We start from the raw sequence: 41,623 nt of genomic DNA, 5'->3' as shown, positions 1-41,623 counted from the left end.
CTTCCTCTACCTCCCGCCATAATAACAGCATCTACAGGTAGGTACGATCTTAAAACTCTAAAATTAATAACATTAATTATAACACCATTTTTATCTATTACAGGTAATATTCTATAATTATTTTCTCTGTATTCAATAATTTTATTGATATCATAATCCTCTTTCTTTATATATTTAGGATTATCTTGAATAATTTTAGTTACTATGTCATCTATCGCTACACCTTTTAATAACCCTCTTCTAACATCTCCATCAGTTAAAGACCCTATAAGTTTATTCTTATCATCGATAATAAAAAGAATAGCATCTTTAGCAAGAATATCTAACTTCTCCAGTGCTTCTTTAATAGTACTTTTTTGATTGATTAAATGTTCTCTGTAATTTCTCATATTATTAAATACTATTTACTTGTCTATATATTTTAACACTTGGTAAGCTTCTGCATACTCTACTCCTGCTGTAGCTCCTCTAAAAGTTGCAAGAGCTTCCAAATTTCTATTAGATCTAGGAAAAGGATGTTCTCCTATTTCTGATTCATAGATAGACATAATATCTATTTTTTCTTTTAGATAAGGACTTATATCTACAAAATAGTTCGGTAAAAAATGATTTTCTGGTAATGCTACACCAAATTCAGTTTCAGAAATACACTCATACATGAATACTTTTTTTACAAATGGATACCTAAAGGATTTTGTACAAGCCATTACAGCTTTAAACGTAATTAAATGATCCGAATGTGCATCAGAACGATTAAGAACGTAAATTATTTCAGGTTTTGATTCATTAAAAATTTTACTTATTTCAGGAATCATAGTTAAGAGACTTTCATCACTCAAACACATTGTAGGATAATTCAATTTGTAGGTTTTGTGAATTTTAAGTCTTTTCTCAACCTCCATGATTTCTTCTTGTCTACTATCAACTCTTTCTTTACTAAACCCTTGGTTTTCACTAATGTTTGTTGTTATTAACCAATGAATTTTATCTCCTGATTCTCTGTGCTTTATTAATGTTCCCCCACATCCAAGAATTTCATCATCAGGATGTGCAGATATCACCATTATATTTTTCATAAATAATCTCCTTTTATTGGTAGTATTTTAAATTCATGCTCTATAATTCTAATTGCTCCATCATAAGTTTTTACAACAATCCCATTTTTTTCATCAGCTTCAAGTACTTTACCTGGTTCATAATTATCAAAAATAGTAGTTTCATTTTCTACTCTCCACACAATTACATCTTCTGTTCCATACTCTATATGAGCTCCCACATAAGGTCGAGTCAGTGAACGTACAAGGTTTACAATGGCTTTAGAGGTCATTCTAAAATCTATTTTCCCATCACTTTTCCCTCTTTTCCTCCAAGTGTTGCCTTCATTTTTATCTTGTACAATTTTGCTTATATTTCCTTTATTCTTTTGTAAATCTTCAGAAAAAGTTACAATTTGATGTAAAGCCTTTCTAGTAATTTTTTGATATAAAGTAGTGGCATCATCATTTTCTATCTTTATGATTTCTTGTGATATTATATCACCAGTATCTGCACCTTCATCCATAATAAAAAAAGTGCTAGCAGTTTGCTTTACCCCTAAAAATAGTGCCCATATAATTGGGTGTCTCCCTCTATTATTAGGTAATTCTGCAGGATGAAAACCTACTACACCATATGGAGGTAAAGTTAATATAGTGTTTGAAAGAATATGGGACCATCCAAAACAGTAAATAACATCAGGTGATTTCTCTTTAATAAAAGAAATTAACTCTTCTTCGTTATCTTTAGTACGGTATTTAACTGGCACACCATACTGTTTAGCTAATGGTGTTAAATCATGAAAATCAGCATTGAACTTCGAAGTCTTCTTTGTTATCAAACCAACTACTTCAAATTCATTTTCTAATAAAGAACTAAGTGCTTTATATGAAAACTCAACTGTTCCTATAAATAAAATTTTCATTTTCTTATAAGTCATAGAATTGTTTCTTTAATATATCTTTTAAATCAGTTCTTTTTAAAACATCAACTATTGTATCCGAAGAGTTACCTGTACCATAAGGGTTATTAGCTATAGATAGCACATTATTTTTAAATTCTTTAGATATTGATTTTCTAATAGCTTTTTCTATATCCTCAGTAGAGGACAGACAAGATATTACACTATCTCCTATAATTCTTCCTCGCTGTCTATCACCTATATTTACAGTTGCGGTGTTAAAACTTGGCACTTCAATTAAACCACTTGAAGAATTACCAATAACACAATCTACATATTTTAAAGCTGATAAATATCTTAATTGCCCTAGAGATGTAAAACATACAGATTTTAAAGGGTTATTCTTTACATACTCTTCAATTCTATCATTAATAATTCTTCCGTCCGTATCTGAATTTGATTTTGTAAAAATTATTTTACAATCATCAATTTTATCGATAGCTTCAAGTAGTTGATCTATTTGTTCTCCTGCTGTTGATTTTTCTAATGTTACTGGGTGAAAAGTCACTAAAAAGCTATATTTTTTATCTAATTTAAACGATATAGATTCTTCAAAATCTTCTCTTGAAAGTAATTCTAGCTTATTTATATTTTCAATTCCTAAAGCTCCAACATTATAAACTGACTCTGGTGATTCCCCCAGTTGAATAATTCTTTTTTTATAATCTTCTGTAGAACAAAAATGGACATGAGACATTTTGGTTATAGAATGCCTTATAGATTCATCTATTAAACCTTCAGTTGCTTCACCTCCATGACAATGAGCAGTTGGAATTCTACTAATCATTGCTGCTGAAACCGCTGAAAAAATTTCAAACCTATCTCCTAACACAAGAATTAAATCTGGTTGTAACTCGTCAAATGCTTCTGAAAAAGAAATCATAGCTAATCCCATACTTTTCGAAATACCAATTGGTGAATCAGACGACAAAAGAATTTCTATTTTTTTATCAATATGAAATCCGTCTTTTTCAATTTGTTTATAGGTCAAACCAAACTCAGTAGATAAATGCATTCCTGTAACAATAAGTTGTAATTGAAAATCCTTATCTTCTTCAATTGATTTCATTACCCAATACAACAAACCGTACTCGGCCCTAGTCCCTGTTATAACACATATTTTTCTCATTGTACAATTACATCATCTATATTAAAGTCCTTATTTGAGATCTGCCCTATTACCCTATCCCAATTCATAGGAGAAATTCCATTACCCGGTCTTTTAATTCCTAAATTTTCTTCAGTAAACGCCTCTCCTTTTTGAATAGGTTTAATAGCTACAATACTTTTTCTAACTATATCTTTATTTTTTGTTTCTGAAACCGAAGGTTCTTTTATTCCTGATCCACTTAATGCTTTCTCTATATTACGAATTGAGTCTACCATTAATTTTAATTCTCTAGGTTCTAAGGAAGCTCTATGATCTGGTCCTTCCATATTTCTATCAAGAGTAAAGTGTTTCTCTATTACCTCAGCACCAAGAGTAACGGCTGCTACTGGAACTTCTACTCCCAAAGTATGATCGGAATACCCTATATTCACTTCAACTTCTTCTTTAATATGGAGCATCGCTTTAAGATTAACATCCTTCATTGGTGTAGGATATTCTGTATTACAATGTAAAACAGTTAATTTATTTTTATCAACCCCTCCATTAATAAGAACTTCAACTGCCTCTTTTACTTCAGTAATATCTGCCATACCCGTTGATAAAATTACTTCTGGAAATAGGCTTGCAATTTTTCTTAAATAAGGTAAATTAGTAATTTCTCCTGAAGGTATTTTTGCTAAACGAACACCTATATTATACAAAAAATCAACACTATCAAAATCAAATCCTGTGGATAGAAATTTCACTTTTTTGTTTTTACAATATTCAATTAAATGGTGATGATCGTCTTGAGAGAGCTCTAACTTTTTAAGCATCTCAAACTGACTATCATTATTGTTAGTATTAGAATCCTGATACTCTGCTCTCTTAGCGTTTTTAGTAACTAATTTATTAGCTTTAAATGTCTGAAACTTTACATAATCAACCCCTGCTTCTGCAGCTACATCGATTAATTTCTCTGCTAGCTTAATATCTCCATTATGATTTACTCCAGCTTCTGCTATTATGAGTGTTTTCTTCATCTTTTAATAAATTCTCCAGCACTAATTATGCTGTTTTCTTTAATAATTATTCCATTAGAAATGGTTGCATTACTTCCTATAAAGGTGCCTCTTTTTATAATTGAATCCCCATTTACTACAGAACATGTAGAAATATGGCAAAAATCTTCAATTATAACACTATGTTCAATATTTGATTTTGTATTAATAATACAGTTCTTACCTATTTTAGCATCTGTATTCACAACAACATCGTGCATTATAACTGTTCCTTCTTCTACTTTCGAATGTTTAGAAACATAAGCTCTTGGGGAAATAACAGTTGCTAGTTGTCCTTTTGCTTTAATTATTTTTTTAAAAATTTTCTCTCTAACTGTATATGATTTTATTTGACCTACTGTAATTAAAAAAAACGTATTATCATTAACAAACTTTTCTATAAGTTCATCTCCTCCTAAAACTGGATAACCAAATATTTCTTTTTGGTCGGTATAATCATCAAGAATTCCTTTTATTGTAAATTTATTATTTAATTCAATAATATCTATTACAGACATACAGTGTCCTCCTCCTCCTATAAGTATAAGCTCAGGTTTATCCATTCAATTTGGTTATAATCTAACACTACTTGGAATATTGACTACTCTATCTTCTAACCACTCTGCATTTGTTAGCGGTCCTTTTACATTTTCCTTATACATAGGTAATTTATTCATGAGTTGCCATATTGGTCTAGTCATCACCCCTGCTTTATTGCTCTCTTCTAAAAACAAATCTCGCTCCTTTCTATCTTTCAAAAGAATCGCATTTAACCAAAAGTTACACTGCTCCTCTTCTCTTTCCTCAAAAAATGACACTTCGCTACCTTTAAAAAAGGTCGAATATTTAGATGCCAACTCTCTTTTATTTTCAAGAAAAAAATCTAATCTTTCAAGTTGTGCAAGCCCCAATGCAGCATTAATATTGGGCATTCTATAATTGAACCCAATATTATCATGAACATATTCCCATTTATGAGGTACTTTTGACTGAGTTGATAAATGTTTTGCCTTAGCTGCCAACTCATCATCATCAGTCAAAATTATTCCTCCTCCACCTGTCGTCATAATTTTATTTCCATTGAATGAAATTGCTGCTATTTTTCCAAAAGTACCTAAATGCTTTCCTTTATAAAAACTCCCCATTCCTTCTGCTGCATCTTCAATTAATTCAATATTATATTCTTTACAAACACTTAAAATTTCTTCTATTCTACATGCATGACCAAATGTATGCATTGGCATACATGCCTTAATACGGTTATTCGTTATTTTATTATAGCATTCTCCATTTCTCTGCTCTGAATGTTCCTTTAAAAAAGTTTTTAGCGCTTTTGGTGATAATCCCATTGTATCTATATCTACATCTACAAATACAGGCGTAGCATTTGCATATACTATTGCGTTTGTTGTAGCAATAAATGTAAGTGGTTGAGTTATTACCTCATCACCAGGTTCAACACCAGCAACAAGTAAAGATAAATGAAGAGCATTAGTACCATTAACACATACTATTGCATGTTTTGCTTTTGTATATTCTGCAACTTTATCTTCAAATAAATCGACAAACTTTCCTACGCTAGAAACAAAGGTAGAATCAATACATTCATTTAAATATTTCTTCTCATTTCCATTTAAATTAGGCACATGAAGTGGTATAAACTCATCAGGTGTATCAAACAATTCACGTATATATGATAATATCTTAACTGTTTCTTTCATTCTACTACATTTTAGAATCCAAATAAATACCTACTTCCTTATGTCCAAAATTAGGTAACATTTCATGGAATAACTTTACAATCTCTTCTTTACTCCAAGATTTTTTTTCCCTTAATTCATTAATTACATTAAGGAAGTGTTTTAATTTCTCTTCATTAAATTCTGGAGCATTTTTTACAATTCCTAAATTGTAGTGCTTTTCTAAATCTAACTCTTCCTTATCTGTAAAAAATTCTTCAAAACTTTTTTCTCCTGTAGTATTACTTTTTGTAAATAAACAAGGCCACTTACCTTTTTCTTCAAGGTCATTAATTGATGCTCTAGCTTCATCCTCAGAGTTCACCATACTAGGAGAGTATCCTTTCTCTTCAAGAAACTTTTTAGCTATTTCTGAAAAAGTGATTAAATGTAAACCTTGATCAAGTTTTGGGAAGTATATATCTCTATTCTCTCCAAAAATACAAGACATTAAACATAGTTCTCCTGATTCTTGAGGTACAACAAAATATCTTTTTATATCAGAAGGCGCAGCAATTGGTTGTCTCTTTTTGATCCTTTGCTCAAATCCATGTAATAATGACCCATCAGAAAAAGCTACATTAGCAAATCTCGCTGTAGATATATTAATATATCTACTTCTCTCCATTAAAAACATTTCCATTATTCGTTTAGATCCTCCCATCATATTAACTGGGTTTGCTGCTTTATCTGTAGAAACACAAAAGTATTTTTTTACCTTCATCTTTATTGACTGATCAATAGTTTTGATAGTATTCAATATATTGACCTTAATCATTCTCATTAAGGTATACGGATCTTTTTCACTTCTTACGTGTTTTAATGCTGATAGATTTAATACGTAATCATACCCATCTCCATTTTCAATAAACGCATCATACTCTATTGATCCTATATCTAGAGCTAATGTTTTAAAATCTCCTTCTATATATCCGTATGAACTCCTTATATCCCTAACTAACTCTACTAAATTATTCTCACTAATATCTACTACATGAAGTTTTTTAGGTTTTCTTTTAAAAATTTCTTTAGTTACAGCTTGACCTATTGTACCAGCCCCACCTAGAACTAAAAAACTAGAGTTAGAAACTTCATTTATTAACTCTAATTCATTAACTTTAATATCCTTATTAAAGAGAAGTTCATTTCTATTAATTAACTTTAAATAATCCATTTTTTATTTCCCAATTCTATGATATTGTATTCCTTTTTCTGCTAAATTATAAGCTATATATTGATTTCTACCATCAAAAATGATAGGTTGATTTAATTGCTTTTTTATTTCATCAAAATCTGGAGATCTAAACTCTTTCCATTCTGTTAATAAAATCAATGCATCTGCACCTTTTAAAACTTCATATTTAGACTCATAATACTTTACTTCTTCGATTTCTTTCAAATAAAAGGATTTAGCTTCCTTCATTGCTTTTGGGTCATATGCTTTAATTTTTGCTCCTCTTTTAATCAACTCACTTATAACATATAAAGCTGGAGCTTCACGCATATCATCTGTTCCCGGTTTAAAAGAAAGTCCCCAAACTCCAAATGTTTTATTTTCTAAGTTCTCTCCAAAATGTTTAATTATTTTTTTAGCTATGACAAGCTTTTGTCTGTTATTAACATCTTCTACAGACTCGATTAGCTGAGCTTTATAATTATGTTCTTCTGCAATTTTTTTAAGAGCTTTTACATCTTTAGGAAAGCAAGACCCTCCATAACCAACCCCTGGGTAAATAAAACTATACCCTATTCTAGAATCCGAACCAATCCCCAAACGCACATCATTTACATCTGCTCCAACTCGCTCACAAATATTTGCTATTTCATTCATAAACGAAATTTTGGTTGCTAACATAGCGTTTGCTGCATATTTAGTCATTTCTGCTGAACGAACATCCATTGTAATAAAGCGATCATGCGTTCTAAAAAATGGGCTATATAACTCTTTCATCTTTTTAAAAGCATATTCAGAATCAGCTCCTATCACTACTCTATCGGGTTTCATAAAATCGTTTATAGCAGCACCTTCTTTTAAGAATTCAGGATTAGAAACCACATCGAAATCAATATTTAGACTTCTCTTCTCCAACTCTTTTTTTATAGTTTCTTTTACTTTATCTGCAGTTCCTACTGGGACTGTCGATTTATTAACAACAATTAAAGCTTTATCCATCTTTCTCCCAACCTCCTTTGCCACGGACAAAACATATTGTAAGTCTGCAGAACCATCTTCTCCCATTGGGGTTCCAACTGCTATAAATACTATTTCAACTTTTTGTATTGCCTCTTCTATATTTAGAGAGAAAAACAAGTTTTCTCTATCCATATTTGTACGAACCATTTTTTCTAGACCTGGTTCATATATAGGAATAATTCCTTGACAAAGCTTATCAATTTTCTGTTTATCAACATCTACACAAGTAACAGTGTTTCCCATTTCAGAAAAACATGCTCCTGAAACTAGACCTACATAACCTGCGCCAACAACGGCTATATTCATAAAACTATTTATCCTTCGACCTCAAACTTTCTTTTTCGTGAACTTCTTTTCGTAATCCACTACTAGAAAATCGATGTTCCCTTTTATTAAAATATAATTTTATTCCTTTTTTCTCGCAATAATCTCTACCTGTGAATTTTTTGTTTGCATACTCCTCTCCAATTACTCTAACATCAATTTTAAACGAACGCAAAATATCTTCTAAATCTTGTTCTGTTGTATACGGAATAATTTCATCAACATACCTACAACCTTTTAATTGAATATACCTTTCTACTATAGACTGTACAGGTTTATTTTTTTCTGGCCTATCAATAGTTGGATCAGTTTGCATTCCGCATATTAAATAATCACATTGCCTTTTGGCTTCTTCTAACATTTTAATATGGCCCGCATGAAGTAAATCAAACGCACTAAAAGTTATACCTACTTTCATATTCTATTTTCATTTTTTAATGGACAAATATATTAAGTTATTCTATAATGAAAGTTCTTTTTCTGCTTTATTAATGATTTAATCATTTCTATTACATGAGAAAAAACTTAAATTTTACGCTTTTCCAATTAGAGTCTTCTACTCTAATTTCACCCTACTCCAAGTAATCAGCCCAAAAGCTAGATTTTACAACTATTTAATTCCTTAAAATAGTCTTCCTTAATTATCCCCCTTCTAAATTAACAAATTAGATTTCAAAGTAGTATTGATATTTCATAATTTTACATTTCTATAGCATTTTTTCTTTAAATCATCTTTTAAAAGGATGTCCAGATAGTATTTTTTTGGCATATGGATGAAACTCCCCTTTTAAACCTATTGGACTTGAATTCCTTATATTATGCACTATTTCTATAGCTCGTTTTGCATCTTCTAAACCATAACCTTTACCCTCAAGTATACTTTCATACACCTTTGTATGTAGATCTGTAAATCCTCCTGAAAATTCTAATTCTTCCCCTTCTATAGTTATAGACCTGTATGTTCTTTGTCCTTTTTGCTTTACCTCTTCAGGTAAAACATTATAGTTTATTGACAAAAACCAACGAACTTTCGCTCTTTCAAATTCTAAATAACCTGCCGCCCTATCATGTGTATGCACATGGACAACATTTTTTTTCACTTCTCCAAAAATCCACGACAGCATGTCATAAAAATGTACTCCAATATTTGTTGCAATTCCACCAGACTTAGATTGATCCCCCTTCCATGAAGTATAATACCAATTCCCTCTAGAGGTTATATATGTTAAGTCAATATCAAATACTTTATTTTTCGATGAATTACTTACTTTCTCTTTCAGTTTTAAAATACTTGGATGCATTCTTAACTGAAGTATATTCCATATTCTTTTTCCTGATTCTTTTTCCATTTTTTGAAGCGCATCTATATTCCAAGGATTCAAAACCAATGGTTTTTCACATATGGCATCTGCCCCTCTTCTTAGAGCAATCCTAATATGAGAATCATGTAAATAATTTGGAGTACATATACTCATATAATCTAACGATTGCTTTTTCTCATATTTTAACTTTTCTAAATATCTATCAAAACGCTCTATTTCTACAAAAAAATCTGCATTTGGGAAATAACTATCCATCACGCCTACACTATCAAATTTATCTAATGCTGCTATTAAACTATTTCCAGTATCCTTAATTGCTTTTAAATGTCTAGGTGCTATATACCCAGCCAAGCCTATCAATGCAAACTTCTTCATTTATAATGTTTTGTCTTTCTGCTCTTCACCAAGAACATTCTTAACATCGTATACTACAGATTTTTCTTTTCTTAAACTTTTAAAATTTATAACTTTAAACTCATCGTGCCCTACAGCTAAAATAATTGCATCAAATTTTTGGTTAGGAATTATTTTAGTAGATAATAAACTATATTCTTCCTTAACTTCTTCAGGGTTCGCCCATGGGTCAAATAACACCACCTTTGTTCCATAATCCTCAAGAGATCGAATTACATCTACAACTCTTGTATTCCTAACATCTGGACAATTCTCTTTAAATGTGATTCCTAACACTAATATTTCAGCACCTTTAATTCTAATATCATTCTTAATCATCAATTTCACAACATCTGATGCCACATATTCCCCCATACTATCATTTAACCTTCTTCCTGCTAAAATAATTTCTGGATGATAGCCATATTCTTGTGCTTTTTGAGCAAGATAATACGGATCTACACCTATACAATGCCCACCAACTAAACCTGGCTTAAACGGAAGAAAGTTCCACTTTGTTCCTGCAGCTTCTAAAACATCATGTGTATTAACCCCCATCAAGTTAAATATTTTAGCTAATTCATTTACAAATGCTATGTTAATATCTCTCTGAGAGTTTTCTATCACCTTAGCTGCTTCTGCCACTTTAATTGTAGGAGCTAAATGTGTTCCCGCAGTAATTACAGATTTATACAAATCATTTACTTTCTCTCCCACTTCAGGTGTTGATCCAGAAGTTACTTTTAAAATTTTCTCAACAGTATGTTTTTTATCTCCTGGGTTTATTCTTTCAGGTGAATATCCTGCATAAAAGTCCTTATTAAAAACTAAACCCGATACACTCTCTAAAACAGGAATACAATCCTCTTCGGTTGCTCCAGGATACACTGTAGATTCGTATATTACTATGTCTCCTTTTTTAAGTACACTTCCTACTGTCTCACTTGCTTTAATCAAAGGAGTTAATATAGGTCTGTTATTTTTATCAACTGGAGTTGGTACTGTTATAATATAATAATTACACTTATTCAGTTCTTCTATTGAAGTTGTGCAATACAAGCCTTTTTCATTTGAAGTATTTGTTACCAACACAGATTGTAACATCTCATCACTTACTTCTAAAGTTGTATCAACACCAAACATTAATTCATCTACCCTACTCTGGTTTATATCAAAACCAACTACAGTATATTTTGTTGCAAACAACCTGGCTAAAGGCAAGCCAACATACCCTAGACCAATAATACCGACATTTATTTCACTCATAAATACATTTATTTACAAATTATCCCAATACCATTTAACTGCCTCTTTCAAACCTTTCTCCAATGAGAACTCTGGGGTATACCCTATCAAACTCTTTGCTTTATCTATACTAGCTAGAGAGTGCGGAATATCTCCTTGTCTATTAGGCCCATTTTCCACCTGAATTTCTTTAATACTAGGATTATATTCAGAAAGGTATTTTTTTAAATACTCTACTAAATCATTTAGTGTATTCCTTTCACCATAAGCTACATTATATACTGTATTTACAGCATCTTTGTTTTCTGTTACAAGCGCCAAAATATTAGCCTGAATTACATTATCTACGTAAGTAAAATCCCTTGAATAGTTACCATCGCCATTAATAACTGGAGAATCTCCTTTCATCAACTGACTAACAAATTTAGGTATTACTGCCGCATATGCTCCGTTTGGATCTTGTTTACGACCAAAAACATTAAAATACCTTAAACCAATAGTTTCTATATCATAGGTCTTAGAAAAAACATCTGCATATAATTCGTTAACATATTTTGTAATTGCATAAGGAGATAATGGTTTTCCAATTTCATCTTCTACTTTAGGCAAAGCTTTTGAGTCTCCATAAGTTGAAGAACTTGCTGCATACACAAAACGCTTTACCCCTTCATCTCTAGATACCACCAACATATTCAGAAAACCATTAACATTTACTTCATTTGAAGTTATTGGATCTTTAATCGATCTAGGTACAGAACCTAACGCCGCTTGATGCAAAACATAATCTACTCCTTTCACCGCTTTTTGGCAATCTTCTAATTTTCTAATATCTCCTTCAATAAGCGTAAAATTAGGATTGTTTTTTACATCTTTTAAATTTTCTTTTTTTCCAGTCGAAAAGTTATCTAAACACACAACTGAATTTCCTTTCTTTAGTAATTCTTCACAAAGATTTGAGCCTATAAAACCAGCCCCTCCAGTGACTAATATTTTTTTATCGGAAAGATGAATTTGCATACGATTTTGTTACTATCAATTTCAACAAACAAACCTACAAAAAACAAACGATATTAAAGGAAATGAAGTGTAACAAAAAAAGCCTCCGATAAATATCGGAGGCTTTGTGGGCGAGAAGGGATTCGAACCCCTGACCCCTTGGGTGTAAACCAAGTGCTCTGAACCAACTGAGCTACTCGCCCGAGTAAGTTTGTTTTTGTGGGCGCGAAGGGATTCGAACCCCTGACCCCTTGGGTGTAAACCAAGTGCTCTGAACCAACTGAGCTACGCGCCCTTACTCGTTATTGCGGGTGCAAATATAAGACAGTTTTTCGATCTGGCAATACTTTTTTTGATTTTTTTCTCATAAAATTTCTGCAATTGTAAATGTACTCCCTCCAATATAGATTAAATCGCCCTCTTTGCTTCTTTTAAGAGACTCTTTATAAGCACTATATACATTCTCATAAGTTTTTCCTTCTAAATTAAACTTTTTAGCTTTTTTTTCTAATTCTTTTTCAGAAAGTCCTCTTGGAATATTTGGTTTACAAAAATAGTACAACGCTTTTTCAGGAAACAACGGTAAAATATCATTTAGGTTTTTATCTGAAACCACTCCTAATACAATATGTAATTTATTATATTTTTCTTTTTGTAATTGATTTAACACATAAATTAACCCTTCTTTATTATGTGCTGTATCGCAAATTACTTTAGGTTTTTCTTGTAGTATTTGCCATCTACCTTTTAGGTTCGTGTTTTTTACCACTTTTAACAAACCAGATTTCATTTGTTCTGAAGTAATCGTAAAGTTTTCTAACTTTTCTATAACTACAATTGCTGTTTGAATATTTTTCTGTTGATAATCTCCCAATAAATCTGTTTGATAATTATGCTTAATTTTATCAGAAGCGAATGTAACTTCTACATCAAGCTCCTTTGCTTTATTTATAAAAACATCTTCAGTTTCTTGCGCCCTTTCTCCGATTACAACTGGAATATTTTGTTTTATAATCCCTGCCTTTTCTCCAGCTATTTCTTTTAGAGTATTTCCTAAAATTTGCACGTGATCTAATCCTATGTTTGTAATTACAGCAATCTCAGGTAAAACAATGTTTGTTGCATCCAATCGTCCTCCTAATCCAACTTCTATAATAGCAACATCTACTTTTTCTTCTACAAAATAATCAAAAGCTAATCCTACTGTCATTTCAAAGAAAGACAACTTATGTATTTCGAAAAAGCTCTTATGTTCTTCTATGAAACGAACTACTTTATCTTCTGAAATTTCTTTTCCATTAATTCGAATTCTCTCTGTAAAACTTTTTAAATGCGGAGATGTGTACAAACCAACTTTATATCCTGCTTCTTGTAATACTGAAGCAATCATATGACTTGTAGATCCTTTTCCATTAGTTCCTCCTACATGAATTGTTTTTATTTTCTTTTCAGGGTTGCCTAAATGATCCGATAACAGAATTATATTACTTAAATCTTCTTTATAAGCAGTCTTACCTTGACTTTGGTACATAGGCAATTGCTTAAACATCCAATTTGTAGTTTCTTGGTATGTCATTTTGAATTACGAATTACGATTTTGGAGTTTAAACCTATTATTTTGTTAAAGAGAACTTGTATATAATGGTTCCTTTTTGTTTTGCAGGTGCTTTACCATCTGCATTCCACTTTGTTTTTAAAGCCGCCTGTTTTGCTGGTTCCATTAAACATGGTGAAGTATTAGTAGTTCCACGGGCTCCAGGTTTAGCTTTAATTACATTACCATTTTTGTCTACCTCTATACTTACAACAACAATTCCTTCTTCTTGACAGTCTGGTTTCTCAATTGGTTTAGATAAAGCTTTTCTTCCTGCTAAATTATAATTACCTCCAGAACCTCCTCCTGTTTTGCCGTAATATTTAGAAGAACTAGGATCTCCATTTTTATCCCCTTTGACTCCTGGTTTTGCATCGTCTCCTTCTCCTTGAGCATTTTCTCCTTCTGAATTATCTCCATTCAGCAAACTATTTAATGCATCTGTTGCTGCTTTAGAAGGCTTTGGTTTTGGTTTTTCTTTAGGTTTAATCTCTTCGTTTACCTCCTCTACTTTCTCTTTAGTTTCTTCGGATTTTTCAACAACAGGAACATCTTCAGCTGTATCATCAGTTATTACCTCTTCCTGAATAGTTTCATTCGGCGTACTTTCCTCTATCGGTTCTTGTACTTCTTCCTCAACAACTTCTTCTCTTTTCGTTTCAGTTGTTTTTACTTTCTCTACTGGTTTACCTTGTCCGAAATCTGAATTCCCAAGATTTATTGTAACTCCATATTCTACAGGTGGATCCATATATTTCATACCAAATCCATACATCATGAATAGCAACAGTATTAGAATTACTGTTGTAATGATTGCTGACTTACGTTTATGTACTGTATCAAATAATTGCATCTTATCTTCCTTTAACAGCTAAGATCATTTTTAATTTATTCCTATTTGCAATGTCAATTACTTTCATCACATTTTTATACGGAACATTTTGATCTCCTCTAATAACTACTGTTTTTCCTTTATCAGCTCCTACTTTTAACAACAATTCTTGTTCCAAATTTGTAGAAGATACTTTAGATTTATCTATAAAAAAATCTGACTCCTTTGTTATAGTTACCGCTACAGAAGTTTTATTTTCAGTTTTACCTCCAGCTTTAGGTAACAACACATCAATAGCGCTTACAGTTACTAATGTAGATGTAAGCATAAAAAAGATCAATAACAAGAATACAATATCTGTCATTGATGACATATTAAAGTTTGGGTCTACTTTATTTCTACCTCTTAAATTCATATCTAAATTAGATTGTAAGTTCGTTTAAATATTTTTGTTAAAAAACTCACAGTTGATTTATACTGGTTCATTTAATAAATCTAAAAACTCAACAGACTTCGCTTCCATTTGATACACTACTTTATCTGTTCTTACTACAAGGTGGTTATAAGCTATATACGCTATAATTCCAACTATTAACCCAGCTACAGTAGTTGTCATTGCCGTATATAAACCATCTGATAACATTTTAATGTCTATCTGTCCTCCCGAATTAGCTATTTCATGAATAGCTACAATCATTCCAATAACAGTTCCTAAGAAACCAATCATAGGAGCTGCTCCAGCAATTGTTGCCAACACAGAAACATTTTTCTCTAATTTATATACTTCAAGCTTCCCTGCATTTTCTATTGCTGTATTGATATCTTCTAAAGGTTTTCCTATTCTTGAAATTCCTTTTCCAATTAATCTTGATGTTGGAGAATCTGTACTTTCACACATAGACTTTGCTGCTTCCAACTTCCCGTTCAATACAAAATCTCGAATTTGATTCATAAAATTCTTATCTACTTGTGAAGCACCTTTGATTGCAAAAAAACGCTCAAAATATATGTACAATGCAACAGCCAATAGCACAAATAATAATGCAATAATTAACTGTCCTCCTAATCCTCCATCTTTAATTAATTGGATAATTGATAATGTTTTTTCTTGTGATGCTTCATTTAATGCTTCTTCTGCTACTTCTTGAATGAATAAAAACATAAAAAAAATTTAAAGTATTTTAATTTAACGATTTCTTTTTGCTAAAATTATAAAAAATAAATCCTGAATTTAATAAACTCAGGATTTTAACTATATGTAAATTTTAATTTTTACGATAACATTAGTTTTACCATTAGGTATCCTAAACCTCCTAATACAATTGTATATGGTAATGCCATTTTTACCATTTTACCATATGATAAATTAATTAAAGGTGCCAATGAAGATGTTAGTAAAAATAAGAATGCTGCTTGTCCATTTGGAGTTGCTACACTCGGTAAGTTTGTACCTGTATTGATAGCGATTGCTAATTTTTCAAAATGTTCTCTATCTATTGCACCACTTTTGAATGCACCTTCAACTTCTCCAATATAAACAGTTGCTACAAAAACATTATCACTAATTGCAGATAAAAATCCGTTTGCTATGTAAAACAATCCTGGTTGAGATGCTGGGTCTTGTTCTAATGCCCAGTGAATGATTGGACTGAATAAGTGTTGATCGTGAATCATTGCTACAATCACAAAAAATACAACTAATAAACCTGTGAATGGTAATGCTTCTTCAAAAGCAGGTCCTAAATGATGTTCATCTATGATTCCCATAAATGCTGTCTGAATAATAATCAATGCCAAACCAATAAAACCAACTGGAGCAATATGCAATGCTAAACCAGCGATTAATAATATTGCAGACACACCTTGAACGATTAATCCATACTTTTCTTTTTGTGTACGTTTTTTATCTTCTTCTTCTGTATATCTTTCAATAATTTCTGCTGCTACTTTTGGTAATTTAGTTCCAAAACCAAACCAACCTGTAGTTTCTAATACTACCGTAGTTAAAAGCCCCGCTGCTAATACAGGAATTGTTATTGGTGCCATTTTCACAAAGAATTGAACAAAATCCCATCCCATTCTTTCACCAATTAACAAGTTTTGAGGTTCTCCTACCAATGTACAAACTCCTCCTAGTGCTGTACCAACAACACCATGCATAATTAAACTTCTTAAAAAGCTTCTAAATTGCTCTAATGTTTCACCACTCAATTCTTTTCTATCCAAAATTCCGTCATCATCATAATCTTCGGAACTAGAATGTATTTTGTGATATACTCCATAGAAACCTACTGCAACACTAATTAATACAGCAGTTACTGTTAAGGCATCTAAAAACGCAGATAAAACAGCTGCTAGGAAAACAAATAGTAATGATAGAATTAGTTTTGATTTTATTTTAGTAAAAACTTTACTAAAAATGTACATTAATAATGGTTTCATAAAGTAAATACCTGCAACCATAAAAACTAATAGTAACACCACTTCCAAATTTTGATCTACTTCATGATATGCATTTTTAGGTGTTGTTAAACCTAGCGCTAATGCTTCAATAGCTAACAATCCTCCAGATTGTAACGGATAGCACTTTAATGCCATTGCTAAAGTGAAGATAAATTCTCCTATGAATAGCCATGCTGTAACTGTTTTCCCTAAAACAAAGAAGGAAAACACATTAAAAATTAAGAAGCCGATCATGGTCATTTTAAACCATTTTGGACTGTTTCCTAAGAAGTGTTTTAACATAATTTTTTATTTTTCGTTTAGATTAATTCTTTTAACGCAATTTCAAATGCTGTCTCACTTATGCTCTTTTTTGAAGAATTTTTAGCATAAGTCAATTCTAATGCTCTTCGTATAGTTTTAGAGGTATCATTAAAAATTGCTTCGTCTTCCATTGAAACTCTTTTCTCCATGAAATAGGCAAATACTCTCGCCATTCCACAGTTTGAGATAAAGTCTGGAATTAAACTTACTTTTTTATCTGTATCTTCCATAATAGGTCCGAAGAAGATTTCTTTATCAGCGAAAGGCACATTTGCCCCACTTGAAATCACTTCTAAACCACTATCAATCATTTGGTTGATTTGTTCTTGTGTTACTAATCTTGAAGCTGCACATGGCGCAAAGATTTCACAAGGTAAATTCCATACTTTTTGATTCATTTCTTCAAATGGAATCATATTCTCATTCTCTGCTACCAATGTATTACCATCTTTATTTAAGAATAAGGTCTTAATTTCTTCAAATGTAAATCCTTCTTCATTGATAACTCCTCCTACTCTGTCTATAATTCCAACTACTTTAGCTCCCATTTGCGCTAAGTAATATGCAGCTGCAGATCCTACATTTCCAAATCCTTGCACTACGGCTCTTTTTCCTTTTACATCTCCTCCATAAATTTCGTAGTAATGTTTTACAGCTTCTGCAACTCCGTATCCTGTAATCATATCGGCTACGGTATATTTTTTAGAAATATCTGGAGAATATAGTTCATTTTCTAAAACTTTAATTACTCCATGACGTAATTGTCCTATTCTATTAATTTTATCTGCTTCTGTAGGCTTAAAGTGTCCATTAAAAACACCTTCTTGCGGATGCCATACTCCACAATCTTCAGTAATTGGAATTACTTCGTGTATTTCATCTACATTTAAATCCCCTCCTGTTCCATAATAGTTTTTTAATAATGGAGCAACAGCTTTGTACCATCTTCTTAAGACTCCTTCTTTTCTTGGATCTTGTGGATCGAAGTTAATTCCAGATTTTGCTCCTCCAATAGCTGGACCAGAAACTGTAAATTTCACTTCCATTGTTTTAGCAAGTGACATTACTTCATATTTGTCTAATCCTTTACGCATTCTTGTTCCTCCACCTGCAGCACCTCCTCTTAAAGAGTTTATTACTGTCCATCCTTCTGCTTCTGTTTCAGAATCTTTCCAATTAAAAACTATTTCTGGTTGTTTTGTCTCGTATTTTTTTAATAATTCTTTCATGATTTAACTAGTTAATAAGGTTTGTTTTGATTTATAAAAACTTCTTTTTCTCTATTCATTAAATCATGTAAGCTAAAGTTGTCTCATTATAATCTTTTTAGTTGTTTTGTTTCCCTCGCAAACTTACCAAAAAAATAAATTTGAAGTATCATAAATAGTTGTACAATCTTTTAATTTTTAATCTTTTTATGATTCTCTACTACCGATTGTTACTTATTCTAAAACGACGGCTAAAATACTAAGGAAACTTTTAAAACCAAAAAAGTTTCCATGGTTTCTTCACCTTTTAACACATATTTAAGATTCCTGTTTTTATTTTTTTGACGTATAGATTTTTCCTGATGAATGATCTTTAATTGCTCCAGTTACCGACTGTAAACAATTTATTTTGTCTTTATCTCTTAATAATCCTAGGAAAGCGAATATTAAAGCTTCTTTAAATTCTATCAACTCGCCACTTTCCTTTACAATGTTAAATCCTACTTCTTTTTCTATTTCTTCCATCAAAAAAGTATTATAAACACCTCCACCAGTTACAAGAACTGGTCCTTTCTCTCTTATAATTCTTCCTATTTGAAATGCACTATGCTTTACAAATGTTCTTAAAATTGTAGGGATTTCTGTTTCTAAATCGTTAATTAATGGAAAAACTTCCGCTGTTACCCATTCTAATCCTAGCGATTTTGGTGGTTTACTATTATAGTATGAAAGTGAATTTAGAGCTTTAAGTAATTCAGCATTCAACGTACCTCCTCTTGCAATTTCACCATTTTTATCAAAATCATATCCTATTTTTCTAGTGTAATTGTTTAAGACAATATTTACAGGACAAATATCAAAAGCAATTCTTTTATTTTTTTCTTGATATGAAATGTTTGCAAATCCTCCTAGGTTTACACAAGAATTATACTCTTCAAATAATAATTGATCACCAATAGGAACCAAAGGAGCTCCTTGGCCTCCTAATTCTACATCTTGTGTTCTAAAATCACATATTACTTTATGATTTGTTACATTAGCAATAGATTGTCCATCACCTATTTGAAGTGTTATTCCTTTTTCTGGTTGATGAAAGACCGTATGGCCATGAGAAGCGATCAAGTCGATTTCTTCTATCTTATTATTCGTTATAAATTCTTTGACTTTTTCACCTATGTAGCAACCATACTCAAGATCTAACTCTTTTAATTTCTCTTTAGATTGTAATATTGCTTCCTTTAATAATTTCTTCCATTGAGCTGTATAAGAAAATGTTTCCGCTTTCAGTATTTCAAACTTTTTATAATCTTCTTCAAACGCAACATAGGCAATGTCTAATCCATCTAGTGAGGTTCCAGACATAACTCCTATTACGTGTGTCTTTTTATTTTGCATAGGATAAAATTAGTAATAAATCTTTCTTGATTATCTTATGAGTTTCATTTTCTATTTCTAAACTCATTCTACATAAGGCAAAAGTCTTTCTTGATTTTGACAGTATGATAGGAAAAGGGTATCTTTGGAATCATTTTTTATGAATTTAATATAACTATAACGATTTAGAATGGATTTTAATCTAACAGAAGAGCATTTAATGATACGTGACGCAGCTCGCGATTTTGCACAAAATGAACTATTACCTGGTGTAATTGAAAGAGATGAAAAACAAGAGTTTCCAAATGAGTTAGTTCGAAAAATGGGAGAACTTGGTTTTATGGGTGTTATGGTTGATCCTAAATATGGTGGTAGTGGTATGGATACTGTTTCATATGTATTAATTATGGAAGAGTTATCTAAAATCGATGCTTCTGCATCTGTAATGGTTTCTGTAAATAACTCTTTAGTTTGTTATGGTTTAGAGGCATATGGTAGTGAAGAGCAAAAGCAAAAGTATTTAACAAAGTTAGCTACAGGAGAAGAAATAGGTGCATTTTGTTTGAGTGAGCCTGAAGCTGGTTCTGATGCTACTTCTCAAGCAACTACTGCAGAAGATAAAGGTGATTATTATTTATTAAACGGTACTAAAAACTGGATTACAAACGGTGGTAGAGCTGGTGTTTATTTAGTAATTGCACAAACAGACAGAGAAAAAGGACATAGAGGTATTAATGCCTTTATTGTAGAAAAAGGAATGGAAGGTTTCCACATTGGTCCTAAAGAGGATAAATTAGGAATTCGTGGTTCTGATACTCATACATTACAATTTAATGATGTAAAAGTTCCTAAAGAGAATAGAATTGGTGAAGATGGTTTTGGATTTAAATTTGCCATGAAAACTTTATCTGGTGGTCGTATTGGTATTGCTGCACAAGCTTTAGGTATTGCTGCTGGTGGTTACGAGTTAGCTTTAAAATATTCGAAAGAGCGTAAGGCATTTGGAACAGAAATTTCAAATCACCAAGCAATTGCATTTAAGTTAGCAGATATGTATACAGAAATTGCTGCTGCTCGCCATTTAGTTATGCAAGCTGCTTGCGATAAAGATGCTGGTAACAATTATGATAGAACTGGAGCTATGGCAAAATTATATGCTTCTAAAGTAGCAATGGAACAAACTGTTGAAGCTGTTCAAATTCATGGTGGAAATGGTTTTGTTAAAGAATACCATGTAGAGCGTTTAATGCGTGATGCTAAAATCACTCAGATTTATGAAGGAACTTCTGAAATTCAAAAGATTGTAATTTCAAGAAGTTTATTAAGAGAATAATATCTTTGAATATCATATTATATAAAAAGCTCATCAAATAAGATGAGCTTTTTATATAATGAGGCTTCTCTTTTCAGAAAAGATGATTGATTCTTTAACTTTATTTTTTGATAATTTTTTTAGTTATTACTTTATCTCCTAGTTTTATTTCACAAACATATAAACCAGCTTCCCAATTACTAACATCAACTTCAAAATTACTTGATGTAAATACTTTCTTGTAAACTTCTGCTCCATTAACATCTATTACCCTAATATCTAATGGAAGGTTTTCATTAATACTAGGCTGTGCTCGTGCTATTTTTAAATAATTAGTTACTGGGTTGGGATACAATTTCAAACTTTCTAGATTTAAAGTTTTATGGGCTTCAATTTCTTCAGATAACGTTTCATTAACCTCATCTAATTTATCTTCTTTTTGATTTTTACCAGAAAAACATGTGACTACTCTAAAAAATTGTAGAGGTGACGATTTCCAAACAGGTCCAATAGAAAGTCTTACTAAATATAGTTTTCCAGGTTTAAAATATTCACCATTTTGAGCAGCTAACGCGTTTAAACTAATAAAAGAAGGTGCTTCACCTGGACCTACCCAATTATCGTAATAATCTTTTTTAAAGCTCCAAGTATTTAAGTCGAACTCAGCTACTCTCACATGATATCCACTTTCAAATGTGCTACACGAACCATTAATTGTAACTGCTGTACTACAAATGGTTTTAACTTCTTGCGGTCCATATTTAGATGGCTCATTATGGGTACTTTGCACATTATACATCGTAAAACATGGTTTTGGCCCTCCTGATTTAATACTTTTAATAGGTGTATAAATTGTTTTTGTACCATCACTCGCACTTACAAAAGTTATTCTAACTCTATACTCATACTCAGTTCCTTCTAATTGAGTTGTTTTTCCTGTTCCTGAGTAAGTAGCAGATGGAGTTGCACTGTATCCTGTATTAGGGAAATGAGTAACATTCGGTACAAACCAACTCCAAGTTGTCTTTCCTTTTTCTCTTCTTTGTGGTGATAAATAAAATTTCCCAGATTGAAATGTATGCACAAATGCAGTTACTTTTAAGTGTATTGTTTTAGTATCAGGATAACTTGAAGCACTTTGACTTAAGTACAATTTCGATGACACAATAATTTGTGCATTCGTCTTTTGCATCAAAGCAAAAAATAAGACAGTAAAAAGTGTTGTTAAAATAGTTTTTCTCATAATTAATTGTTTTAAATTTCCCTTACTCTATTCAATAGGCTTTTCAGGTTACGCCTCAATTTATATGTAGTATTAATACACTAACAACACACTTTATACAAACCTCTTCTTGTATTTATATTAGGAACAGTAATACAATCCCTTTTCAAGAATCTGATTTGGTTATTAATAATTAAATGATTTATTATTGTGAAGCTTTGTCTATTAACGCTTATTAGTTACATTTTAATGATAGTAATGTCTTCACTTTTATACGGTAAGTCTACATTAAACTTTTATGGACTTAGTAAAGAGTTGCCATAAAGAATGAAGTATACTCGTGTTTATTTATAAAGTATTATCCTAAAGCTAATTTATTATAGAATATTGATTTTCAGACTACACTTTTGGGTAGAAAATCGTAATTTCTTATTTAAAAAGAATATGCAATGAATAATATATTCATCATATATCATTCACTAGTTTTTTTATATGTTTTGTAATTGAATAAGGTAAATAAACAAATAGAGAAAGTCGATCCTCAAAAAATTCTATTTGAGAAAACAGGAAATATATTATAGCGTAATTTTATAATGAGGTAAATAAGAAACTAGAATTACTTATTTCTATTTTTATTTTAAATAAGAACTAACAAATTACCTTCCTTGAATTCAAATTTGTAAACTAAGAAAAAGTAATTTGTTAGTGTCTTTTTATTAATATGCTAAAGCTAACTCTTCTACAGGTCCAAAAAATTCATAATATATATTTTCTGAAGCTATTCCTAATTCTTCTAATATATGTAATGTATTGGCCATAAAAAGAGTCGGTCCACAAAAGTAAAAATCACTTTCATTCGAAATATCTAAGTCGAGTAAAATTTCTTTTGTTAAAAAACCTTTATAATCATAGTTTTTACCCAATTCATCTGTATCTATAGGCTCGCTATAAATTGTTGAAATTGAAATATTCTCTTTTTCTAATTCTTTTATTTCTTTAGCAAAAGCTTGTTTTTCACTATTCAAAGCACATTGAATAAAAACTATTTTTCTCTCTTTATCTCTGCTTGCTTCTTTAAACATACTTAATAATGGAGTTACTCCAATTCCTCCACTTACAAAAACAATAGGTTTTTTACTATTTCTTAAAACAAACTCACCTGAAGGCATTCCGATAGTTAAAGAATCTCCAACATGAATACAATTATGTAAATAATTAGAAACTACTCCTTCAGGATTTCCTTCTTCTTTTTTAACGCTAATCCTTAAATACTCTTTATTATTTGTATCAGACAAACTATAATTTCTAGTATGTTTATGAGTTGTACTAGGTATATTTACTGTTACACCGACATATTGTCCTGATATAAAAGCAGGTACTGGAGTTCCATCTTTTCTTTGTAAATAAAATGACGTAATTACCTCGCTTTCTTTTACTTTATTTATAACTATAAATTCTTTTGTTCCTCTAAACCCTCCTATTGTTTCTTCTCTTTCAGAGTAAATCGTTTCCTCTCTATTGATGAAAACATTTGCTAAATCAGTATATGCTTCTCCCCATGCGTTTATAATTTCTGGCGTTGCAGCTGCACCTAATACTTCCTCAATAGCAATTAATAAGTTTTCTCCAACTATAGGATATGCTTCTTTTGGTATAGATAAACTTGTATGCTTTTGAGCTATAACTTCTACCATATCTCCTAACATCTCCAATTTATCAATATGAACTGCATACTGAAAAATTGCATTTGCTAATACTTTTTGTTGTGTACCTTTTTTTTGATGTGTCATGTTAAACACATCTTTTAATTCTGGATGTTTTTCAAAAAGTAGTTTATAAAATACTCTTGTAATAGCTTCTCCATGTTGTTCTAAAACTGGTGCTGTAGACTTTACGATTTCAATCGTTTTTTGACTTGCCATGATAATTTTTCTTTAATTATTGTAAATGAATAAATAATTGTTAAACCAGTTGCAGTTGGATAAAACACATACAGATACCCTAGATCATGTATGTTAGCATTCGATAATAATGGTATAATAGCAATAGCTCCCGCTGGTGGGTAACTAATGTTCATCAAATTCATAATTAAAACACTAGAACTAATTACAAATATGACTTTTATTAAAAGTGATTGATTTAATTCGTTCCCATATACTCCTATAGCAGCAGAAATAGTAGCTGCTAAAAGTATTTGAGTATAAGAATATTTAATTGTATTGTTGGAAAAACTTAATACAGCAGCAGCGCCAAAAGCTGCTATAATAATAGTATCTGTACTTCCTTCAATTAAAAACTTATGTACCCAATAAATACTTAAAAAACATAATATCGAAACTGTATAATTAATTAAATTTATACATGCATTTACCATTTGTACAACCTTTAACTCGAGTAAAATTAATACTGGTAATAATCCATGATTTATGACTCAAATCATACAATGTTTTGCTTATTTTTTCATGTTGAATACAATAATCTTTTTAAGTTCTAAAAATCAATTGAATAAAAGTTTTGTTTTATAATTATGAAAAGTTGCTAAATTTTATAGCATGTAAATGCAAACCTGAAGCCGGCGCTATGGTTTTTAAAAATTCGATTTGATTATCCGGTTGTAAGCTTTTCTTAATAAATTCTAAATCATAATTTCCTTTTCCTAATTCGATCAAAGCTCCCATTATTAAACGAATTTGATTTCTTAAAAAACCTTGTCCACGAATTATTAATACGTAACTTTTTTTAGGAAAAAAAGAAGCTGTTATTTCTGTATTCTCTTCTATATAACAAGCATCAATTGTTCTTGTTACTTTTGTTTCTTTCGAAGGTTTAGTACAATAATTTTTGAAATTATGAAGTCCTTCAAACAACCTTGCTCCTTCAATCATTAACTCAATATTGAGTTCATCTAAAATCCCAACTAAAAAAGGAGCACAATAAGGATGATTTTTCTCTCCAAATGAAAAATAATATCTATACTCTTTAATTTTTGGATGTTGAATGATATTAAAACTTTCGTCTTCAATTCTTGTTATTTCAACTACTCTAATATCTGCTGGTGAGTTTCTATTAAAATCTTCAATGAAATTTTCTATAGTTATTGATTCATCTATGAATAACTGATATGCATAATTTGTTGAAGAAACTTTAGCGTCTGTTCTTCCAACTCCAATTGTTTTAAATCGGATTCCTTTACAAACAAATTTTAATGTCTTATCTAAAGCCCAATGTACTGTTTTTAAATCGGGTTGTTTTTGCCAACCGTGAAATCGAAATCCTAAATATTGAAATCGTACTAAATACGCATAGTTATAATTCATACTTCAAAATTACTCTTTTAGCAATAAAATCTAAACTCGTTTTAGTCTTTTAAATTATTATAGGATTTTTTCATTTTGAATATCATAAAATCTCTTATCTATTTTTTCTTAAAATTGAAAATTACCTTATTCAAATTCAGGTTTTCACAATCTTTTTTTCACTTGCCTTTTACCTAAAAACATTTCTGTAAATTCCCTAAAATAATTAGGTAAAACACAATGAAAAACAGAAAATTATTAATGATTCCTGGTCCTATAGAAATGGATCCTGCTGTATTAAGAGCCATGGGAGAAATAACCACTAGTCATGTAGCTCCAAATTTTATTGAAAGCTTTGGTTCTTCAATAGAACTCATGCGAAAAATATGGTTCGCTCCAAGTGGACAACCTTTTATTGTTTCTGGAAGTGGAACTTTAGCTATGGATATGGCTGTTTGTAATTTAATAGAACCTAACGATAATGCGTTGGTAATTTCTACGGGGTATTTTGGCGAGCGTTATAAAAATATTTTAGCTACTTATGGTGTTAATGTAACAGTATTACAAGCGTCTATTGGAGGTACAGTTCCTTTGGATATTATTGAACAGGAATTAGCTTCTAAAAAATATAAATTAGTTACTATAACTCATGTTGACACCTCTACTGGTGTTTTAAATAATCCTAAACCAATTGCCGCTCTTGCTAAAAAGTATAAAGCTTTGAGTATTTTAGATGGTGTTTGCGCTACTGCTGGTGAAATAACTGAACAAGAAAATTGGGGTATAGATGTTGTGTTAACGGGTTCTCAAAAAGCTATCGGTGTTCCTCCAGGCTTGGCTCTTTTTGTTGTTTCTGAAAAAGCAATGAAAGTATGGAAAGATAGAAAATCTCCAGTTCAAAATTATTATGGAAGTTTTGATAATTGGTTACCTATAATGCAAGCTTATGAAGCTAGAAAAGCTTCTTATTTTGGTACACCGCCTGTTAACTTAATTCGCGCTTTAGAAGTAAGTTTACGTTTAATTGACAAAGAAGGAATTAAAAATAGAGTGCAAACTCATATAACATATGCTCGTGCTTTTAGAAAGGCTATTAAAGCATTGCAATTAGAATTAGTTCCTAGAAATGAGAAAGTAGCTGCACATACCATGTCTGCGATTTATTATCCTGAAAATATTAATGCAGATCAGTTTAGAAAAGATGTTAGTGAATACGGCGTTATTCTGGCAGGTGGTTTGCATAGTGAAATTAAACATTTGTATTTTAGAATTGGTCACATGGGTACTATTAACAAAAGTGATTTAGTTGCTACTTTAAGTGCTATTGAATACGCTCTTAAACAACAAAATTATTCTTTTAAGCTAGGAAGTAGTATTGCTACTTTTTTAAAACATATATAATTACCTTTTACAAAGGTTTTAATATTCTATATTCTTCAGTAGACGGGATATGCTTGTCTACTGCTTTTTGAATAGTATTTTTTAATTCTATTAAAAGTTTCTTTTTTACAAAGAATTTATGTGTTATAAGTCCTACACTTCTTACAGGAATTGGTGCACTAAACTCTACTAGTTTATTTTTTACTTTTTCAGTAACATCTATAGAAGCTAAATAAGGTAAAATAGTCATTCCTTTTCTTGCTTCTGTAATTCGTAGTAAGCTGTCCATAGAGCCTGATTCAAATTCAAAATTTAGTCCTGTTTTCGTTGATTCATTAGATAAATCACAAATTCGTTGTACTTGTGTTCGTAAACAATGTCCCTCTTGTAATAAACACAACTTAGAGTAATCTAAATTTCCTACAGACACTTTATCATTTACTATTTCCCCACTACAATCGTATAACAAAAACGGCTCTGAATATAAAGGTGTTTCTTCTAATTGCGGATCTTCTAATGGTAATGCCAAAATACCAATATCTATATTTCTGATTTTTAATTCTTTCTGAATTTGAGCTGTAGTCATTTCTTTAACAATCATTTTCACTTTTGGAAAAGTACTGGCAAAATCAGTTAAGAATAACGGTAATAAATAAGGGGCAATAGTAGGTATGATTCCTATCTTCAACTCTCCTATCATTTCTCCTTTTAATTCTTGCACTAAGTTTTCTAAAGCATCAATTTCATTTAATACAATACGTAGTCTTTTTATAATTTCTTCTCCTTCAGCAGTTATTGAAACTGGTTTCGTTTTTCTGTTGAAAATTTTAATTCCTATCTCTCCTTCAAACTTACGAATCATCGTACTTAAGGTAGATTGTGTTACAAAACACTTTTCTGCCGCTGCTTCAAAATTTTTTAAATCAACTACGGCCAATACGTATTGAAATTGCTGTATGTTCATAATGAAGCAAATATAAAACAATATTCACAATATAGATATTAACTTCTAATATATCGTTTTTATAAATAAAACTAATCATTTTCCTTTGTAGTATCAATTTAACGCTAATTAAGATGAAATTAAAACTAATCACTGCATTACTTTCTGTTTTCCTAGTTTCTTGTAGTACCTCAACTACAGAAAAACAACATACTGAAACAGAAAAAGAAGGATCTTGTCCTTTTGGTTTTGACAAAACCCACAAAAAAGAACAAATTAAACAAGCGAAAAAAAATCGCGATTGGTGGCCAAATCAATTACACTTAAATGTATTGGCTCAAAATTCTGCATTAACAAATCCAATGAGTAAAAGTTTTAGTTACGCAGAAGCCTATGACAAGTTAGATTATAAGCAATTAAAAGCTGACTTAAAAAAATTAATGACAGATTCACAAGAATGGTGGCCTGCTGATTATGGTCATTATGGTCCGTTATTTATTCGTATGGCTTGGCATAGTGCTGGTACATATAGAACTGGAGATGGACGAGGCGGTACTCGTATGGGATTACAACGTTTTGCTCCTCAAAATAGTTGGCCAGATAATGCTAACTTAGACAAAGCCAGAAGATTATTATGGCCTATAAAACAGAAGTATGGAAATAAAATTTCTTGGGCTGATTTAATGATCTTAACAGGTACAGTAGCCATAGAATCTATGGGATTAAAAACAATTGGTTTTGCTGGTGGTAGAGAAGATGTTTGGGTACCTCAAGAAGATGTGTATTGGGGTTCTGAAAGTGGATGGTTAGAAAGCAGACGACTAAATGAAAAAGGTGAGCTAGATTTAGAGATTGAAAATCCATTAGCAGCAGTTCAAATGGGATTAATTTATGTAAATCCTGAAGGACCTAATGGAAACCCAGATCCTGTTGCTTCTGCTAAAAATATTCGTATTTCATTTGCTAGAATGGGAATGAATGATGAAGAAACAGTGGCTTTAATTGCTGGTGGACATACATTTGGAAAAACACATGGAAAAGCTAGTCCTGAAAAATATTTAGGTGCTGCTCCTGAAGCTGCTGGCATAGAAGAACAAGGTTTAGGATGGAAAAGCTCGTATAAATCTGGAAAAGGTAAAGATGCAATCACTTCTGGTTTAGAAGTTATTTGGACACCTACACCAACTAGATGGAGTCATGCATTTTTAAATACTTTAATGGATAATGAATGGGAACTTACTAAAAGTCCTGGAGGAGCAAAACAATGGGTTGCTAAAGATGTAGGTGAAATTTTTCCTGACGCTTTTGATAAAAACAAAAGACACAGACCTACTATGTTAACTTCTGATTTAGCTTTAAAATTTGATCCTGCTTATAAAAAAGTATGCGAAAAGTTTTTAAACGATCCATTATCTTTTGATGAGGCATTTGCGAAAGCTTGGTTTAAGTTAACTCATAGAGACATGGGACCAAAAACTACATATTTAGGTTCTGATATTCCTAAAGAAGATTTTATTTGGCAAGATCCAATTCCAGTACGTACTACACCTGTAATTACTAAATTAGATATAACTAAGTTAAAAACTGAGATTTTAAATGCTGGAATTCCTGCTAATGAATTAATTGAAACTGCTTGGGCTTCTGCTGCTACCTTTAGAGGATCTGATAGAAGAGGCGGAGCCAATGGAGCTAGAATTCGTTTAGAACCTCAAATTAACTGGGAATCGAATAATCCAACTCAATTAAAGAAAGTATTAGCTGCTTACGAAAAGATTCAAGAAAAATTCAATGCTTCTAGTAGTAGAAAAGTTTCAATGGCCGACTTAATTGTTTTAGGAGGTAGTGTCGCAGTAGAAAATGCTGCTAAAAAAGCTGGATATGATGTTGAAGTTCCTTTTAACCCAGGAAGAATGGATGCTTTACAAGATCAAACAGATGTAGCTTCTTTTGCTGTTTTAGAACCAATGGCAGATGGATTTAGAAATTACCAAAAGAAAAAATATACATTATCTACAGAAGAGTTATTAGTAGACAAAGCACAATTATTAACATTAACTGCTCCTGAAATGACTGTCTTAGTTGGTGGGATGCGTGCTTTAAATGCAAATTTTGACAATTCTAATAAAGGAATATTAACTGATAAACCTGGTGTATTGACAAATGACTTCTTTAAAAATTTATTAGATATGAATACAGTTTGGACTGCTACTTCTGATGATAAATTAGTTTTTGAAGGAAAAGATAGAACTAGCAACCAACCAAAATGGATTGCTACAAGAGCTGATTTAATTTTTGGATCTAATTCTGAATTAAGAGCCGTAGCTGAAGTATATGCTAGTGAAGATGCTAAAGAAAAGTTTGTAAAGGATTTTATTAAAGCTTGGTCTAAAGTAATGAACTTAGATCGATTTGATTCATAACATTTTTTATTTTTGAACCCGTAATAATTGTACCCGATTATTACAAAACAAAAAGAGATGTAATTGCTACATCTCTTTTCTTTTTTAGTATACTGTTATATTATCACTGTAATGAAAATTCCTTTTTCCTTTTTAAATTACAAATTATAAGCTTGTTTCGCTATTTCTAATTCTTCATTGGTTGGAATTACTAACACTTTAACTTTTGCATCTTCTGTATGTATTTCTGTAAGCTCTTTTGCTCTCACATTGTTCTTTTCAGCAGAGATTTCTATGCCAAAGAAATCCATATTGTTACAGATTTTTTCTCGCATTAACACTGAGTTTTCTCCAATACCTGCTGTAAAAACAATAGCATCTACTCCATTCATTGCAGCTACATACGAACCTATATACTTCTGAACTCGATACGCATTAATGTCTAACGCTAATTGACAAGCTATATTTCCTTTTGCAGCCGCAGCTTCAATATCTCTTAAATCGCTAAAACCAGTTAGCCCGAACATTCCGCTTTCTTTTTGTAACAATGCATTCACATCATTTACATTATACCCTAAAGTATTTACCAAATAGAAAATTAGTGTATGATCTATATCTCCACTACGAGTTCCCATAACTAATCCAGTTACTGGGCCAAAACCTAAACTATGATCTATACTTTTTCCGTTTTCTACTGCAGTAATACTACATCCATTTCCAAGATGAATAGTAATAACTTTAGTATTTCCCTTCCCTAAATATGTGTTTGCTATTTCCGAAACATACTTATGACTCGTTCCATGAAAACCATACAAACGAATTTGCTCTTCTATTAAAAACTTCTTTGGAATTGCGTATGTATATGCTTTCGCAGGAATAGATTGATGAAAGGCTGTATCGAAAACAGCAACTTGCTTAGCGTTTTTAAAGATTTCTTCAGCAACATTAACTCCTTCTAAATTTGCAGGATTATGCTGTGGTGCTAAAGAAAATAAATCTTTAATTTTATTTTTAACTTCTTCTGTAATAATTGTTGTTTCAGTAAAAGAACTTCCTCCATGTACAACTCTATGTCCTACTACAGCTACTTCATCTGTAGAAGTTAAAACTCCTATTTTTTCATCCAGTAATAAGTTTACAACTTTTTCTAAACCAACTTTATGATTTGGAATTTCTGTTGTTTCTTTTATGGTTTCTACTTCAGATGTGTAGTTTACAATTCCATCAGATAAACCTATTCTTTCAATAAGTCCAGAACAAATAACTTTTTCTTCTGGCATGTTGAATAATTGGTATTTTATAGAAGAGCTTCCTGAATTTATAACTAGTACTTTCATAGTTTGTTTTTATTCTTGTGCTTGAATTGCTGTTAAGATAATGGTATTGTAAATATCATCTATGGTACATCCTCTACTTAAATCATTTACAGGTTTATTTAATCCTTGTAACATTGGACCAATTGCTAAAGCACCTGTTTCACGTTGTACTGCTTTATAAGTATTATTTCCTGTATTTAAATCTGGGAAAATTAACACATTTGCTTGCCCAGCTACATCTGAATTAGGTAATTTCTTTTTTCCAACTGTTGGATCTACAGCTGCATCATATTGAATTGGCCCTTCCACTTTTAAATCAGGTCGTTTTTCTTTTACAATTGCTGTTGCTTCTCTAACAATATCTACATCTTCTCCTTTTCCTGACGCTCCCGATGAATATGACAACATTGCTATTTTAGGATCGATTCCAAAAGCAATACTTGAGTCTGCAGAAGAAATTGCTATTTCTGCTAATTGCTCTGGTGTTGGATTTGGATTAATTGCACAATCTCCAAATACAGATACACGATCTTCTAAACACATAAAGAAAATAGACGATACTACAGAAAAACCAGGTTTTGTTTTTACGAATTGCAACGCAGGTTTAATGGTATGTTGTGTAGTATGTGCTGCACCAGAAACCATTCCATCTGCTAAACCTTTATACACCATCATGGTTCCGAAATATGAAACATCAGCCATTAAATCTTCCGCCATCGCAGGACTCAATCCTTTATGTTTTCTTAACTCATATAAAGTATTTGAAAAGTCGTTAAAATATTCTGATGTAATTGGATTGATAATTTGTGTTTTATCAAAATCAAAAGAAATATTTAATCTTTTTACTGCTGTTTCAACATTAACTCTTTTTCCTAGAATGGTTAAATCAACTAAATCAATTTTTTGTAATTGTGAAGCTGCAGTAAGTATTCTATCATCACTTCCTTCTGGTAGTACAATATGCTTACGAGCAAGTTTAGCTCTTTTAAGTAAATTGTACTGGAACATTCTTGGTGTAAGTGTGTTTGTTCCTTTGTATGTAATTAGTTTATCACTTAATGCTTCTATGTCTACATACTTTTCAAATGTATTAATAGAAAGCTTGATTTTATTTTTATTCTCTGCATAAATATGAGAACGTATAGAACCTAATTTGGATGCAATACTAAACGTACCTTCTTTTACTTTTAAAATAGGTACTACTTTTTCTAAACCGTTAATCAATTCTATTACCGATTCGCTAAGTGTTATATCTCCTGTAAGAATAATTCCAGAAATGGTTGGGTAGCGACTTGAAATATTTGCTTGTAAGGTTCCTAATAAAATATCAGAACGATCTGTTGGAGTAATTACAACACTTTCGTCTGTTAAATGGTTCAAGAAATGTGCTAATTGCATAGCCCCAACTTTTATTTCACCCGTTGTAGAATTTAATAGTTCTTCTCCAAATAATACTTCTGCTTCTAAAGCCGAGGCAATTTCTTGAATCGTTGGATTGTTTAATTTGCTATTCATTGGAATAGCATTAATTAATAACGATTTTGGTAAGTTTTCTCCAATCCCTTCTAAAATAACTGGAATATTTTCTTCTTGTATTTTATTCGCAATTACTGCTATTACTTCAACTTCTTTATTGGTAAAAGAATCGTATGTTAATCGTAATCCTTGAATGAAATCTTCTAATGTCTTCTCTATTCCTCCAGAGACTATCATAACAGGAACTCCAAGATTTTTAGCGATTAGTACATTTAAGTCCATTTCGATAACGGCTCCGTGATCTGAGAAATCTGTACCTTCTACAATTACAAAATCGTGCTTCTCTTCTAGTTTTTTATATTTCTGAAGAATTACATCAATTACTTCATCTTCTTGATCATCGTTGAGCAAGTCTAACAATTCAGATCTTGTAAACGCATAAGTATCTTCATAATCACATTTTATATCGAAAAAATTTACGATGGTATTTACGTGATTGTCTTTTTTACCATTTACTGTATTATCTATAATTGGTCTGAAGTAACCAACTTTGGGTTTATTACGTAAGAGTAATTGCATAAGCCCTAAGCTTAGCATTGACTTCCCCGAATTGGCCCCACTAGCTGCTATATATATGGCTTTGTTCATCTTCTAATTTTTCTTCAAAATTAGTTCATTTTAGTATTCAATAGCAGCACTTTATAAGATTTTTTATGAGAATTTTCCTATTACTAAAAAATAAAGTTGTTATCCTACAATATGTAATTCTGTAAAGTCTTTTGGAATCACAATCGTATTTTTTTCAGAATTAAATTCAATATTTTTTAAATCTACGATAACGTTATCTATTTCAATTTCCTTCACTGTAAAAGGAAGTCCAATAAATTCAAGCTTAATTGTATCGTATTCTGTGATAAAAGTTCCGTCTTTATGCTGCTGAATGATCACTTCATTTTCTTTTCCTGTAAAAGAAAATGTTCGTAAACTATATCTTCCTTTCATATAGTCGTACCCATCTTGTGCGTCTTCAAAAACTTTAGAAACTTCTTTCTCTCCTAGTTTAAAATATACTTCTAATTGTAGTTGTTCTATTGTTTTTTCTCCTATATATTGTTGAATCGGATATTTAGGAATGACTGCTCCTTCCTTTATAAACATTGGAATAATATCTAAATCTGCATCGACCCATTTTTCTAATCCTCCTGATACATACTCTCGAGTCCAGTAATTATACCAATGTCCTCTTGGAATATACATTCTTCTTCCTTTAGAGTTAGGTTCTTGTATTGGACAGACTAAAATTTGATTTCCAAAAATAAATTCATCCGTTCTGTAATGTGTTTGTGTGTCGTACTGATCGTATAACACAAGTGATTTTAACATTGGAACTCCATATGCTGCATACTCCCAAAACATGGTATATAAATAAGGAAGTAATTGATAACGTAATTCCACATATTTTCTAGTTACATCAACTACTTCTTCTCCGAAAGTCCATGGTTCTTGGTTTCCGTGATCTCCTGAAGAATGCGTTCTACAGAATGGATGGAATACACCTAATTGTATCCATCTTGCATATAATTCTCCTGTTGGATGCTCTGCAAAACCTCCAATATCACTTCCTGTAAACGACATACCGCTCATACTCATGCGCTGTGCCTGAATATTGGCAATCCATAAATGTTCCCAAGTAGCAATATTATCGCCTGTCCAAGATGAAGTAAAACGCTGCGCACCAGAATATGCAGAACGTGTTATTATAAATGGACGTTTTGGATATGCATATTTTTTCACACCTTCATAGGTAGCACGCGCCATTTGTGTTCCATAAATATTATGTGCTTTTCTATGACTACAATGGTTGCCATCGTAACTATGACGTACATCATCTGGGAATGTTTTTGTTGGAACCTCCATTACTGCAGGTTCATTCATATCGTTCCAAATACCTTTTACCCCAATTTCATCTATAATTTCTTTGAACAATCCAGACCACCATTCTCTTACTTTAGGATTGGTAAAATCTGGAAAAAAACATTCACCCGGCCAAACTTTCCCTCTCATATATGGACCGTCTGCTCGTTTACAGAAATAGTCATTTTCCATAGCTTCTTTATACACCCAATAATCATCATCAATTTTAATTCCTGGGTCTATAATGGCAATAGTTTTAAAGCCATCTTCTGCTAACTCAGCCACCATACGTTTTGGGTCTGGAAAATAGTCTTTATTCCATGTAAAACAACGAAAGCCATCCATATAATCAATATCTAAATAAATACCATCACAAGGAATTCTAAGTTCTCTAAATTTACTTGTAACTTCTTTTACTTTAGATTCTGGGTAATAACTCCATTTACATTGATGATATCCTAAAGCCCAAAGTGGTGGCAATTCTGGTTTTCCTGTTAAATCGGTATATCGAGTAATAACATCTTGCATTTGTGGACCAAAGAAAAAATAGTAATTCATTTCTCCACCATGTGCCCAAAAGCTTGTTACATTTCTTCTTTCGTGGCAGAAATCAAAGAAAGTTTTAAATGTATTATCGAAGAAAATACCATAGGCTCTTTCTTCATACATTCCAATATAAAAAGGAACACTTTTATATAACGGATCTTGATCTTTACCATAGGCATATTGATCTGTTGCCCAATTTTCTACTCTTTTTCCTTTTAAGTTTAAATGCATTGGCTTATCTCCAAGACCATAATAACATTCACCTTGCGGAGCAGATTTACTCATTTTTACAATGTTCCCTCCATACTCATAACTTTGTTCCCAATGAAATCCCCAATCGTCTTTACAAATAATATTACCTTCTCTATCATAAATCGTTTTTTTCAGATCTAACTTGTCTACTTGAATTATGATTCTTCTAGTAATGATTTTATAACACGTTGTTTCTTCTTCTACTTCTAATATACTGTAACCTCTTACGCCATCTTCACTAATTGCATATGAAAAATCTTTTTCAAAATTGTTATCTGTAGCATATCTAAAGCGTATAACGCTTCCTCTTAAGATTGTTACTTGAAGAATAACTCCATTTTCTGTTTTAAAATAGATCTTGTCTACGTCTTGAGAAAATGAATTAATTTTTCCTGGGAATAGATTTCCTTTATTCTCTAATTCTGTATTAATAATCATAATACTTCACGATTTAGGGTTTGTTATACTTTTATAAACTCTTATAAAAAAACGATTTACACTTGAATTGCTAAACCATTTAGCATTGTTTTTTTACGAAATCGATTGATATTAAATGGTTTCAACTTTGAATACAACAGCACCTAATGGTGGTATCGTAATTTCTGCTGAAAACTTTCTATAATTCCAATCTATAGGTTCGGTAGGAATGCTCTTTTTATTTGAAACACCGCTACCTCCATATTTTTTATAATCACTATTAAAAATTTGCACTAGATTTCCTTCTGATGGTATTCCTATTCTATAAGAATGTCGTGGAACTGGTGTCATATTGCATACAATAACCAACACATCCTCTTTTGTATTTCCTTTTCGAACGTAACTAATGACTGAATTTTCATGATCTTCATAACTAATCCATTCGAAACCTTCAGTTTCAAATTGTTTTTTGTGTAATGCTGGATATGTTTTGTATAAAATATTTAGGTCTTTTATCATTTTTTGTACACCTGCATGTGTATCATATTCTAATACATACCAGTCGAGACTTTCTTGAAAATTCCATTCTCCATGTTGTCCAAATTCAGCTCCCATGAACAATAATTTTGTTCCTGGATGTGTAAACATATAACTGTATAATAGTCTCAAATTGGCAAACTGCTGCCATTCATCACCAGGCATTCTACCTACAATACTCCTTTTTCCATGCACTACTTCATCATGCGAAAGCGGTAACATAAAGTTTTCAGTAAATGCATATGTCATACTAAATGTCAGATCATTCTGATGGTGTTTTCTGTAAATAGGTTCTTTACTAAAATATTGAAGTGAATCGTGCATCCATCCCATCATCCATTTCATTCCAAATCCTAAACCTCCCATATAGGTTGGCCTGGAAATTTTAGGAAAAGCAGTAGATTCTTCTGCTATGGTTTGTACATCTGGAAAACTTGCATATACTGCTTCATTTAATGCTTTTAGAAAATCAATAGCTTCTAAATATTCATTTCCTCCAAACATGTTAGGTTCCCATTCTCCATAATTTCTAGAATAATCTAAAAAGATCATAGAAGCAACTGCATCTACACGTAAACCATCTACATGATATTGATCTAGCCAAAAAATAGCATTGCTTATTAAAAAACTTTTGACTTCATTTCTTCCATAATTAAAAATCAAGCTTTTCCAATCTGGATGATAGCCTTTTCTTTTATCTGGATGTTCATATAAATGTGTTCCATCAAATAATCCTAAACCATGTGCATCTTCAGGAAAATGAGAAGGCACCCAGTCTAGAATAACACCAATATCATTCTGGTGGAATTTATCTATTAAAAACTTAAAGTCTTCTGGGTAGCCAAAACGAGAAGTTGGAGCAAAATATCCTGTGATTTGATAACCCCAAGAAGGATCGTATGGATATTCCATTACTGGCATCAACTCTACATGTGTGAATTGCATTTTTTTCACATACTCAACCAACTCATCAGCCATTTCAATATATGAAAGCGATCGATTGTTATCTTCAAATTTCTTTTTCCAAGAACCTAAATGCACTTCATAAACTGAAAAAGGTGCGTTTATAGCATTGTGTTTTTTCCTCTTTTTCATCCATTCAGTATCGCTCCAAGTATATGGATCATCCCAAACTACAGAAGCTGTTTTTGGAGGATGCTCACATCTTCGTGCAAATGGATCTGCTTTTTCAGTTTTTATATCATTATTATGAGAATGTATTCTGTATTTATATAGATTTCCTTTCCCCACATGTGGAATAAAACCTTCCCATATTCCTGAAGCATCCCAACGAACATTAAGTAAATGTTCTCCTTCTGTCCAATAGTTAAAATCTCCAACTACCGAAACTGACTTTGCTGAAGGTGCCCAAACAGCAAAATAAGTTCCTTCAACACCATTTAGTTCTATAATATGTGAACCTAACTTTTCATATAATCTAAAGTGTTTTCCTGATTTGAATAACCCAATATCGAAATCTGTTAATAAACTATGTGCTAAAACTTTATTCATAAATAAATTGAATCTTAAAACTTACTGTAATGTGAATCCGTTTGGAATAATTGCTCTTCTTTTAATTACAACAATTCCATCTTTTACTACGTAAGCTTCTTCATGGGCATCCTTCAGATGCTTTCCTCCTTTTATGGTTACATTATTACCAATTCTTGCATCTTTATCTATAATTGCATTTTTAATTACACAATGTTCTCCAACACCAATATGAGGTCTACCTTCCTCAATGTCTTTAGCCATATCGTCCATTTCCTGATACACATTGGCACCAATCATATAGGTATTTAGAATTTGACTTCCTTTTCCTATTCTTGAACGAATTCCTATAACTGCTGTTTCTATTTTTTCAGCATTTATAATACAACCATCTGCAATCATTGCTTTATTTAATGTAGTTCCATAGATTTTAGATGGCGGTAATATTCTAGGTCTTGTTAATACTGTTTTTGAAGTATCAAACAAATCAAATTTTGGTATTTCATCTGTAAGACCAATATTTGCTTCAAAGAAAGAAGCTATAGTTCCTATATCTGTCCAATAACCTTTATATTGATATGCTAGCACTTTATTTTTTCCTATCGCATCTGGAATTATTTCTTTCCCAAAGTCTATAGTATCTGGGTTAGACATTAATTCTATTAATAAATCTCTATTGAAAATGTAAATTCCCATAGAAGCTAAATAATGTCTTCCTTCTTCCTCCATTTCTTTATCAACTTCAGACTCCCAACCTTTCAACTTTTCTGCTGAAGGTTTTTCTACAAATGAAGAGATAAAACTTTCTTCATCTGTTTTCAAAATTCCAAATTGAGTAGCATCATTAAAGTTTACAGGTAAGGTTGCAATACTTATTTCTGCATTTTTATCAATATGTTGTTGTAACATATCATCAAAATCCATTTGATATAATTGATCTCCTGAAAGAATTAGTACATATTCAAATTCATGATTTAAAATATGATGCATTGATTGTCTAACGGCATCTGCTGTTCCCTGAAACCATGTTTTATTTTCAGGTGTTTGTTCTGCTGCCATAATATCTACAAAAGCCTCACTAAAACTACTAAACGTATAAGTGTTTTTTATATGTCTATTTAAGGATGCGGAATTAAACTGAGTCAGTACAAACATTCTTTTAATATCGCAATGAATACAATTGGATATTGGAATATCTACTAATCTGTATTTTCCAGCTATAGATACGGCTGGTTTTGAACGTTTGTCTGTTAAAGGTGACAATCTACTTCCTTGTCCACCTCCTAAAATAATTGCGAGAACTTTTTTATTTATCATTATGGGTTGGGTTAAATTGATTTGTAGAGATCGATGTATTCTTGAGCAGACTTTGTCCAAGAATGATCAATCTTCATAATTTGTTTTTGTATTCTTCTAAATGTCTTTGTATCCTTATATAATTCAACAGCACGTCCTATTGAATAATTAATATCCCAAACAGAAGCTTGATCGTGACAAATACCAAAACCTCCATCTCCTATATCAATAACGGTATCTTTTAATCCACCTGTTCTTCTTACTATAGGAATTGTTCCATATCGCAATGAGTACATTTGATTTAACCCACAAGGTTCCACTCTTGAAGGCATTAATAAGAAATCTGAACCCGCATATACTAAATGAGATAACTTTTCATCATAACCAATATGTGCATTAAAACTCCCTTGAAATTCATCTTTTAAAGCGTTTAATTCATCTTCTATCTCTTTATGACCAGAGCCTAAAATGAAAACAGAAATTTCTTTATAATTGGAAAGCGCTTCTCTTATTGCTTCTGGTAATAAATCTGCTGATTTTTCTCCTACCAAACGTCCTATAAAACTGAACAATGGTACATTCAGATCAAAACCATAACGATCGCACAATTCTTTTTTATTTGCTTTCTTTCCAGAAACTACATTAGCTGATTTATAATTTTTGGCTAACATTTTATCTGTTTCTGGGTTCCAAAACTTAGTATCTATACCATTAAGTATTCCTGTGCATTTCTCACTTTCACTTCTAAGTAAACCTTCTAATCCATTAGCATTTTCTTTTAATTCTTCCATATAAGAAGGAGAAACTGTATTCACCTTAGAAGCACATTTAATTCCAGAAGCTAAAGGATTAATAGATCCATACCAATCTAAAAGTCCTACATTCTCAAAATTGAAACTTGGTAATAAGTCTAATTTATCATGCGAAAAATGCCCTTGATATTGTGCATTATGTATTGTAAGAACTGTTGGTGTTCCTTTCAATTTATTATAATCATAACAATTATTTATAAAAAATGGAATTAAAGAAGTATGATGGTCATGGCAGTGAATAACATCAAATGAATGACCTTCTTTTAGGATCCAATCCAATACAGCTAATTGGAAGCCTAAATAACGATTTAATTCGTCTTCATACCCATATACTTGCTCCCTATCTAAAAGACTCTCTATTCTCACTAAATAGGTGTCAAACAACTGTTTGCTTAATTGTAATTGAAGTATTGTATAATGATAATTTGTATCATTGAAGTTTATCTCTCCATTAAAGATTTCTTTTGACTTTTTCTTTTTTACAAAAGCATTATCATAATAAGGCATTATAACAATCGAATTTGTTCCTAAATCACCTTGATAATTTGGTAAAGATCCAACAACATCGGCTAATCCGCCAACTTTTGCTACTGGATAACATTCGAAACTTGTATGAAGCGTTTTCATTAATAAGAGGGGTTAAATTAGTTGTTCTCTAAAATTAATGAATTGACTAAAGAAAAGGATAAATTAATTATTAAAAAAAGGCTATCAAAAATGAATAAATAATAAAAATGAGGACGTTATTTTATTCTTTTGTATAATTATTGTTACTACAACGTTTTATCATTTTTCTTATAAGAAGTTATTTTTCGAAGTTTTGTAAACAAAAAAACCACATACTAATGTTTAGTATATGGTTTTGTTTAAAAGAAAGGCG

34 protein-coding genes and 2 tRNA genes (1 of these 36 cut by a window edge) are annotated in these 41,623 nt (G+C 31.3%); 3 read left to right on the top strand and 33 right to left on the bottom strand.

Features of this window, described 5'->3' with window-relative positions; all coding sequences use genetic code 11:
• The 22 genes from ACKTTC_RS03660 to ACKTTC_RS03555 form a co-directional block, all read right to left on the bottom strand.
• Positions 1–389, bottom strand: the 5' end (the start) of a protein-coding gene (locus tag ACKTTC_RS03660; RefSeq protein WP_408038384.1) for a nucleotidyltransferase family protein. 661 nt of this gene lie to the left of the window's left edge; only the first 389 of its 1,050 coding nucleotides appear in the window; the start codon lies at positions 387–389; its stop codon lies beyond the left edge, outside the window.
• Positions 390–404: 15 nt separating this feature from the next.
• The gene (locus ACKTTC_RS03655; RefSeq protein ID WP_408038382.1) at positions 405–1,076 is read right to left on the bottom strand and encodes a PIG-L deacetylase family protein; all 672 of its coding nucleotides are present in this window, start codon (positions 1,074–1,076) and stop codon (positions 405–407) included.
• Positions 1,073–1,960, bottom strand: coding sequence for a formyltransferase family protein (locus ACKTTC_RS03650; RefSeq protein ID WP_408038380.1), 888 nt, complete (start codon positions 1,958–1,960; stop codon positions 1,073–1,075). Before ACKTTC_RS03650 ends, ACKTTC_RS03655 begins: the two co-directional genes overlap by 4 nt.
• A gap of 4 nt (positions 1,961–1,964) precedes the next feature.
• Entirely contained in the window at positions 1,965–3,125 is a 1,161-nt protein-coding gene (gene neuC / locus ACKTTC_RS03645) for a UDP-N-acetylglucosamine 2-epimerase (RefSeq protein ID WP_408038378.1), read from the bottom strand.
• Positions 3,122–4,129 carry an N-acetylneuraminate synthase gene (gene neuB / locus ACKTTC_RS03640; RefSeq protein ID WP_408038376.1) on the bottom strand — a complete coding sequence of 336 codons (1,008 nt, stop codon included), beginning with the start codon at positions 4,127–4,129 and terminating at the stop codon, positions 3,122–3,124. The genes neuC and neuB overlap by 4 nt, the downstream gene beginning before the upstream one ends.
• Complete coding sequence (locus ACKTTC_RS03635) at positions 4,126–4,710, bottom strand: NeuD/PglB/VioB family sugar acetyltransferase (RefSeq protein ID WP_408038374.1); 585 nt, start codon at positions 4,708–4,710, stop codon at positions 4,126–4,128. Before ACKTTC_RS03635 ends, neuB begins: the two co-directional genes overlap by 4 nt.
• 9 nt (positions 4,711–4,719) lie before the next feature.
• Positions 4,720–5,868, bottom strand: coding sequence for a LegC family aminotransferase (locus ACKTTC_RS03630; protein WP_408038373.1), 1,149 nt, complete (start codon positions 5,866–5,868; stop codon positions 4,720–4,722).
• Between the two features lie 4 nt (positions 5,869–5,872).
• Positions 5,873–7,060, bottom strand: a complete 1,188-nt coding sequence (locus ACKTTC_RS03625) for a UDP-N-acetylglucosamine 4,6-dehydratase (protein ID WP_408038371.1) — start codon at positions 7,058–7,060, stop codon at positions 5,873–5,875.
• 3 nt (positions 7,061–7,063) lie between these two features.
• On the bottom strand, positions 7,064–8,386 hold the full coding sequence (locus ACKTTC_RS03620; protein WP_408038369.1) for a UDP-glucose dehydrogenase family protein: 1,323 nt from the start codon (positions 8,384–8,386) through the stop codon (positions 7,064–7,066).
• A 4-nt stretch (positions 8,387–8,390) separates the two neighbouring features.
• Positions 8,391–8,822 (bottom strand): adenylyltransferase/cytidyltransferase family protein, encoded by a 432-nt coding sequence (locus ACKTTC_RS03615; protein ID WP_408038367.1) that lies wholly within the window; start codon positions 8,820–8,822, stop codon positions 8,391–8,393.
• A 310-nt stretch (positions 8,823–9,132) separates the two neighbouring features.
• The gene (locus ACKTTC_RS03610; protein WP_408038365.1) at positions 9,133–10,101 is read right to left on the bottom strand and encodes a Gfo/Idh/MocA family protein; all 969 of its coding nucleotides are present in this window, start codon (positions 10,099–10,101) and stop codon (positions 9,133–9,135) included.
• Positions 10,102–11,385, bottom strand: coding sequence for a nucleotide sugar dehydrogenase (locus tag ACKTTC_RS03605; protein WP_408038364.1), 1,284 nt, complete (start codon positions 11,383–11,385; stop codon positions 10,102–10,104).
• Positions 11,386–11,397: 12 nt separating this feature from the next.
• Positions 11,398–12,381 (bottom strand): SDR family oxidoreductase, encoded by a 984-nt coding sequence (locus tag ACKTTC_RS03600; protein ID WP_408038362.1) that lies wholly within the window; start codon positions 12,379–12,381, stop codon positions 11,398–11,400.
• Between the two features lie 107 nt (positions 12,382–12,488).
• Positions 12,489–12,563, bottom strand: a tRNA-Val gene (locus tag ACKTTC_RS03595).
• Between the two features lie 17 nt (positions 12,564–12,580).
• Positions 12,581–12,655 (bottom strand) — tRNA-Val (locus ACKTTC_RS03590).
• 69 nt (positions 12,656–12,724) lie between these two features.
• On the bottom strand, positions 12,725–13,936 hold the full coding sequence (locus ACKTTC_RS03585) for a bifunctional folylpolyglutamate synthase/dihydrofolate synthase (RefSeq protein WP_408038360.1): 1,212 nt from the start codon (positions 13,934–13,936) through the stop codon (positions 12,725–12,727).
• A 37-nt stretch (positions 13,937–13,973) separates the two neighbouring features.
• A complete protein-coding gene (locus ACKTTC_RS03580) occupies positions 13,974–14,807 on the bottom strand; it encodes an energy transducer TonB (RefSeq protein ID WP_408038358.1) in 834 nt (277 codons plus the stop codon).
• Between the two features lies 1 nt (position 14,808).
• Positions 14,809–15,201, bottom strand: coding sequence for an ExbD/TolR family protein (locus ACKTTC_RS03575; RefSeq protein ID WP_408038356.1), 393 nt, complete (start codon positions 15,199–15,201; stop codon positions 14,809–14,811).
• 57 nt (positions 15,202–15,258) lie between these two features.
• A complete protein-coding gene (locus ACKTTC_RS03570) occupies positions 15,259–15,948 on the bottom strand; it encodes a MotA/TolQ/ExbB proton channel family protein (RefSeq protein WP_408038354.1) in 690 nt (229 codons plus the stop codon).
• Positions 15,949–16,058: 110 nt separating this feature from the next.
• Positions 16,059–17,531, bottom strand: coding sequence for a sodium/proton antiporter NhaB (nhaB, locus tag ACKTTC_RS03565; RefSeq protein ID WP_408038352.1), 1,473 nt, complete (start codon positions 17,529–17,531; stop codon positions 16,059–16,061).
• A gap of 17 nt (positions 17,532–17,548) precedes the next feature.
• A complete protein-coding gene (locus ACKTTC_RS03560; RefSeq protein ID WP_408038350.1) occupies positions 17,549–18,781 on the bottom strand; it encodes a Glu/Leu/Phe/Val dehydrogenase dimerization domain-containing protein in 1,233 nt (410 codons plus the stop codon).
• Positions 18,782–19,093: 312 nt separating this feature from the next.
• Entirely contained in the window at positions 19,094–20,155 is a 1,062-nt protein-coding gene (locus ACKTTC_RS03555) for an anhydro-N-acetylmuramic acid kinase (RefSeq protein WP_408038348.1), read from the bottom strand.
• A gap of 169 nt (positions 20,156–20,324) precedes the next feature.
• On the opposite strand from ACKTTC_RS03555, the gene ACKTTC_RS03550 reads away from it, so the two are divergent.
• Positions 20,325–21,467: an acyl-CoA dehydrogenase gene (locus tag ACKTTC_RS03550; RefSeq protein ID WP_408038346.1), complete on the top strand. Its 1,143-nt coding sequence runs from the start codon at positions 20,325–20,327 to the stop codon at positions 21,465–21,467.
• 100 nt (positions 21,468–21,567) lie between these two features.
• On the opposite strand, the gene ACKTTC_RS03545 is transcribed toward ACKTTC_RS03550, so the two are convergent.
• The 4 genes from ACKTTC_RS03545 to ACKTTC_RS03530 all read right to left on the bottom strand — a co-directional run bounded on the left by ACKTTC_RS03545 (position 21,568) and on the right by ACKTTC_RS03530 (position 25,985).
• Positions 21,568–22,689 (bottom strand): T9SS type A sorting domain-containing protein, encoded by a 1,122-nt coding sequence (locus tag ACKTTC_RS03545; protein WP_408038344.1) that lies wholly within the window; start codon positions 22,687–22,689, stop codon positions 21,568–21,570.
• Positions 22,690–23,384: 695 nt separating this feature from the next.
• On the bottom strand, positions 23,385–24,590 hold the full coding sequence (gene hmpA / locus ACKTTC_RS03540) for an NO-inducible flavohemoprotein (protein ID WP_408038341.1): 1,206 nt from the start codon (positions 24,588–24,590) through the stop codon (positions 23,385–23,387).
• Complete coding sequence (locus ACKTTC_RS03535; protein WP_408038339.1) at positions 24,560–25,042, bottom strand: HPP family protein; 483 nt, start codon at positions 25,040–25,042, stop codon at positions 24,560–24,562. The genes hmpA and ACKTTC_RS03535 overlap by 31 nt, the downstream gene beginning before the upstream one ends.
• Positions 25,043–25,193: 151 nt before the next feature.
• Positions 25,194–25,985, bottom strand: a complete 792-nt coding sequence (locus ACKTTC_RS03530) for a tRNA pseudouridine synthase A (RefSeq protein WP_408038337.1) — start codon at positions 25,983–25,985, stop codon at positions 25,194–25,196.
• 219 nt (positions 25,986–26,204) lie between these two features.
• Between ACKTTC_RS03530 and ACKTTC_RS03525 the strand changes: the two genes are divergently transcribed.
• Positions 26,205–27,365: a pyridoxal-phosphate-dependent aminotransferase family protein gene (locus ACKTTC_RS03525; RefSeq protein ID WP_408038335.1), complete on the top strand. Its 1,161-nt coding sequence runs from the start codon at positions 26,205–26,207 to the stop codon at positions 27,363–27,365.
• 7 nt (positions 27,366–27,372) lie between these two features.
• On the opposite strand, the gene ACKTTC_RS03520 is transcribed toward ACKTTC_RS03525, so the two are convergent.
• Entirely contained in the window at positions 27,373–28,308 is a 936-nt protein-coding gene (locus ACKTTC_RS03520) for a LysR substrate-binding domain-containing protein (protein ID WP_408038333.1), read from the bottom strand.
• 113 nt (positions 28,309–28,421) lie between these two features.
• On the opposite strand from ACKTTC_RS03520, the gene katG reads away from it, so the two are divergent.
• Complete coding sequence (katG, locus tag ACKTTC_RS03515; protein WP_408038331.1) at positions 28,422–30,707, top strand: catalase/peroxidase HPI; 2,286 nt, start codon at positions 28,422–28,424, stop codon at positions 30,705–30,707.
• 137 nt (positions 30,708–30,844) lie between these two features.
• Here katG and ACKTTC_RS03510 read toward each other — a convergent pair whose 3' ends face one another.
• The 6 genes from ACKTTC_RS03510 to ACKTTC_RS03485 all read right to left on the bottom strand — a co-directional run bounded on the left by ACKTTC_RS03510 (position 30,845) and on the right by ACKTTC_RS03485 (position 41,370).
• On the bottom strand, positions 30,845–32,023 hold the full coding sequence (locus tag ACKTTC_RS03510) for an acetate/propionate family kinase (protein ID WP_408038329.1): 1,179 nt from the start codon (positions 32,021–32,023) through the stop codon (positions 30,845–30,847).
• Between the two features lie 9 nt (positions 32,024–32,032).
• Entirely contained in the window at positions 32,033–34,126 is a 2,094-nt protein-coding gene (pta, locus tag ACKTTC_RS03505; RefSeq protein WP_408038327.1) for a phosphate acetyltransferase, read from the bottom strand.
• Positions 34,127–34,225: 99 nt separating this feature from the next.
• The gene (locus ACKTTC_RS03500; protein WP_408038325.1) at positions 34,226–36,628 is read right to left on the bottom strand and encodes a glycoside hydrolase family 31 protein; all 2,403 of its coding nucleotides are present in this window, start codon (positions 36,626–36,628) and stop codon (positions 34,226–34,228) included.
• Between the two features lie 111 nt (positions 36,629–36,739).
• Complete coding sequence (glgB, locus tag ACKTTC_RS03495) at positions 36,740–38,656, bottom strand: 1,4-alpha-glucan branching protein GlgB (RefSeq protein ID WP_408038323.1); 1,917 nt, start codon at positions 38,654–38,656, stop codon at positions 36,740–36,742.
• Positions 38,657–38,677: 21 nt separating this feature from the next.
• On the bottom strand, positions 38,678–39,952 hold the full coding sequence (locus tag ACKTTC_RS03490; protein WP_408038321.1) for a glucose-1-phosphate adenylyltransferase: 1,275 nt from the start codon (positions 39,950–39,952) through the stop codon (positions 38,678–38,680).
• An 11-nt stretch (positions 39,953–39,963) separates the two neighbouring features.
• Positions 39,964–41,370: a glycogen synthase gene (locus tag ACKTTC_RS03485; protein ID WP_408038319.1), complete on the bottom strand. Its 1,407-nt coding sequence runs from the start codon at positions 41,368–41,370 to the stop codon at positions 39,964–39,966.
• Positions 41,371–41,623 lie beyond the last annotated feature (253 nt).

Source organism: Tenacibaculum amylolyticum (genome assembly GCF_964511145.1).
Lineage (GTDB): Bacteria > Bacteroidota > Bacteroidia > Flavobacteriales > Flavobacteriaceae > Polaribacter > Polaribacter amylolyticum.
Note: the sequence above shows the minus strand (reverse complement) of the source record. Positions and strands in the feature narration are given on the sequence as shown.

Excerpts from the sequence above, each read along its gene's own strand:
- ACKTTC_RS03655 (WP_408038382.1), bottom strand. The coding sequence starts at position 1,076 with ATGAAAAATATAATGGTGATATCTGCACATCCTGATGATGAAATTCTT.
- ACKTTC_RS03650 (WP_408038380.1), bottom strand. The coding sequence starts at position 1,960 with ATGAAAATTTTATTTATAGGAACAGTTGAGTTTTCATATAAAGCACTT.
- neuC (WP_408038378.1), bottom strand. The coding sequence starts at position 3,125 with ATGAGAAAAATATGTGTTATAACAGGGACTAGGGCCGAGTACGGTTTG.
- neuB (WP_408038376.1), bottom strand. The coding sequence starts at position 4,129 with ATGAAGAAAACACTCATAATAGCAGAAGCTGGAGTAAATCATAATGGA.
- ACKTTC_RS03635 (WP_408038374.1), bottom strand. The coding sequence starts at position 4,710 with ATGGATAAACCTGAGCTTATACTTATAGGAGGAGGAGGACACTGTATG.
- ACKTTC_RS03630 (WP_408038373.1), bottom strand. The coding sequence starts at position 5,868 with ATGAAAGAAACAGTTAAGATATTATCATATATACGTGAATTGTTTGAT.
- ACKTTC_RS03625 (WP_408038371.1), bottom strand. The coding sequence starts at position 7,060 with ATGGATTATTTAAAGTTAATTAATAGAAATGAACTTCTCTTTAATAAG.
- ACKTTC_RS03620 (WP_408038369.1), bottom strand. The coding sequence starts at position 8,386 with ATGAATATAGCCGTTGTTGGCGCAGGTTATGTAGGTCTAGTTTCAGGA.
- ACKTTC_RS03615 (WP_408038367.1), bottom strand. The coding sequence starts at position 8,822 with ATGAAAGTAGGTATAACTTTTAGTGCGTTTGATTTACTTCATGCGGGC.
- ACKTTC_RS03610 (WP_408038365.1), bottom strand. The coding sequence starts at position 10,101 with ATGAAGAAGTTTGCATTGATAGGCTTGGCTGGGTATATAGCACCTAGA.
- ACKTTC_RS03605 (WP_408038364.1), bottom strand. The coding sequence starts at position 11,385 with ATGAGTGAAATAAATGTCGGTATTATTGGTCTAGGGTATGTTGGCTTG.
- ACKTTC_RS03600 (WP_408038362.1), bottom strand. The coding sequence starts at position 12,381 with ATGCAAATTCATCTTTCCGATAAAAAAATATTAGTCACTGGAGGGGCT.
- ACKTTC_RS03585 (WP_408038360.1), bottom strand. The coding sequence starts at position 13,936 with ATGACATACCAAGAAACTACAAATTGGATGTTTAAGCAATTGCCTATG.
- ACKTTC_RS03580 (WP_408038358.1), bottom strand. The coding sequence starts at position 14,807 with ATGCAATTATTTGATACAGTACATAAACGTAAGTCAGCAATCATTACA.
- ACKTTC_RS03575 (WP_408038356.1), bottom strand. The coding sequence starts at position 15,201 with ATGAATTTAAGAGGTAGAAATAAAGTAGACCCAAACTTTAATATGTCA.
- ACKTTC_RS03570 (WP_408038354.1), bottom strand. The coding sequence starts at position 15,948 with ATGTTTTTATTCATTCAAGAAGTAGCAGAAGAAGCATTAAATGAAGCA.
- nhaB (WP_408038352.1), bottom strand. The coding sequence starts at position 17,531 with ATGTTAAAACACTTCTTAGGAAACAGTCCAAAATGGTTTAAAATGACC.
- ACKTTC_RS03560 (WP_408038350.1), bottom strand. The coding sequence starts at position 18,781 with ATGAAAGAATTATTAAAAAAATACGAGACAAAACAACCAGAAATAGTT.
- ACKTTC_RS03555 (WP_408038348.1), bottom strand. The coding sequence starts at position 20,155 with ATGCAAAATAAAAAGACACACGTAATAGGAGTTATGTCTGGAACCTCA.
- ACKTTC_RS03550 (WP_408038346.1), top strand. The coding sequence starts at position 20,325 with ATGGATTTTAATCTAACAGAAGAGCATTTAATGATACGTGACGCAGCT.
- ACKTTC_RS03545 (WP_408038344.1), bottom strand. The coding sequence starts at position 22,689 with ATGAGAAAAACTATTTTAACAACACTTTTTACTGTCTTATTTTTTGCT.
- hmpA (WP_408038341.1), bottom strand. The coding sequence starts at position 24,590 with ATGGCAAGTCAAAAAACGATTGAAATCGTAAAGTCTACAGCACCAGTT.
- ACKTTC_RS03535 (WP_408038339.1), bottom strand. The coding sequence starts at position 25,042 with ATGGTAAATGCATGTATAAATTTAATTAATTATACAGTTTCGATATTA.
- ACKTTC_RS03530 (WP_408038337.1), bottom strand. The coding sequence starts at position 25,985 with ATGAATTATAACTATGCGTATTTAGTACGATTTCAATATTTAGGATTT.
- ACKTTC_RS03525 (WP_408038335.1), top strand. The coding sequence starts at position 26,205 with ATGAAAAACAGAAAATTATTAATGATTCCTGGTCCTATAGAAATGGAT.
- ACKTTC_RS03520 (WP_408038333.1), bottom strand. The coding sequence starts at position 28,308 with ATGAACATACAGCAATTTCAATACGTATTGGCCGTAGTTGATTTAAAA.
- katG (WP_408038331.1), top strand. The coding sequence starts at position 28,422 with ATGAAATTAAAACTAATCACTGCATTACTTTCTGTTTTCCTAGTTTCT.
- ACKTTC_RS03510 (WP_408038329.1), bottom strand. The coding sequence starts at position 32,023 with ATGAAAGTACTAGTTATAAATTCAGGAAGCTCTTCTATAAAATACCAA.
- pta (WP_408038327.1), bottom strand. The coding sequence starts at position 34,126 with ATGAACAAAGCCATATATATAGCAGCTAGTGGGGCCAATTCGGGGAAG.
- ACKTTC_RS03500 (WP_408038325.1), bottom strand. The coding sequence starts at position 36,628 with ATGATTATTAATACAGAATTAGAGAATAAAGGAAATCTATTCCCAGGA.
- glgB (WP_408038323.1), bottom strand. The coding sequence starts at position 38,656 with ATGAATAAAGTTTTAGCACATAGTTTATTAACAGATTTCGATATTGGG.
- ACKTTC_RS03490 (WP_408038321.1), bottom strand. The coding sequence starts at position 39,952 with ATGATAAATAAAAAAGTTCTCGCAATTATTTTAGGAGGTGGACAAGGA.
- ACKTTC_RS03485 (WP_408038319.1), bottom strand. The coding sequence starts at position 41,370 with ATGAAAACGCTTCATACAAGTTTCGAATGTTATCCAGTAGCAAAAGTT.